Origin of the sequence: Prevotella sp. P3-122, from assembly GCF_002251365.1 — a bacterium.
Taxonomy (GTDB): domain Bacteria; phylum Bacteroidota; class Bacteroidia; order Bacteroidales; family Bacteroidaceae; genus Prevotella.
Genome location: NZ_NPJH01000097.1, coordinates 1 through 57,671 on the forward strand (window position 1 = coordinate 1; position 57,671 = coordinate 57,671).

The 57,671-nt window shown below is 49.2% G+C and carries 48 protein-coding genes (1 of these 48 running past the window's edge); 37 read left to right on the top strand and 11 right to left on the bottom strand.

Annotation, left to right across the window (positions count from 1 at the left end):
* From CIL02_RS15255 to CIL02_RS15355, 20 genes are all read left to right on the top strand, one after another.
* On the top strand, positions 1-254 hold a 254-nt coding region (locus CIL02_RS15255), incomplete at its 5' end, for a transposase (protein WP_141210271.1).
* A gap of 315 nt (positions 255-569) precedes the next feature.
* Complete coding sequence (locus tag CIL02_RS15265; RefSeq protein ID WP_094403037.1) at positions 570-2,186, top strand: ABC-F family ATP-binding cassette domain-containing protein; 1,617 nt, start codon at positions 570-572, stop codon at positions 2,184-2,186.
* 108 nt (positions 2,187-2,294) lie between these two features.
* A complete protein-coding gene (locus CIL02_RS15270; protein WP_094403039.1) occupies positions 2,295-2,876 on the top strand; it encodes a nucleotide exchange factor GrpE in 582 nt (193 codons plus the stop codon).
* Positions 2,877-2,951: 75 nt separating this feature from the next.
* Positions 2,952-4,112: a molecular chaperone DnaJ gene (gene dnaJ, locus CIL02_RS15275; protein ID WP_094403041.1), complete on the top strand. Its 1,161-nt coding sequence runs from the start codon at positions 2,952-2,954 to the stop codon at positions 4,110-4,112.
* A 15-nt stretch (positions 4,113-4,127) separates the two neighbouring features.
* The gene (locus tag CIL02_RS15280; protein ID WP_094403043.1) at positions 4,128-5,426 is read left to right on the top strand and encodes a folylpolyglutamate synthase/dihydrofolate synthase family protein; all 1,299 of its coding nucleotides are present in this window, start codon (positions 4,128-4,130) and stop codon (positions 5,424-5,426) included.
* A 95-nt stretch (positions 5,427-5,521) separates the two neighbouring features.
* Complete coding sequence (locus tag CIL02_RS15285; protein ID WP_094403045.1) at positions 5,522-6,613, top strand: aldose epimerase family protein; 1,092 nt, start codon at positions 5,522-5,524, stop codon at positions 6,611-6,613.
* A 77-nt stretch (positions 6,614-6,690) separates the two neighbouring features.
* On the top strand, positions 6,691-8,001 hold the full coding sequence (locus tag CIL02_RS15290; protein WP_094403046.1) for an MFS transporter: 1,311 nt from the start codon (positions 6,691-6,693) through the stop codon (positions 7,999-8,001).
* Between the two features lie 60 nt (positions 8,002-8,061).
* Positions 8,062-9,222 carry a galactokinase gene (gene galK, locus CIL02_RS15295; RefSeq protein ID WP_094403048.1) on the top strand — a complete coding sequence of 387 codons (1,161 nt, stop codon included), beginning with the start codon at positions 8,062-8,064 and terminating at the stop codon, positions 9,220-9,222.
* A gap of 183 nt (positions 9,223-9,405) precedes the next feature.
* A complete protein-coding gene (locus tag CIL02_RS15300; RefSeq protein WP_094403049.1) occupies positions 9,406-10,560 on the top strand; it encodes an aldose epimerase family protein in 1,155 nt (384 codons plus the stop codon).
* 33 nt (positions 10,561-10,593) lie between these two features.
* Positions 10,594-12,318 carry a sodium/solute symporter gene (locus CIL02_RS15305; RefSeq protein WP_094403051.1) on the top strand — a complete coding sequence of 575 codons (1,725 nt, stop codon included), beginning with the start codon at positions 10,594-10,596 and terminating at the stop codon, positions 12,316-12,318.
* Positions 12,319-12,420: 102 nt separating this feature from the next.
* The gene (locus CIL02_RS15310) at positions 12,421-13,098 is read left to right on the top strand and encodes an NUDIX domain-containing protein (protein ID WP_094403052.1); all 678 of its coding nucleotides are present in this window, start codon (positions 12,421-12,423) and stop codon (positions 13,096-13,098) included.
* Positions 13,099-13,209: 111 nt separating this feature from the next.
* Complete coding sequence (locus tag CIL02_RS15315; RefSeq protein ID WP_094403054.1) at positions 13,210-13,911, top strand: L-ribulose-5-phosphate 4-epimerase; 702 nt, start codon at positions 13,210-13,212, stop codon at positions 13,909-13,911.
* A 55-nt stretch (positions 13,912-13,966) separates the two neighbouring features.
* Entirely contained in the window at positions 13,967-15,508 is a 1,542-nt protein-coding gene (araA, locus tag CIL02_RS15320) for an L-arabinose isomerase (RefSeq protein ID WP_094403055.1), read from the top strand.
* Between the two features lie 97 nt (positions 15,509-15,605).
* Positions 15,606-17,198, top strand: a complete 1,593-nt coding sequence (locus tag CIL02_RS15325; RefSeq protein ID WP_094403057.1) for a xylulokinase — start codon at positions 15,606-15,608, stop codon at positions 17,196-17,198.
* Between the two features lie 108 nt (positions 17,199-17,306).
* A complete protein-coding gene (locus tag CIL02_RS15330) occupies positions 17,307-19,331 on the top strand; it encodes a transketolase (protein ID WP_094403059.1) in 2,025 nt (674 codons plus the stop codon).
* Between the two features lie 153 nt (positions 19,332-19,484).
* A complete protein-coding gene (locus CIL02_RS15335; RefSeq protein WP_094403061.1) occupies positions 19,485-19,928 on the top strand; it encodes an RpiB/LacA/LacB family sugar-phosphate isomerase in 444 nt (147 codons plus the stop codon).
* 366 nt (positions 19,929-20,294) lie between these two features.
* Positions 20,295-20,741, top strand: coding sequence for a DUF6249 domain-containing protein (locus tag CIL02_RS15340; RefSeq protein WP_094403062.1), 447 nt, complete (start codon positions 20,295-20,297; stop codon positions 20,739-20,741).
* Between the two features lie 20 nt (positions 20,742-20,761).
* The gene (locus tag CIL02_RS15345; RefSeq protein WP_371589581.1) at positions 20,762-21,220 is read left to right on the top strand and encodes an RNA polymerase sigma factor; all 459 of its coding nucleotides are present in this window, start codon (positions 20,762-20,764) and stop codon (positions 21,218-21,220) included.
* The gene (locus CIL02_RS15350) at positions 21,213-21,608 is read left to right on the top strand and encodes a hypothetical protein (RefSeq protein ID WP_094403065.1); all 396 of its coding nucleotides are present in this window, start codon (positions 21,213-21,215) and stop codon (positions 21,606-21,608) included. Before CIL02_RS15345 ends, CIL02_RS15350 begins: the two co-directional genes overlap by 8 nt.
* Positions 21,609-21,632: 24 nt before the next feature.
* A complete protein-coding gene (locus CIL02_RS15355; protein ID WP_094403067.1) occupies positions 21,633-24,329 on the top strand; it encodes an outer membrane beta-barrel protein in 2,697 nt (898 codons plus the stop codon).
* A 95-nt stretch (positions 24,330-24,424) separates the two neighbouring features.
* Here CIL02_RS15355 and CIL02_RS15360 read toward each other — a convergent pair whose 3' ends face one another.
* The 4 genes from CIL02_RS15360 to rfbC form a co-directional block, all read right to left on the bottom strand.
* Positions 24,425-25,657 (bottom strand): hypothetical protein, encoded by a 1,233-nt coding sequence (locus CIL02_RS15360; protein ID WP_141210272.1) that lies wholly within the window; start codon positions 25,655-25,657, stop codon positions 24,425-24,427.
* Between the two features lie 22 nt (positions 25,658-25,679).
* Positions 25,680-28,295: a DNA gyrase subunit A gene (gene gyrA, locus CIL02_RS15365; RefSeq protein WP_094403071.1), complete on the bottom strand. Its 2,616-nt coding sequence runs from the start codon at positions 28,293-28,295 to the stop codon at positions 25,680-25,682.
* A gap of 340 nt (positions 28,296-28,635) precedes the next feature.
* Complete coding sequence (locus tag CIL02_RS15370) at positions 28,636-29,433, bottom strand: DUF4738 domain-containing protein (protein WP_371589583.1); 798 nt, start codon at positions 29,431-29,433, stop codon at positions 28,636-28,638.
* An 82-nt stretch (positions 29,434-29,515) separates the two neighbouring features.
* Positions 29,516-30,064 (bottom strand): dTDP-4-dehydrorhamnose 3,5-epimerase, encoded by a 549-nt coding sequence (rfbC, locus tag CIL02_RS15375; RefSeq protein ID WP_094403075.1) that lies wholly within the window; start codon positions 30,062-30,064, stop codon positions 29,516-29,518.
* Positions 30,065-30,299: 235 nt separating this feature from the next.
* Here rfbC and rpsA point away from each other — a divergent pair, with 235 nt between their 5' ends.
* The 6 genes from rpsA to CIL02_RS15400 all read left to right on the top strand — a co-directional run bounded on the left by rpsA (position 30,300) and on the right by CIL02_RS15400 (position 40,204).
* Positions 30,300-32,069, top strand: coding sequence for a 30S ribosomal protein S1 (gene rpsA / locus CIL02_RS15380; protein WP_094403077.1), 1,770 nt, complete (start codon positions 30,300-30,302; stop codon positions 32,067-32,069).
* Positions 32,070-32,367: 298 nt separating this feature from the next.
* Positions 32,368-32,610 (top strand): hypothetical protein, encoded by a 243-nt coding sequence (locus CIL02_RS15385; protein ID WP_141210273.1) that lies wholly within the window; start codon positions 32,368-32,370, stop codon positions 32,608-32,610.
* A gap of 196 nt (positions 32,611-32,806) precedes the next feature.
* Positions 32,807-33,499: a hypothetical protein gene (locus tag CIL02_RS15390; protein WP_170935128.1), complete on the top strand. Its 693-nt coding sequence runs from the start codon at positions 32,807-32,809 to the stop codon at positions 33,497-33,499.
* Positions 33,500-33,563: 64 nt separating this feature from the next.
* Complete coding sequence (locus tag CIL02_RS15395) at positions 33,564-37,835, top strand: hypothetical protein (RefSeq protein ID WP_141210275.1); 4,272 nt, start codon at positions 33,564-33,566, stop codon at positions 37,833-37,835.
* A 10-nt stretch (positions 37,836-37,845) separates the two neighbouring features.
* On the top strand, positions 37,846-38,016 hold the full coding sequence (locus tag CIL02_RS16475; protein ID WP_170935129.1) for a hypothetical protein: 171 nt from the start codon (positions 37,846-37,848) through the stop codon (positions 38,014-38,016).
* 28 nt (positions 38,017-38,044) lie between these two features.
* Positions 38,045-40,204, top strand: a complete 2,160-nt coding sequence (locus CIL02_RS15400; RefSeq protein WP_094403086.1) for a hypothetical protein — start codon at positions 38,045-38,047, stop codon at positions 40,202-40,204.
* Between the two features lie 89 nt (positions 40,205-40,293).
* Here CIL02_RS15400 and CIL02_RS15405 read toward each other — a convergent pair whose 3' ends face one another.
* From CIL02_RS15405 to CIL02_RS15410, 3 genes are all read right to left on the bottom strand, one after another.
* Complete coding sequence (locus tag CIL02_RS15405) at positions 40,294-41,541, bottom strand: aminoacetone oxidase family FAD-binding enzyme (protein ID WP_371589586.1); 1,248 nt, start codon at positions 41,539-41,541, stop codon at positions 40,294-40,296.
* Positions 41,528-41,689, bottom strand: a complete 162-nt coding sequence (locus tag CIL02_RS16480) for a hypothetical protein (RefSeq protein ID WP_170935130.1) — start codon at positions 41,687-41,689, stop codon at positions 41,528-41,530. The genes CIL02_RS15405 and CIL02_RS16480 overlap by 14 nt, the downstream gene beginning before the upstream one ends.
* Before the next feature lie 78 nt (positions 41,690-41,767).
* The gene (locus CIL02_RS15410) at positions 41,768-42,655 is read right to left on the bottom strand and encodes an RluA family pseudouridine synthase (RefSeq protein WP_094403090.1); all 888 of its coding nucleotides are present in this window, start codon (positions 42,653-42,655) and stop codon (positions 41,768-41,770) included.
* Positions 42,656-42,792: 137 nt separating this feature from the next.
* On the opposite strand from CIL02_RS15410, the gene CIL02_RS15415 reads away from it, so the two are divergent.
* From CIL02_RS15415 to lpdA, 11 genes are all read left to right on the top strand, one after another.
* Positions 42,793-43,998 (top strand): pyridoxal phosphate-dependent aminotransferase, encoded by a 1,206-nt coding sequence (locus tag CIL02_RS15415; RefSeq protein WP_094403091.1) that lies wholly within the window; start codon positions 42,793-42,795, stop codon positions 43,996-43,998.
* Positions 43,999-44,027: 29 nt separating this feature from the next.
* A complete protein-coding gene (locus CIL02_RS15420) occupies positions 44,028-45,275 on the top strand; it encodes an FtsX-like permease family protein (RefSeq protein ID WP_094403093.1) in 1,248 nt (415 codons plus the stop codon).
* Positions 45,276-45,652: 377 nt separating this feature from the next.
* Positions 45,653-45,874: a DUF3791 domain-containing protein gene (locus CIL02_RS15425; RefSeq protein ID WP_094403095.1), complete on the top strand. Its 222-nt coding sequence runs from the start codon at positions 45,653-45,655 to the stop codon at positions 45,872-45,874.
* Positions 45,871-46,350 (top strand): DUF3990 domain-containing protein, encoded by a 480-nt coding sequence (locus tag CIL02_RS15430; protein WP_094403097.1) that lies wholly within the window; start codon positions 45,871-45,873, stop codon positions 46,348-46,350. Before CIL02_RS15425 ends, CIL02_RS15430 begins: the two co-directional genes overlap by 4 nt.
* Positions 46,347-46,568: a hypothetical protein gene (locus CIL02_RS15435; protein ID WP_240513749.1), complete on the top strand. Its 222-nt coding sequence runs from the start codon at positions 46,347-46,349 to the stop codon at positions 46,566-46,568. The genes CIL02_RS15430 and CIL02_RS15435 overlap by 4 nt, the downstream gene beginning before the upstream one ends.
* A 593-nt stretch (positions 46,569-47,161) precedes the next feature.
* Positions 47,162-48,139, top strand: a complete 978-nt coding sequence (locus tag CIL02_RS15440; protein WP_094403099.1) for a lipoate--protein ligase — start codon at positions 47,162-47,164, stop codon at positions 48,137-48,139.
* Positions 48,129-49,223, top strand: coding sequence for a glycine cleavage system aminomethyltransferase GcvT (gene gcvT / locus CIL02_RS15445; RefSeq protein ID WP_094403101.1), 1,095 nt, complete (start codon positions 48,129-48,131; stop codon positions 49,221-49,223). Before CIL02_RS15440 ends, gcvT begins: the two co-directional genes overlap by 11 nt.
* A gap of 65 nt (positions 49,224-49,288) precedes the next feature.
* On the top strand, positions 49,289-49,666 hold the full coding sequence (gcvH, locus tag CIL02_RS15450) for a glycine cleavage system protein GcvH (RefSeq protein ID WP_094403103.1): 378 nt from the start codon (positions 49,289-49,291) through the stop codon (positions 49,664-49,666).
* 40 nt (positions 49,667-49,706) lie between these two features.
* Positions 49,707-51,029: an aminomethyl-transferring glycine dehydrogenase subunit GcvPA gene (gene gcvPA, locus CIL02_RS15455; RefSeq protein ID WP_094403104.1), complete on the top strand. Its 1,323-nt coding sequence runs from the start codon at positions 49,707-49,709 to the stop codon at positions 51,027-51,029.
* Positions 51,019-52,407, top strand: a complete 1,389-nt coding sequence (gene gcvPB / locus CIL02_RS15460) for an aminomethyl-transferring glycine dehydrogenase subunit GcvPB (protein ID WP_094403106.1) — start codon at positions 51,019-51,021, stop codon at positions 52,405-52,407. The genes gcvPA and gcvPB overlap by 11 nt, the downstream gene beginning before the upstream one ends.
* Positions 52,404-53,699 (top strand): dihydrolipoyl dehydrogenase, encoded by a 1,296-nt coding sequence (gene lpdA, locus CIL02_RS15465; protein WP_094403107.1) that lies wholly within the window; start codon positions 52,404-52,406, stop codon positions 53,697-53,699. Before gcvPB ends, lpdA begins: the two co-directional genes overlap by 4 nt.
* Positions 53,700-53,929: 230 nt before the next feature.
* Here lpdA and CIL02_RS15470 read toward each other — a convergent pair whose 3' ends face one another.
* From CIL02_RS15470 to metH, 4 genes are all read right to left on the bottom strand, one after another.
* The gene (locus CIL02_RS15470; protein WP_094403109.1) at positions 53,930-54,439 is read right to left on the bottom strand and encodes a CinA family protein; all 510 of its coding nucleotides are present in this window, start codon (positions 54,437-54,439) and stop codon (positions 53,930-53,932) included.
* Between the two features lie 71 nt (positions 54,440-54,510).
* Complete coding sequence (tsaD, locus tag CIL02_RS15475) at positions 54,511-55,539, bottom strand: tRNA (adenosine(37)-N6)-threonylcarbamoyltransferase complex transferase subunit TsaD (RefSeq protein WP_094403110.1); 1,029 nt, start codon at positions 55,537-55,539, stop codon at positions 54,511-54,513.
* A 62-nt stretch (positions 55,540-55,601) separates the two neighbouring features.
* Entirely contained in the window at positions 55,602-56,462 is an 861-nt protein-coding gene (gene map / locus CIL02_RS15480; RefSeq protein ID WP_094403112.1) for a type I methionyl aminopeptidase, read from the bottom strand.
* 9 nt (positions 56,463-56,471) lie between these two features.
* A protein-coding gene (gene metH / locus CIL02_RS15485; RefSeq protein WP_094403114.1) for a methionine synthase crosses the window boundary here: on the bottom strand, positions 56,472-57,671 show its end. Its footprint extends 1,557 nt past the window's final position; the window shows 1,200 of its 2,757 coding nt (coding positions 1,558-2,757); the start codon falls outside the window, past its right edge — the gene reads right to left on this strand; the stop codon is at positions 56,472-56,474.

Sequence of the window (57,671 nt, forward strand, 5' to 3'; positions counted from 1 at the left end):
TCACCAAACTTAAAAACAACATGAAAGGTGCCTTGATGAGCGTGTCTGACAAGCTGCTGCTTAGGAAACGAGCAATAATAGAAACGGTAAATGACGAGTTGAAGAATATTGCACAAGTGGAACATTCAAGACACAGGTGCTTTGACAATTTCATCGTGAACCTGCTTGGAGCTATCGCTGCTTATTGTATGTTTCCCAAGAAGCCGTGTATCAATGTACAACGTACAGTTGATACACAGCTTTCATTGTTTTGAATTCATCGAACTCACGTTAAAATAGGACTGACGATTTCCGTGCCAGTTTAGCCCATCTCTCACGCAAAGCTTTGCAACAGCCAACGCAAAGCTTTGCAACAGCCAACGCAAAGCTTTGCATCCGTCCACGCAAAGCTTTGCATCTGTCCTCGCAAAGCATTGCTTGGGAAAAGACGCCTTCATTTAGTGAATCCCTTCCCATGTTTTTTCACTGAGCCCATTCAATTTGAAACCTGAAAACAAAGGCAAACTTTGCTCATATCGATTTTCTTTTGTACCTTTGCAAAATAATTCAAATCAATAAGGTATACAAAGATGATAACAGTTACGAATCTTGCCATCCAATTCGGTAAAAGAGTTCTCTACAAAGACGTAAACATCAAGTTCACTCACGGTAACATCTACGGCATTATCGGAGCCAACGGCGCCGGTAAGTCAACATTCCTGCGTGCCATAAGCGGCGACCTTGAGCCAAACAAGGGTACCGTTGAGCTTGGTCCGGGCGAGCGCCTGTCGGTATTGGAGCAGGACCACTTCAAATACGACGAGTTCAGCGTTATGGACACAGTCCTCATGGGACACGGTCCATTGTGGGAGAACATGAAGGAGCGCGAGAAACTGTACGCAAAGCCAGAGATGACCGAGGAAGACGGCAACAGGGCTGCCGAACTAGAGCTGAAGTTCGCGGAGATGAACGGCTGGGAAGCTGAGAGCGAGGCCGCACAGCTGATGCAGAACCTCGGCATAAAGGACGAGCTGCACACCAAACACATGAGCGAGCTGTCAAACAACGAGAAGGTTAGGGTCATGCTGGCCAAGGCTCTCTTCGGACATCCTGACAACCTGCTCCTCGACGAGCCTACCAACGACCTCGACCTGGAGACTGTAGAATGGCTCGAAGACTACCTCGGCAACATCGAACAGACGGTACTCGTCGTGAGCCACGACCGACACTTCCTTGATGCCGTATCGACTCAGACCGTGGATATAGACTTCGGAAAGATAACCGTATTCGCAGGAAACTACTCGTTCTGGTATGAAAGCTCGCAGCTGGCACTCAGACAGGCACAGAACCAGAGACTAAAGGCCGAAGAGAAGCGCAAGCAGCTGGAGGAGTTCATCAGAAGATTCTCTGCCAACGTGGCAAAGAGCCGTCAGACCACCTCACGCAAGAAGATGCTTGAGAAACTGAACATTGAGGAAATACGCCCATCAAGCCGCAAGTACCCTGGCATCATATTCCAGATGGACAGGGAGCCAGGCAACCAGATACTGGAGGTAGACGGACTGAAGGCCGTAGATACCGACGGAACTGTTCTCTTCGACAATGTATCGTTCAATGTGGAGAAGGACCAGAAGGTGGTGTTCCTCTCACACAATCCGAAGGCAATGACAGCCCTCTTCGAGATAATAAACGGCAACAGAGAGGCAGACGCAGGTACATTCAAGTGGGGTGTTACCATAACTACAGCTTATCTTCCACTCGACAACACGGCATTCTTCGATTCGGAACTGAACCTGATAGAGTGGCTCTCGCAGTATGGCCCCGGCAACGAGGTTGTCATGAAGAGCTATCTCGGACGCATGCTCTTCTCTGGCGAGGAAGTTCTCAAGAAGGTCAACGTACTGTCTGGAGGCGAGAAGATGAGATGCATGATAGCGCGTATGCAGCTACAGAATGCTAACTGCCTGATACTCGACACCCCGACCAACCACCTCGATCTGGAATCTATCCAGGCGTTCAATAACAACCTGATACAGTTTAAAGGCAACATTCTCTTCGCCTCACACGACCACGAGTTCATCCGTACAGTATCAAACCGCATCATCGAGCTAACGCCTAACGGTACAATCGACAAGCTCATGCCATATGACGAGTATATCTACGACGAACAGATAAAGGCGCAGAAAGAGAAGATGTACAAGATATAATGCGCACAAATGAAAATCCACAATACAGACAGTTGACGGCCAGTATAATTTGTGGGATTTGTGGCACGCATTTTGCATTGACATCAACGTAACGTAATTATTGCAATCATGAACACCAACGAAGAAAACAAGGAACAAAAAATAAACGTTGAGGGCGAAGAGAAAGTAACCGTTGACGAGACCACAGAAGAGTCTGCACAGAACGGGCAGGACGACAACCAGGAGGAGACACAAGAGAAAGACCCGCTGGAGGCTGCAAACGAGCAGATAGAAGAGCTGAAAGACAAGTATCTTCGCGCCGTAGCTGAGTTTGACAACTACAAAAAGCGCACTCTGAAAGAGAAAACAGAGCTGATACTTAATGGAGGCGAGAAGACCATAGTGGCCATCCTTCCCATACTCGACGACATGGAGCGCGCAGCTGCAAGTGCCGAGAAGACAGATGACATAAAGGCTCTTGAGGAAGGATGGGAACTGATTTTCAAGAAACTGAAAAAGATTCTTGAAGGTATGGGCGTAAAGGAAATCGAGACCAAGGATGCCGACTTCAATGTCGATTTCCATGAGGCCATAGCCATGGTTCCAGGTATGGGTGATGACAAGAAAGGCAAGGTCATCGACTGCGTACAGACAGGCTACACCATGAACGACAAGGTAATAAGACATGCCAAAGTTGCTGTAGGGCAATAATGTCCTGCGGCAACGTAGTCATATGCAGGCACACATATTATATATATTATAACTTTCACCAAAACACATCACAAAGTGGCAAAAAGAGATTATTACGAGGTGCTCGGCGTCGACAAGAACGCTTCTGAAGACGAGATTAAAAAAGCATATAGAAAGCTGGCCATAAAATATCACCCCGACCGCAACCCCGACAGTAAGGAAGCGGAGGAGAAATTCAAGGAGGCTGCAGAGGCCTACGATGTGCTCCATGACCCGCAGAAGAGACAACAGTACGACCAGTTTGGCTTTAATGGCCCAAGCGGCTTCGGAGGTTCCGGTGGCTTCGGTGGCGGTTTCTCTATGGATGACATTTTCTCAATGTTCGGCGATGTATTCGGTGGGCATTCTGGATTTGGCGGTTTCGGGGGATTTGGTGACGGCGGCGGCAGACGTGCCCAGTTCAGAGGTGCTGACCTCAGGCTGAAGGTAAGGCTTTCACTACAGGATGTTGCCTCGGGAGTAACCAAGAAGTTCAAGGTAAGGAAAGACATCACATGCTCATGCTGCCACGGCTCAGGTGCCGAGGGTGGAAGTACCCCGGAGACTTGCCCTACATGTAACGGTCGCGGAGTTGTCGCACGCACGGTGAGATCGGTGTTCGGAATGATGCAGACGCAGTCGGAATGCCCAACTTGTAGAGGTGAAGGTACAATTATTAAAAACAAATGCAAGGAGTGCGGTGGAACTGGTGTAGTAAAAGGTGAGGAAGTTGTCGAGATCAGCATTCCAGCCGGAGTTGAGGAAGGAATGATTGTCAACGTTCCAGGCAAGGGAAACGCAGGTCAGCACAACGGCATCAATGGAGACATAAAAGTATTCGTGGAGGAGGAGAAGAACGAAACCTTCATCAGGGACGGACGTGATGTCATATACAACCTGTTGCTTGACTTCCCGACCGCCGCATTAGGTGGCGAGGTGGATATTCCAACCATACAGGGCAACAAGGTTTCTATTAAGATTGAGTCTGGCACACAGCCAGGAAAGACTCTTCGACTGAGAGGGAAAGGACTGCCGTCCGTACAAGGTTACGGAAACGGCACCGGCGACCTGGTGGTAAACATAAGTATCTATGTACCAAAGACTCTCACTAAGAAGGAAAAAGAAATGATGGAACACCTCAAGGATAGTGAAAACTTCAAGGGTGACTCTAACACCAAGAAGACTATCTTCCAGAAATTCCGCAATTATTTCAACTGATTTATTTCAGGTCTGATGAACTATAAAGAAACATTGGAATACCTCTATAATAGCACCCCTGTTTTCGAACATGTGGGTGCTTCTGCATATAAAGAGGGACTGCAGAACACACTGGCGCTGGATGAGCATTTCGGGCATCCGCACCGCAAGTTCAGAACTATCCACATAGCAGGGACCAACGGCAAGGGCTCATGCTCGCACACCATTGCATCAATACTTCAGGAAGCAGGCTACAAGGTTGGTCTTTACACCTCGCCACATCTTGTAGACTTCCGTGAACGAATCAAGGTTAACAACGTATGTATTAGCGAGAAAGATGTCATAGACTTTGTAGAGAAAGAACGCCATTTCTTCGAGCCTCTCCACCCTTCTTTCTTTGAGCTGACCACAGCCATGGCATTCCAATATTTCGAGAAAGAGCATGTGGACATCGCCGTCATAGAGGTGGGCTTAGGCGGACGTCTTGACTGCACGAACATCATAACACCAATCCTGAGCATTATAACCAACATCAGCTTTGACCACACGCAGTTTCTCGGAGACACGCTGGAGAAGATTGCTGCAGAGAAAGCCGGCATCATCAAGCACAGCGTCCCTGTCGTCATCGGCGAGTACAACGAGGAGACCAGGAAGGTGTTTGAGGCAAAAGCCAAAGGACTTGAAGCTCCCATAACTTTCGCACAGGACTCAAACTGGATATTGTCGTCTGAGTCTACTGGCCATGGTGGAAGAAGATACACCACAGCTGACGGCAAGTGCTTTGATGGCGCTCTTGGCGGTGACTATCAGGAGAAAAACACACGGACCGTCCTTGAGGCATGCGGCATATTGAAAGAAATGGGAGTCATTACCAACGAAAACCATATTTTTGAAGGCATAAGGAAAGTATGTTTAAACACAGGGCTTCTCGGAAGATGGCAAATATTATCAAACAAGCCGTTGACCGTATGCGACACAGGACATAACGTTGCCGGATGGGAGTATCTTTCGGAACAGATCAAGAGACAGAAGTGCAAAACCATGAGAATTGTTTTCGGCATGGTGGACGACAAAGACATAAACTCCGTTATGAGCCTTCTGCCTGAAAATGCTACATACTATTTCACACAAGCCACATGCAAAAGAGCATTGGACCGCCACACCGTGGCAAGCATTGCCGGGAGACACGGGCTTACAGGTAAGACTTACGACAACGTAGGAGAAGCATACATGCAAGCAAGTAAAGAAGCTGATTCGGATGACTTTATTTTCATTGGCGGAAGCAGCTATATCGTTGCCGACTTGTTGGCTTTTATCGCATTTAATAGTTTTTAACGCCATTTCCGATACTTTTTTCTACTTTTCGTTTGTCGTTATCGTTATTTTTTAGTTACTTTGCAACAAACAACGAATAACTAAAAACGATTTATATGATGAACACAAACGAAACAGAAAACATCTGTGGTCTGAAACGTGAAGATTTCCAGACCACCATCAATGGGAAAAAGACTGATTTGTACATCCTCAGAAACGACAAGGGCAACGAAGTAGCCATCACAAACTATGGTGGTGCTATTGTAGCCATCATGGTTCCTGACAAAGACGGCAAGATGGCAAACGTTATTCAGGGGCATGACAATATCGAGGAAGTAATTAATTCACCAGAGCCATACTTGTCCACTCTTATTGGAAGATACGGAAACCGCATCTGCAAGGGCAAGTTCCAACTGCACGGAAAGGAGTACAGTCTCCCAATCAATAATGGCCCCAACTCTCTTCATGGCGGAAAGAAGGGCTTCAACGCCAAGGTATGGGATGCTCTCCAGATGAACGAGAACTCACTTGTCCTGAAATATGTAAGCCCCTATGGAGAGGAAGGCTACTCGGGTGAGGTAAAGGTAACTGTTGTATATTCATTCACCAACGACAATGAGCTTGTTATAGAATACATGGCTACCACCAACAAGAAAACCATAATTAACCTGACAAGTCATGGTTTCTTCTCTTTGTCAGGAATTGCAAATCCAACCCCAACAATAGACAATCTTATTTGCGAAATCAATGCTGACTATTATCTGCCAATTGATGAGACCAGCATTCCTACGGGCGAAATCCGCTTCGTAAAGGGCACGCCGTTTGATTTCCGCACTCCGAAGCCTGTTGGTCAGGATATCGATGCCGACGACGAGCAAATAAAGAATGGTGCAGGTTACGACCATTGCTACGTACTGAACAAGAAAGAAGAGGGTGAGCTGAGTTTTGCTGCAAAGATTACAGAGCCTGTAAGTGGCAGAACCATGGAGGTTTACACCACAGAGCCTGGAGTACAGCTTTATACCGACAACTGGGCCGACGGCTACAAGGGACAGAATGGAGCGACATTCCCAAGACGCTCAGGAATATGCTTCGAGGCACAGCATTTCCCAGATTCTCCAAACCATCCATATTTCCCTTCAGTAGTACTTAATCCTGGTGAGCAGTACAAACAGAAGACTATTTACAAGTTTGGAGTTAACAAATAGCAAACATAAACAACATTTGGATTTTTCCCAACCTCACTTACTGAGCAATTATCAACTTTAAAGAACAATTTTAAACAATGTCAGAAACTAAAAAGACTGAAAAGAACGTTGTGGCCATTATCACCATGTTCTTTATCTTTGCCATGATTAGTTTTGTAACAAACATGGCAGCCCCATTCGGAAACATTTGGGGAATTACTTATCCCTGGGCAGGAACGGCTGGTAACCTAATGAACTTTGTCGCATACCTCTTCATGGGTATTCCTGCAGGTAACATGCTTATTAAATATGGTTACAAGAAGACAGCCCTTCTGGCTCTTCTTATTGGTGCAGCCGGACTTGGTGTTCAGCTTCTCTCCGGACTTGTAGGTGCAGACGTAGAGGTTTGCGAGATTGGTGGCATTATGACAAGCCTCAATCTTTTCATCTACCTCCTCGGCGCCCTCATCTGCGGCTTTTGCGTATGTATGCTCAACACCGTAGTAAACCCAATGCTCAACCTTCTTGGTGGTGGCGGCAATACAGGTAACCAGCTAATCCAGGCCGGTGGAACGCTTAACTCTCTGTCCGGAACATTGACCCCAATGCTGGCAGGTTTCCTTGTTGGAACTTTGACAAAAGACAGTTTCCCAGACGTAGCACCTCTGATCATTACTGGTATAGTAATTTTCCTGTTGGCATTCCTCGTTATCTCTTTTGTTAAGATAGTAGAGCCACAGGGCAACCTCACAGAAGTCACATACGAGCACTCACCACTGGCATTCCGCCATTGCCTTCTTGGTGTTATCGCCATTTTCTTCTATGTAGGTGTAGAGATTGCCGTACCAAACATCATGAATATGTGGATTAGCCGCATGCCTGGCGAGGGTGCTGCAGCTGTTGCCGGCTCACTGGCCGCAATCTACTGGCTGCTTATGCTTGTTGGCCGAGCCACAAGTACTGCAATTTCAGGAAAAGTATCTACCCGCACACAGCTTATTACAGTATCTTCTGTTGGTATCATACTTATTGTTGCTGCTATATTCACAGGCAACATCGAGACAACGCTGAACCTTGACTTGGGCTTCATCACCATAACTGACGCAAAGGTACCATTGTCTTGCGTATTCATCTTCCTCTGTGGCCTTTGCACGTCTGTTATGTGGGGTGGTATCTTCAACCTTGCCACAGAAGGTCTTGGCAAGTATACGGCAAAGGCTTCTGGTATATTTATGACAATGGTTGTCGGCGGTGGTGTCATGCCATTCATTCAGGACACAGTAATCGTTCAGGCAATGGGCGTAAGCTACCTAAGCTCATACTGGCTGGTTGTGGCAATGTTGGCCTACATCCTCTTCTACGCTCTCGTAGGTTCAAAAAATGTAAATACAGACATCAAGGTAGACTAATTTATTACCAACAACAAAATATTAATTAAAAAGTTCAACCTTTATAAAACGATTAAAACTATGGACATAGAATTTGTAAGAAGTAGATTTATCAAGCATTTCGACGGCAAGACAGGTAACATTTATGCCTCCCCTGGCCGTATCAACCTTATTGGCGAGCACACCGACTACAATGGCGGTTTCGTATTCCCAGGTGCTGTTGACACTGGCATTATGGCAGAGGTTCGTCCTAACGGACTCAACACCGTTATAGCATACTCTATTGACCTCAAGGACAAAGTAGAGTTCAAAGTTGACGACCCAGTAGGTCCAAAGACAACATGGGCACGCTACATCTACGGTATCGTTCAGGAAATGAGAAAGCTTGGCGTAGAGGTCAAAGGATTCAATACAGCTTTTGCTGGTGACGTTCCTCTCGGTGCTGGTATGTCATCAAGCGCAGCCCTTGAGAGCTGCTTCGCTTTTGCCCTAAACGACCTTTTCGGTGACAATAAGGTTTCTAAGTGGGACCTCGTTCTCGCAGGCCAGGCAACAGAGCACAACTATATCGGCGTGAACTGCGGTATTATGGACCAGTTCGCAAGTGTATTCGGCCAGAAGGGCAAACTCATGCGCCTTGACTGCCGCAGCCGTGAGTTCGAGTACTTCCCATTCAACCCACAGGGCTACAAGCTCGTACTGCTCAACTCAAAAGTTAAGCACGAGCTCAAGGGTTCTCCATACAACGACCGCCGCAACTCTTGCGAGAATGTCGTTAAGGCACTTGCCGCAAAGTTCCCTGAGAAGAAGTTCGAGACTCTTCGTGACGCTGACTGGGATGAGCTGGAGGCAGTAAAACCTGTTGTTAGCGAGGAGGATTACACTCGCGCTCACTTCGTTCTCGGCGAGAAGGACCGCGTGCTTGCAGTTTGTGAGGCTCTTGAGAAGGGCGACTACGAGACCGTAGGTAAGAAGATGTTCGAGACCCACTATGGACTCAGCAAGGAGTACGAGGTAAGCTGTGAGGAGCTTGACTTCCTCAACGACATCGCCAAGGAGAACGGTGTAACAGGTAGCCGTATCATGGGTGGTGGCTTCGGCGGATGCACCATCAACCTTGTAAAGGATGAAGTTTACGATGCATTCATCGCAAACGCAAAGGCCAAGTTCAAGGAGAAATATGGTCACGAGCCAGAGGTTATCAATGTTGTAATCAGCGACGGCTCAAGAAAGATCTGCTAAACAGCTTATTGACATTCTTTATATCCAAAGACCTGCAACAATTTGCAGGTCTTTTTGTTTTAAAAAGTGTAAAAACAACACTGGGTGTTGTAAAACATATAAATTATTTGCTTTAGTTTAACAAAAAAGTAGTATCTTTACCACCAAATAAGCATTTATTAATCTAAAACTGACTTTAAATTTATGGGAAACTTAAAAAACCTAATTCTCGGAGCAGGATTTGTAGCAGCAATTATGTCATCCTGCTCAGGTAATCAAACCCTATCCGGTCTCGATCCAGCAGCCTTTGACACTACCATCAACGGCAAGAAAGTAGCTCTCTATACTCTTAAGAATGAGGCTGGTATGGAAGTATGCATAACAAACTACGGAGGCCGTGTCGTATCCATCATGGTTCCAAACAGGGATAACCAGATGGTTGATGTAGTCCTTGGCTACGATAACATAAGGCAGTATGCAGACACCGTAAACAGTCCAAGCGACTTTGGTGCAACCATTGGACGTTATGCAAACCGTATAAACAAGGGAAAAGTAACTATAGCTGGTCAGGAATATCAGCTTGCTGTCAACAATTTCGGACACAGTCTGCATGGTGGTCCTTCAGGCTGGCAGTATCAGGTTTATGATGCTACACAGATTGACGATCAGACTCTGAAACTGACAATTGTTTCTCCAGACGGTGATAATGGATTCCCAGGAACCGTTACAGCAACAGCTACTTACAAGCTTACGGAGAACAACACCCTGGACTGCACATTCGAGGCTACAACCGATAAGGAAACTATCATCAACATGTGCAACCATTCTTATTTCACCCTTACAGGCAATCCCGGCCAGCCCGGTACAGACATGGTTCTCTATGTAAACGCTGACAAATTCACCCCTTCTGACAGTACATACATGACAACGGGCGAGGTTCGCGACGTTTATGGCACTCCCATGGATTTCAACAAGAAGCGTCCTCTATACGAATGTATTGGTGACACATCATTCCTCCAGATTAAGAACGCCAATGGTTTCGACCATAACTGGTGCCTCAACACCTATAAGGACGGCAAGGGTGATGACAAGCGTGTTGCTGCCAGCCTCTACTCGCCAAACACAGGAATTTTCCTTGAGGTATTCACAAATGAGCCAGGACTTCAGGTCTATACAGCAAACTTCCAGGGAACAGGTATAGCCTGCAAGCACGGCATTAAATATCCTGTTCACGCATCTGTATGTCTGGAGAGCCAGAAATATCCTAACTCACCTAACAAGAAGGAATGGCCATCTCCTGTCCTCAAGCCAGGCGAGAAATACTACAGCCATGTAGCTTACAAGTTCTCTATCAAATAAGAAATACTAACTTAATAAAACATTAAAGAAACAATGAATTGGACATCAACAGAATTTATCTGGCTTGATTGGGCTGTACTCGCCATAGGTGTTGTGGGAGTAATTTGGGCCGTTTGGAGATCTATTGTAAAAGACAGGAAAGCCCAGCAGGGCGAGGACTCTTCTGCCTACCTCTTTGGTAAGGGCGAGCCATGGTATGTAATTGGTATGGCAATTTTTGCCGCCAACATCGGTAGTGAGCACCTTGTAGGTCTTGCTGGTACAGGAGCAAAGAGTGGTGTCGGTATGGCACACTGGGAGATGCAGGGATGGATGATCCTCATTCTTGGTTGGCTTTTCGTTCCGTTCTATCAGCTTCTCATCACTAAGATGGGAAAGATTATCACCATGCCAGACTTCCTGAAATTCCGCTACACACAGCGTACAGGCTCCTGGCTTTCCATCATCACCCTTGTAGCTTATATTCTTACTAAGGTGAGCGTTACTGCCCTTACCGGTGGTATCTTCTTCGAATATCTTTGGGGTCTGAACTTCTGGGCTGGTGCTATCGGCCTTATCATTCTTACAGCAGTCTTTACGGTATTCGGTGGTATGAAGGGTGTGATGACGCTTTCAACTATTCAGACACCTATCCTTGTAATCGGTTCCTTCCTTGTACTCTTCCTTGGTCTTGCAACACTTGGTGGCGGCAGCATCGGTGAGGGTTGGACAAGCATGATGAACTACTGCGACCAGCTCAACAACGGTTATGGAACAACCCACATGTTCCACTGGGAGGAAGGCGACGGCATGTATCAGGAATATCCAGGTTTCGTAGTATTCCTTGGCGCAACCATCATCGGTTTCTGGTACTGGTGTACAGACCAGCACATCGTTCAGCGTGTTCTCGGACAGGTTCCTGGCGAAAGCAATGCAGAAGTTATGAAGCGTGCCCGCCGCGGTACTATCGCAGCAGGTTTCTTCAAGGTTCTTCCTTGCTTCATGTTCCTTATCCCTGGTATGATTGCCGCAGCATTAGCTGAGCAGGGCTCGATAGAGATGCAGGAGACAGATGCCGCCTTTGCCATCATGGTAAAGAACGTGCTTCCTGCCGGTATCAAGGGTATCGTTACCATTGGATTTATCTGCGCACTTGTAGCATCACTGGCTGCCTTCTTCAACAGCTGCGCAACCCTCTTCACCGAGGACTTCTACAAACCTTTGAAGAAGGGTCTCAGCGAGGAGCACTATGTATTTGTAGGCCGAGTAGCAACAGTCGTAGTTGTTGTGCTTGGTTTTGCATGGTTGCCTATCATGATGAAGATGGACACCCTGTACAACTACCTCCAGGGTATCCAGTCACTTTTGGCTCCTGCCATGGTAGCAGTGTTCGCTATGGGTATCTTCTCTAAGAAAATTACTCCTAAGGCTGGCGAATACACAATGATTGTTGGTTTCCTTATCGGTATGGTTCGCCTTGTAACAAATGTCATCACCGATACTGGTAAAGCCGCTATGGATGGTGCCTTCTGGGATGCCACAGCATGGTTCTGGCAAACCAACTGGCTTGTATTTGAGTGCTGGCTGCTCGTATTCCTTCTGCTCTTTATGGTTGTTGTCAGCTGCTTCACTCCAGCCCCAAGCAAGGAGCAGGTAGATGCCATCACCTTCACTTCCGACTTCAAGAAGTCTATACGTGAGAGCTGGGGTCTGTTCGATATCATTGGCTCACTTGTCGTTATCGGACTCTGCGCAGCATTCTATGCTTACTTCTGGTAATTGATATTATCTATAACAATGTCTTGGAGGATATATTCCTCCAAGACATCTAAGAATATGAAATCTATAAAGAACACAACTGATAAACCTCATAATTTCACGATGACAAGTTACTATTCACAATATCCCAAAGTCTTTGTTTCTGTAGACTGTATCGTATTTGGTTTTGACGAGGGCAAATTGAAATTGCTTATTGGAAAACGTCTTATGAATCCCGGATATGGTGAGTGGTCCTTGTATGGTGGATTTGTCGGCACAGACGAGAGCCTTGACGAAGCGGCAAGCAGGGTCTTGTACGAGCTTACAGGACTACGCAGGGCCTACATGAAGCAAGTAGGCGCATTTGGTGCCATCGACCGCGACCCCGGAGAAAGGGTTATCTCGGTAGCATACTACTCCCTGATTAATGTCAAGGACTATGACGACAATCTCCGCAAAACCCATCATCTAGAGTGGATAAGCCTTGAGGATATGCCCCCACTCTACTCCGACCACACGAAGATGGTCAAAAAGGCGTTGAGCATCCTACGCAAGAGCATCAACACCGAACCTCTGAGCTTTAAGCTCCTTCCTGACCTGTTCACACTCACTCAACTCCAACAAGTCTTTGAGGCAGTGCTGAACCAGCAGATTGACAAGCGCAACTTCCGCAAGCGCATAAAGCAAATAGACTTTATAGAAAAGACGGAACTGATAGACAAGAAGACATCCAAACGAGGTGCGGCCCTCTACCGGTTCAACAAGAAATCATTTGCCGAAGACCCCACCTTCAAACTCTAAGCCGAAACTCATCCGCCATTCCACTATGGCTACACATATTTATATATAGCAACAAAACCACTTTAGAGAACAACTATCATACATCAAACAACATTAATACCTTATTATATTATGTTAGAGGAACTGAAAGAAAAAGTATTCCGTGCCAACCTTGACTTGGTAAAGCACAATCTTGTGATTTTCACATGGGGAAACGTTAGTGGTATAGACCGTGAGAAAGGTCTCGTTGTCATCAAGCCGTCAGGAGTAAGCTATGACACCATGAAAGCATCCGACATGGTTGTCGTAAGCCTTGAGACTGGCGAGGTTGTTGAGGGCGACCTCAACCCATCCTCCGATACCCCCACTCACCTTGTTCTATACAGGGCATTCCCAGAACTTGGCGGTATAGTCCATACACACTCCACCTATGCTACAGCATGGGCACAGGCAGGCAAGGACATTCCCAGTATAGGCACCACCCATGCCGACTACTTCCATGACAGCATTCCTTGCACCGACGACATGACTGAAGCAGAGGTAAAGGGCGACTACGAGCTCGAGACAGGCAACGTCATCGTAAAGCGCATCCAGGCAGGCAACATCAATCCCGTACACACACCAGGAGTGCTGGTAAAGAACCATGGTCCGTTCTCATGGGGTAAGGATGCAGACAATGCGGTTTATAACGCTGTTGTTATGGAGCAAGTTGCCAAGATGGCGTTCGTTTCATTCTCGGTAAATCCGGAGACAACCATGAACCCGCTCCTCATAGAGAAGCATTTCAGCCGCAAGCACGGCCCTAACGCTTACTATGGACAGAAGAAAAAATAAGATCTAACGTATTTATCAACAACTTAAAAATATAACCAATAAAAAACTTACAACTATGAACAAAGCATTTGAGAATTTCGAAATCTGGTTCGTAACAGGCGCACAGCTCCTGTACGGAGGTGAGACTGTAAAAATCGTAGATGGCCATTCCAAGGATATGGTTGACGGTCTGAACAACAGCGGCATAATCCCAATAAAGGTTGTATACAAAGGTACAGCCAACTCATCGGATGAGGTAGAGGCTATCATGAAGGCTTCAAACAACGATGAGAAGTGCGTTGGTATCATCACCTGGATGCACACCTTCTCACCAGCAAAGATGTGGATCAAGGGTCTTCAGGCTCTGAAGAAGCCTCTTCTCCACTTCCACACTCAGTACAACGCTGAGCTTCCCTGGGACACCATCGACATGGACTTCATGAATCTGAACCAGTCTGCTCATGGTGACATCGAGTTCGGTCACATCTGCAGCCGCATGCGTGTTCCCCGCAAGGTTGTCGTTGGCCACTGGCAGAGCGAGGAGGCTCAGAAGAGCATAGCCGTATGGGCACGCGTGGCAGCAGCTGTTGCTGACGCTCACAACGTTCGCTGTCTTATGTTCGGTATGAACATGAACAACGTTGCCGTTACCGATGGCGACCGCGTTGAGTTCGAGCAGCGTCTCGGCTACCATGTTGACTATTATCCAGTATCCAACCTCATGGAATACTGGAAGCAGGTTACAGACGAGGAGGCTGATGCCCTTGTTGAGGAATATAAGAAACTGTACACCATCAAGATTGACGAGTCTGGCGAAGAGGTATACTGGGAGAAGGTTAAGCATGCAGCAAAGGCTGAGGTTGCCCTCCGCCGCGTACTGAAGGAAGAAGGTGCTACTGCATTCACAACCAACTTCGACGACCTTGGTGAGGCAGACATCAACGACCCGAACTTCATCGGTTTCGACCAGATTCCTGGTCTCGCCTCACAGCGTCTGATGGCCGAGGGTATCGGTTTCGGTGCAGAGGGTGACTGGAAGACAGCATGTCTCTACCGTTCACTCTGGGTAATGAACCAGGGTCTTACCAAGGGTTGCTCATTCCTTGAGGACTACACTCTCAACTTCGCTGCCGACTGCACGTCATCTCTCCAGAGCCACATGCTCGAGGTTTGTCCTCTCATTGCTGTTGACAAACCAACACTTGAGGTTCACTTCCTCGGTATCGGTATCCGTAAGGAGCAGACCGCACGTCTTGTCTTCACATCAAAGACAGGCAAGGGTATCAAGGCTACCGTTGTAGACCTTGGCAACCGTTTCCGTCTCATCACAAGTGAGGTAGAGTGCATCGAGCCAAAGCCAATGCCTAAGCTCCCTGTAGCTTCTGCTCTCTGGGTTCCACAGCCTACATTCGAGATTGGTGCCGGTGCATGGATTCTTGCCGGTGGTACTCACCACAGTGCATTCTCTTACGACATCACCGCCGAGTACTGGGAAGACTTCGCTGAAATTGTTGGTATCGAGTATGTCAACATCGACAAGAACACCACTATCAGCAGCTTCAAGAACCAGCTCCGCAACAACGAGGTTTACTACATGTTGAACAAGGCGTTGAGATAAGTTTAATAAGGGAGTTATGATGAGAAGTTGAAGAATAACTTCTCAGCATAACTCCCCTCATAACTCCCCCTCATAACTCCCCAAATATTACAAAGAAATGACAGCAAAAGAAACTATCCAGCAGGGAAAAGCCATCCTCGGCATCGAGTTTGGCTCTACCCGCATCAAGGCTGTCCTCATAGATGAGGAGAACAAGCCTATAGCACAGGGCAGTCACGACTGGGAAAACCAACTCGTGGACGGACTGTGGACATACAGCGTAGAGGCTATATGGTATGGACTTCAGGACTGCTACGCCAACCTGCGTGCAGACGTACTCAAACAGTATGATACAGAAATAGAAATCCTCGCAGGCATCGGTGTCAGCGCCATGATGCACGGCTACATGGCATTCAACGAGAAGGAGGAAATACTTGTTCCGTTCCGTACCTGGCGCAACACCAACACCGCCAAGGCTGCCGCTGCCCTGTCGGAGCTGTTCGTATACAATATTCCTCTCCGTTGGAGCATTTCCCACCTCTATGAGGCAATACTCGACAACGAGGAGCACGTAAGTGACATCAACTATCTCACTACCCTTGCCGGTTTCATCCACTGGCAGATTACAGGCAATAAGGTTCTCGGCATTGGCGACGCATCAGGCATGCTGCCAATAGACCCAGAGACCAAGCAGTATAACGCCGAGATGGTTCGCAAGTTCGACGAGCTGATTGCTCCTAAAGGCTTTAGCTGGAAGCTCCTCGACATTCTGCCAAGGATACTTGAGGCTGGCAAGAACGCAGGCTTCCTCACTGAGGAAGGTGCGAAGAAGCTCGACGTTTCCGGCCATCTCAAGCCCGGCATTCCCGTATGTCCTCCCGAGGGTGACGCAGGAACAGGTATGGTTGCCACCAACGCTGTCAAGCAGCGCACAGGTAACGTATCGGCCGGAACATCATCATTCTCAATGATTGTTTTGGAGAAAGACCTGTCCAAGCCTTACGAGATGATTGACATGGTGACCACTCCTGACGGCTCACTCGTAGCCATGGTTCATTGCAACAACTGTACTTCCGACCTCAACGCATGGGTAAATCTTTTCAAGGAATATCAGCAGCTGCTCGGCATACCTGTTGACATGAACGAGGTGTTTGGCAAGCTCTACAACAATGCCCTTACCGGTGATGCAGACTGTGGTGGCCTTATCTCTTACAACTATATCTCCGGCGAGCCAGTAACCGGACTTGCCGAAGGCCGTCCGCTCTTCGTGCGCTCAGCCAAAGACAAGTTCAACCTTGCCAACTTCATGCGCGCACATCTCTACGCATCTGTAGGTGTATTGAAGATAGGAAATGACATTCTCTTCAACGAGGAGAAGATCAAGGTTGACCGCATCACAGGCCATGGCGGACTGTTCAAGACCAAGGGTGTAGGCCAGCGTATTCTCGCAGCTGCCATCAACTCACCAATCTCTGTAATGGAGACAGCAGGCGAAGGTGGTCCTTGGGGTATGGCTCTCCTGGCCTCATACCTCGTCAACAACAAGGACAATGAGACACTTGCCGACTATCTTGAGAACAAGGTGTTTGCGGGCAATACCGGTACAGAGATTGCTCCGACACCAGAAGACGTGGCTGGCTTCAATGCCTACATTGCCAACTACAAGCGCGGTCTCGCCATAGAGCAGGCTGCCGTAGAAAACAAGAAGTAAAAACCACAACCTTGAAATAGTGCGGATGGCCGTTGTCATAATCAAGTAGTAATCTCCCTGTATATGGGATAAATCAAGAAACACAAGTATTATAAACCTTTATAAATTATGAACGATAACCAAGTAATGATGCGTGCAGCAGACAATATCCGTATACTCGCTGCATCAGCTGTAGAAAAGGCAAAGAGCGGACACCCGGGCGGCGCCATGGGTGGTGCAGACTTCATCAACGTACTCTATAGCGAGTACCTGAAGTACGACCCCGAGAACCCAGAGTGGGTAGGTCGCGACCGCTTCTTCCTCGACCCAGGCCACATGGCTCCAATGCTCTATTCACAGCTTACTCTTATCGGTAAATTCACACTCGACGAGTTGGCACAGCTCCGTCAGTGGGGCTCACCTACTACAGGTCACCCGGAATTTGAGATTGCACGCGGCATTGAAAACACATCTGGTCCTCTCGGACAGGGTCATGTCTTCGCTGTAGGTGCTGCCATAGCAGCCAAGTTCCTTGCCGCTCATACCGGCAACCCCACCTTCGACAAGGAGACCATCTATGCCTACATCTCTGATGGTGGCATTCAGGAAGAAATCTCTCAGGGTGCAGCCCGCATCGCCTCTGTGCTCGGCCTGGACAACCTCATCATGTTCTACGACTGCAATGACATCCAGCTCTCTACTGAGACCAAGGATGTCATGAACGAGGACACAGCTGCAAAGTATCGTGCTTTTGGCTGGGAGGTATTCGAAATCAACGGCAACGACATTGACCAGATTCGCGAGGCTCTCGACAAGGCAAAGAAGGTAGAGGGCAAGCCTACCCTCATCATCGGTAAGTGCATAATGGGTAAGGGTGCCCTGAAGGCCGACGGTTCTTCTTACGAGGCCAACTGCAAGACCCATGGTGCTCCTCTCGGTGGCGATGCCTTCGTCAACACCATCAAGCATTTGGGTGGCGACCCAGAGAACCCATTCCAGATATTCCCCGAGGTTAAGGAACTCTACGCCAAGCGTGCTGAGGAGCTCAAGGCCATCTGCGCTGAGCGCTATGCAGAGGAGAAGGCTTGGGCTGACGCCAATCCCGAGAAGGCTGCCCAGCAGGCAGACTGGTTCAGCGGCAAGGCTCCGAAGATTGACTGGAGCAAGTGCGTACAGAAGGACAACGATGCCACACGTAGCGCATCAGCTGCTTGTCTGAGCGTATTGGCACAGCAGGTTCCAAACATGATCTGCGCATCTGCCGACCTCTCCAACTCCGACAAGACCGATGGCTTCCTGAAGCAGACAAAGGCTCTCGTAAAGGGCGACTTCAGCGGAGCATTCTTCCAGGCTGGTGTAGCCGAGCTCACCATGGCATGCTGCTGCATCGGTATGTCTCTGCACGGAGGTGTCATCCCAGCTTGCGGTACATTCTTCGTATTCTCCGACTATATGAAGCCAGCTGTTCGTATGGCTGCCCTCATGCAGTTGCCTGTTAAGTTCATCTGGACTCACGACGCATTCCGCGTAGGTGAGGATGGTCCTACCCACGAGCCAGTTGAGCAGGAGGCACAGATCCGTCTGATGGAGAAGCTGAAGAACCACTCTGGCAAGAACTCTTGCCTCGTGCTCCGTCCTGCTGACGCCAAGGAGACAACTGTTGCATGGGCTATGGCAATGGAGAACACAGATACTCCTACAGCTCTTATCTTCAGCCGTCAGAATATCAACAACTTGCCCGAAGGCAACGACTATGAGCAGGCTCGCAAGGGTGGCTACGTGGTAGCCGGCTCTGACGACAATCCTGATGTTGTACTCGTAGCTACAGGTTCTGAGGTATCTACACTCGTCAGCGGTGCTGAACTCCTCCGTAAGGATGGCGTTAAGGTTCGCATCGTGAGTGTTCCTTCTGAGGGCCTGTTCCGCACACAGAGTGCTGAATACCAGCAGAGCGTGATACCTGCAGGCGCAAAGGTGTTCGGTATGACAGCCGGTCTGCCAGTCAACCTTCAGGGCTTCCTCATTGGTGCTGCTCCAGAGTCAAAGATATGGGGCCTCGAAAGCTTCGGTTTCTCTGCTCCATACAAGGTTCTCGACGAGAAACTCGGTTACACTGGCCAGAACGTTTACGAGCAAGTTAAGGCAATGTTGTAATTGACAAGAAGCCTCACCCCCTACCCCTCTCCAAAAGAGAGGGGAGCAAAATGGCTTAGTGGTGATGTAACACAGACTTTGGTCTGTTATCTCTCCTTCATTTTGTGTAGGTGCTGAATGGTGAGGCTTTTTTACTTGTTAACTGAAGTAATTATGGACATTAAGACCATAGGCATAGCCAGCGACCATGCTGGCTATCAGCTTAAGCAGTACGTAAAGCAATACCTCGATGAGCACGGCATAGCATATAAGGACTATGGCACCCTCAGCGAGGAGAGCTGCGACTACTCCGACTTCGGACATGCCCTTGCAAAAGGCATCGAGCAGGGAGAGGTGTTCCCGGGAATAGCCATCTGCGGCAGCGGTGAGGGCATCAATATGACTCTGAACAAGCATCAGTCCATCAGAGCCGGTCTGTGCTGGATACCAGAGATTGCTCATCTCATCCGCCAGCACAACAATGCCAACGTGCTTGTCATGCCAGGACGTTTCATAGACAACGACATGGCAAAGAAGATTATGGATGAATTCCTCAACACGGAGTTCGAAGGCGGCCGTCATCAGCGTCGCATCGATAAGATTCCTGTATGTGAATAACTTTTTATCAGCATTCATTCAGACCTTCTAATAATCATGGGGAGGCATTCATCAAGGGCTACGGCCCCTGTTGATTGCCTCCCTTTTATTTTGTATCCACAAAGTTAACTGACTTCGGCACAGATACGTGAAAAAGGTAAAACATATACATGACATTGGCAACGCAGATACGTGAAAAAGGTAAAACATATACATGACATTGGCAACGCAGATATATGACATAAGTCAGAGAATACTTGCCATAAAAAAAACGATGGAGTTTTTTGACTCCACACGTCACTTTTCTGTCGTTTTATTCGTTATATATATGAGCAAGCTCAAAAGAGAACGATAAAAACATTGTATAACAGATAAAATGTAGAAAGTATGAAATTGGGAGAAACGTTAGTCTTCTTAGGGATTTTTGTAGTGCTTCCGACCATCATCGTTTGGTTGGTGTTACGCTACAAGAAACACGAGACCGACAAAAGGGCCGAAATGGCTTTGGCTGCCATCGAGAAGGGCTCTGACCTGAACTTGGAAGCATTCTTCAGGAAGATGAACCCGCCGAGCCGCACCATCAAGGAGAAACTGCTGGACAAATTGCTGTGGGGCTGCATCTTCACCATTTTTGGCGTGTGTATCTATATGGCATTGGCTGTGTTTGGGATGGTCATCGACAGAGTCAATAATGATATGTTCATCCTCCTATCCATGGTGGCAGTACCCTCATTAGGTATTGGCATCGCTTTTCTCATTAATTATTTTGTGGGAAAGAAGGCTCTGAAGCAAGAGATGGAGGCAGAATTGAAGCACATGCAGACGAAGGAATGAACCGCGAGCGATTCATAGCATTGATCCGAACTGAACAGAAGTCGCTCCGGCGGTTCCTTCTCGCCCTCTGCTGCGGCAACAGGGATGAGGCTGACGACATTGCACAGGATGCACTGGTCAAAGCCTATCTCGCTATCGACAAGCATGAGGACCAAGGGAAAGACACGGCTTGGCTCTATCGAATTGCATACAACACGTTCCTCGACACCAGCCGCAGCCGACGCACCCTGCATCCGATAGAAACGCTGAACGAACAGCCCGACTCCTCATTTGCTGCCGACCGCGACTTCCGTTATCAGCCGCTCTATATGGCTCTGGAGCAGTTGCCTCCCAAGGAACGCTCCGCTATTCTGCTCTACTATATCAAAGGCTATTCCGTCCATGAGATTGCCGACATCGTGGACGCAACGGAGGATGCCATAAAACAGCAACTCTCGCGTGGACGCAACAAACTTAAAACCCTTCTGAAAGATGAATGACGACATAAGACTACAGGCACTTTTCGACAGTTTCCAGCCGACGCCGACCGACAGCGATCTGTTCACCGAACGGCTGGAAAGGAAACTCGCCCTCATCGATGAAATCCGACAGGCGCAGGCTGCTCAGATACGCCGGTATCGCATGGTTGTTGCAATAGCCTTTGTGACAGGTATTGTCATCGGAGGCGGAACGTTGGCATTCATCCTTAATGCGCCGACAGATGTTCCGCTGTTCACTTTCGGCATCAACTTCTATCCCCTGCTTTTGATAGAGCAGAACAGTCGCATCATTTCCGCTTTTTTATCCTCATTGATGATTACCACCTGCATCATCGCCATGCTGAATACTGACGACATGGCGAGGAGAATGAGAAGAAAAAGCATCTAAAAATATCTTATAACATATACACTTATGAAGCAAGGATTTATCATTCTCGCTACAGTTGTCGTGTGCCTTCTCCAGGCGCAAGACCTGACAGCAGATACTATCAAGGGACGTGTGGTGGATGCCGAGACATACGAACCGCTACAAGGAGCAAAAGTATTGTTCAAAGAGGAAGCCATCAGCACTGGAGGTACCGAAATAAGCGTTGTCTATGCTGACAGTCTTGGTAGATTTATGTATACATGCCGTAAAGAAATGTCGAAACTGACCATCATGGCGAGTCACTTCGGTTATCACAGCCACTCTGTAAAACTTAACGGAAACAACGATCGTGACACCATCTCTATAGAAGACTTTTGCCTGCAGATGGACGAGCATCTGCTGGAAGAGGTTACAGTAAGGGGGAGTGCCCGCAGGTTCTACATGCGTGGCGACACAGTTGTGTTCAACCCCAGTGCCTTTCGTACAACAGACGGAGCACGACTGTTGGAACTTATAGAACAGCTGCCAGGTGTGAGCATAAGGGAGGGTAAACTGTTGTGGAATGGCGAACCGCTGAAGCTGATGGTTAACAGCAAAGAGGTGCTCAGTGAGTCCATGTTGACCAATCTGTTGTCTGTGGAGTCCGTGAAGGACATCAAAGCATACGACAAGCAGAGCGAGCTTACCGAGCGCACCGGCGTGGCAGACGGAAAAGAAGAACATGTGCTTGATGTAGCCATCAAGCCTGGTTTCATGGACAAGATATTTGGTGACACGGAGTTGAAGGGAATGACAAGCGGCAACTACGCAGCACATCTGAGAGCCATGCGGATGAGCGATACCGACCCGCTGATGTTCTATGTCTGTGTAGCCGATGACCCGAAGGTGATTAGCATAGCCACGCTTCAACGAAACGGTTCATGGCAAGGCGACACTCCCGTTCGCCAGCAAACAGGCGCCATTGGCTATGGACACTGTTGGAAACATGACTTCAAGGTACGTCAGCAGAGCAACTGGAACATCAATGTAGGTGCCAATCATACGGACATAACGCATGACAGTTGGGAAAACCGCCAATCATTTATCCCTGACAACGCGGCCACAGCAACCAATAAGACAGCAAATGACTACCATCACGAACTGAAAATACCTGTAGATTTCAATTCGTTCTTCAATCTGAGTCCTAACTCCATGCTGGCTGTAAATGCTAACATAACATACCACAATGAGCAAAAGATGGAGGAGAACAAGGGACAGACATACAATATCGACACGCCTGAACAGCTGATAAACACTTCCGACTACCATGCCCTGAACGACAAGAAAGGAATGTCTTCCAGTTTAGAGGCCACACTGTTCAGTTTTGTTGGAAAAACACAATATGGAGCTATGGCCCAGGTATCATATGACAACCAGAAAAGCGACGGGGCTTCAACAGGAATATACCAGTATTTACAAAATGGGACATCACAGACCGACCATCAGACATTCCAAACCCCTATACATAACCTGAATGCGGAACTGGGACTTGGAATCAGCAGGCCTCTGGGTAAGCAGCTGATGGTGTCAGCAGAATGGAGAACGACTTACCTCAACAGATATCACGACGAGCAACGTCGTAGAGCTGACACGCTTGACCTAGCCAACAGTCTGAAACGAAAAGACAAAACTTGGCAAAACATGTTCGGCATCAATGCCAATATCACATACGGGAAATTCCATCTCAGCCCTAATTTCCAAATCACTCATTGGCATGAACAGACAAACTATCAACGAGGAAATACTCTCGACACCATAGCCACCCGCTCACAGCTGCTTTGCAAACCATCATTGAGGCTTACTTACAAACTGAAGAAGCAAACGCAGCTGCGCGGAAATATTGTATACGAGAGTCAACGTCCAGACCTTGTTGACTGCATAGGCTATCGGGATGACACAAATCCACTCTGGGTTATTGATGGGAACCCGCATCTCAAAACATCTCACACACTGAGTGCCGACCTCGCATTTTCAACCATGCTCTCACATGCCAACCAGGTTGTTGACATATCCGTTGACTATACTAAGAACCATGCCCCAATAGGTACAGTCTACAGTTTCAACTCCGCTACGGGAGCCTATCGTGTTCAAAAAAGAAACTTGCGTGGCGGTCAGCGTTGGGGAGCATCACTGACATACGAACGTACTCTTGGCGAAAAAATTCACATAAAAAACCATATAGCAGAAAGCATCGGCCAGACATACGGCATCATGACCATTGTTGACGACGTCGCAGGCATGAATTATAACCGCCAGCTCAATTCAGACTTCACATACAATCTTAAGCTGGAATACACTGACGGGCCATTCATTCTCCGACTAAACAGCAACTTCTCCTGGCATCACTACACATACAGCAATTCTGTCCAAACTCTGCAGGATATCCTCAACTTTCATGCTGATGCCAACGCTCAATACAAATTGAAGTCGTGGACATTCTCGTTCCACCCCTCATTCCGCATTGACCATGGTTATATGGCAGATGCAATGAACAAAAGCCGCTTCCTGCTCAACGCCAACGTCAACTATAGTTTCATCAAGAACAAAGCCACTATCATTTTCCATATCAATGACATATTCAATAAGGACACCCGCTATAGCAGTACAGTAACGGCAACAACACGTACCGAGGGCGGTTCCAGCTTCCTTCACCAATATGCCTCCCTGACATTCAATTACAAGTTTGAGGCGAAGAAGAAATAGGACAAGAAAAACCTCCCCATCTTCCTTTGTGGAGTATGGGGAGGTTTTAGAATATGCTATGAACCAACTACTAACTAAGGTTCATTTTTGCGTTTTTAGAATCCGAACTTTTCCTTAATCTCAATGGCGCGTGAGTCATTGTAGCTGAATACCGAGCCGTAGCATACATACAGGAAGTATGCCCAAGCGGTATTGTTGTCCGGGTCAAGGTCTCTTGCCTTCTCAAGCAATGGGAGAGCCTCCTGGAAGAGGGCACGCTGCTCTGCACGTACCTCTATGAGACCAGCCTTCTTGCAAAGGCACTGTCCAAGACCTGCGAATACGAATGCCTGTGAGCCGTCGCTTGCCTCAAGCAGGGCCTTGTAAGCCTCGATGGCAGGATCCCAGTTTTGTGTCTCTGTCTCCCGGCTCACCTTGTCGGCAATATCCTGTGCGCGGTATGCGAGTGCGAGGAAGTCCTTTGGGTTCTTGGCCAGCTGCCTGTCCACGAGGTTGTTGAGCTCAGCTGTCATATTTGCTGCATTGTAGAGCTTGCACAATACGCTGAAGGCAACGGCGCTGTTCTTGGCTGTGTAAAGGTCCTCGAGCTTCTTGATATAATTGAGGGTGTCAGCCTTCGAGTGCAGGTTCCTTCCTGCCACCTCAAACTTGGCATTCTCAGCCTTGTCGTGGTATGCAGAATCCTCGAGTGCGATGTCGAAATAGCGGTCTGCCATCTTGAAATCATTGGCACGCTGTGCGTAGGCACCGGCATAGAAAGCCACCTGACCAAGGAAAGGCTCCTTGGGAAGAGAGCTGAACAATTCAGCGCTGCGGCTGTCGAGGAACATGCTCCAATATTTCAGCAGGCCGCTCTCGTCACCATGTCCGTCAGCCCACTGTCCGGCATTGACAAGCTCTATACGTGCCTGAGAGAGCTTCTGCAGACGTTCCGGATTCTCACGGTAGAGAATCTTTACCTTACCCTTTGCATCAGGCTTGCCGTCATACTTGTCACACTCAACGGCAGCTTTCACCGCATTGTATGCGTTGTTATAGTAGGCGGCAGTGTCATATGGCTTCTGCTCTTCCTTCATGACCATAGCCTTCTGGTTCTCACCAATGAGCACGGATATTTCCTCAAACCCCTTGATGGAAAGCTCATAGAGCTTGTTGTAAGCTTTAGCCTTCTCGGCATCAGATGCGAGCTGGCTCAAAGAGCTGTTAAGGAGGCTTTCGGCCTCAGCATAAGTCTTGGCCTTCATGATTGCCTTGAGGGCATCACTATCGGCGGCAAAGGCTGATGATACTCCCAGTATCATGGCAGCCATAACGACAATTTTCTTCATAAGCTTGAAAGTTATAAATTTATTATTCTTGTGTTTCTGTTTCGTTTTCCTCGATGTCATCAGCAGGATTGTCGATGTCATCAGTCTGTGCAGGTGCAGACGTGTCCTGCCTCATGGCATCAGTTTTCTGTGCCCATTGTGCCCTGCTCTCCTCTTCCACGGTAGCCTCAAGCTCTGAGCTCATCACCTTGCAGACACTTGCTATGACATCATTCTTCTTGGCGAGATTAATCAGTCTCACACCCTGTGTAGCCCTGCCCATCACACGGCAGTCGGCAACGGCGAGACGTATTACTATGCCGCTCTTGTTGATAATCATAAGGTCGTTCTGGTCGGTGACGTTCTTGATGGCGACGAGGCGTCCTGTCTTGTCGGTAATGTTGAGCGTCTTCACACCCTTGCCGCCACGGTTGGTCTTGCGGTAGTCCTCAACAGACGAGCGCTTGCCATAGCCTTCCTCGCTGACCACCATCACGGTCTCGGTCTCCGAATCGTTGACCACTATCATGCCGACAACCGCATCGTCTCCATCGTCAAGGCGCATACCCCTGACACCCGTTGCCGTACGGCCCATAGTGCGGATGGTCTCCTCGTCGAACCTCACTGCCCTACCGTTGCGGTTGGCCAGGATAAGTTCGTTGTGTCCGTTGGTGAGCCTTACGTCTACAACCTCGTCGCCATCGGCGATATTTATGGCAATGACGCCATTGGCCCTTGGACGGGAGTAAGCCTCCAGCGGAGTCTTCTTAACGGTACCGTTCTTTGTTGCGAAGACCACATAGTGGGTATTGATGAAGTTCTGGTCCTCAAGTCCGCGTCCACGCAGTCTGAGGAATGCATTCACGCTGTCATCGGCATCAATGTTGAGCAGGTTCTGAATGGCTCGTCCCTTCGATGTCTTGTCGCCCTCCGGTATCTCGTAGCAGTGCAGCCAGTAGCAGCGTCCCTTCTTGGTGAAGAAAAGCATAATCTGGTGCATGGTGGCAGGATAGATATATTCCGTGAAGTCCTTTTCACGTGTGTGGGCTCCCTTGGCTCCAACACCGCCACGAGCCTGCTCACGGAATTCAGAAAGGGCCGTGCGCTTGATGTATCCAAGATGGCTTACAGTTATGACAACAGGGTCATTGGGATAGAAGTCCTCGGCATTGAACTCGTGCTCGTCAGGAATAATCTCCGTACGGCGCTCGTCACCATATTTCTGCTTCACCTCAAGCAGCTCGTCCTTCATAACCTTCTTGCAAAGCTCTGGGTCGCTGAGTATCTGCTGGAAGTATGCTATCTGTCTTTCGAGTTCTTCATACTCTGCGTGCAACTGGTCCATACGCAGGCCCGTGAGCTGCGAGAGTCGCATATCGACGATTGCCTTCGACTGCAGCTCGTCTATGTCGAACCTCTTCTCCAAGTTTGTCTGAGCCTCGCTTGGTGTCTTGCTTGCGCGGATGATATGTACAACCTCGTCGATATTGTCGCAAGCAATGATGAGACCTTCCAGAATGTGTGCGCGCTCCTGTGCCTTCTTCAGGTCGTACTGTGTACGCCTTATGGTAACGTCATGCCTGTGGTCAACGAAGTGTTTTACACACTCTACAAGGGTCAGCAGCTTTGGACGTCCCTTTACCAATGCAATGCAATTGACTGAGAACGAACTTTGCAGGGCAGTCATCTTGAACAGCTTGTTCAGTATGACATTGGCGTTGGCGTCACGCTTCACGTCTACGACGATACGCATACCCTGACGGCCTGTCTCGTCGTTTACATTAGAGATGCCCTCAAGCTTTCCTTCCTTCACCAGCTCCGCAATGTACTCTATCAGCTGCTGCTTGTTGACACCATACGGTATCTCCGTAACGACAATCTTGTCATGAGTCTCCTCGCTCTCAATCTCAGCCTTGGCTCTCATGACTATACGGCCACGTCCAGTCTCGTATGCCTCCCTAACACCCTGCAGACCATATATGTATGCGCCCGTCGGGAAGTCAGGAGCCGGAATGTACTGCATCAGCCCCTCGGTATCAATCTCAGGATTGTCTATGAACGCGCAGCATCCGTCTATCACCTCCGAGAGGTTGTGGGTTGGCATATTGGTAGCCATACCCACGGCGATACCATTACCGCCATTAACCAGCAGGTTAGGTATCTTTGTCGGCATCACGGTAGGCTCGAGCAGCGAGTCGTCGAAGTTGTTCGTCATGTCGACGGTGTCCTTCTCAAGGTCGTCCATTATCTGCTCACCCATCTTGGAGAGCCTACACTCCGTATACCTCATGGCAGCCGGAGAGTCTCCGTCAACGCTACCGAAGTTACCTTGTCCGTCGACAAGCTTATAACGCATATTCCACTCCTGTCCCATGCGCACGAGTGCGCCATAGACAGAAGAGTCACCATGTGGATGGTACTTACCAAGCACCTCTCCGACGACGCGCGCACACTTCTTGTACGGCTTGTCGCTGGTGTTTCCTATACCGAGCATACCATATAATATACGGCGGTGAACAGGCTTGAAGCCATCCCTTACATCAGGGAGGGCACGCGCCACGATAACCGACATGGAATAGTCAATATAGGAAGACTTCATTTCCTCCTCAATATTAATCTTGAGGATGCGGTCTTGGTCAATTGTCTGATTTTCGTCCATTGAGTTTACTAAATGATTTTTGTGTAAGATTAACGAGAACGCCGTTTATTTTCGTTCTAAGACGTTTAGCACTCTCTAACAGGGTTCAAATTTACTGCTTTTTTTTCAATAAGGAAAACTTTTCTGTGTTAATTTAGCTTTTAAAATGTTTTTTGACAGAAAAAGCCCACCTTCACTTGAAGAACTTATTTCCCATTCACACCTAAGCCCTGTTTCTACCTTTGTAAAAACAGGGCTTAGAAATCATAAAAATGCTGTCACAGACGCATGGATAAACTATTTCACGAAAGGCAACGAGACCCAACAGCCACATGCCTAAAAACATATTGCCGGACGCCGGCTATTCCTGTCGGTTCATGACAATCCTGCCATCGAATCCCACAAGTACCTCAACCTCATAGGTAAGGTTTGTATCGCCTACTCCAAGTATTGCTGTATACCTAATGCCATCGTTATCCAACTTCTTGAATATCAAGTCACTTAATATAGCCTGATTAAGAAACTGTTCAGGAACATAATCAGCAAACTGCTGCTTGCGGAAGTCACCAGAGAAGAGCTTCCTTGCCCCGTTGAAGACATTGAGGTTGACAATATTGTCATAGTACACATTATCAACAGCAACACCCTCGTCGTTATACGTAGACCTGACAACCTTATACGTCGTGGGGTTCACCTGTATGTAGCAATGATAACGTTCGGTACCATTCGTAATAACGGTATCACGTTTTATGAGCTGGTTCTGATTTAGTGGTTGGGCCTTTTTGCCCTCAAAAGAGTAATCATCGCTTGGGTCCTCGCTCTTCACCAGCCTTACCTGTTCACCATTCTGGTTGGCAAATACAAAGAGATGAGGTGACTGCTTCTGTATAGGGTATTTCACAACGCTGGCTCCATAAAGGACAAACGTGTCACCAACTATCTTGAAATACACAGGTAAGCTTGTTGTATCAGGGTAATAAACAGTATCGCCCTTAACCTTAAAAACGACATCACCGGCATCATCGTTGAGCCAAATTCCCTGCAACAGCTTCTTAGCCTCAGCATTCTCCTTTGGCTTAACCTGTTGTTCCACCTTCTTCTCGCCACACGCCACAAACAACATGACCAGGGCAAAAACTGATAAAACTAAACTTTTCAAAGTTGCTCTAATTTATATTGATGATGAGACAGCCTGTTCCCATCATTATACTTGAGTCTACACATTATTATATTAGCACACTCTACTCGAAGACCTCGGCATCGCACAACGAGCGGCCTCTAAGGTCCTTCTCGCTTGTAACAACGTCCTTCGGGTCAATGGGCCATTGAATGCCGAGAGTCTCATCGTTCCATCTGATGCTGGCCTCTTGCTGTGGAGCATAAACGTTGTCAACCTTATAAGTAAACACGGCCTCATCACTCAGAACAAGGAAACCGTGCGCAAAGCCGCGTGGTATGAACAGCTGGCGCTTGTTGGTCTCGCTCAATTCCACCATCACATGCTTCCCGAAGGTAGGAGACGACTTGCGTATATCAACAGCCACATCGACAACCCGGCCCTTGATAACCCTCACAAGCTTGGCCTGCGAGGCATCTCCCTTCTGGTAATGTAATCCGCGCAATACTCCGTACGACGACTTCGACTCGTTGTCCTGTACGAAGTCAACCATTCCCACGTGAGCCTCGAACTCCTCCTTCTTCCAGGCTTCCATGAAATAGCCTCTGGCATCGTCGAACACCTTTGGTTCGATTATCCAAACACCCTTTATATCAGTCTCTATGTATTTCATAATTAAGTGCAAAGTTAAGCATTTTATATCAAAACCCTACCAACAGACTATTAAAAATAGCTAAATAAATGACTATCACAGAGAAAAACAAGCCACAAGGCAAGATTTGCCGAAAAAGATTTTGCCAATCTAAATAAAAGTCGTAACTTTGCAGCCAATTTGTGGGCTATGTCCACATTATCAATTAACATAAAGTCTAACTTTATTAATTTAAAACTTTTATTTTTTAATTAACATGTCAAATTTAAAGAACGTCGAGCCATTACAGGATTTCAACTGGGACGAGTTTGAGAATGGCACAAGCGCAAGCGTCAGCAAGGATGTCTTGGAAAAGGCATACGATGAGACCCTTAACAAGGTATCAGAGCATCAGGTTACCGAAGGTACCGTAATCTCTGTAGACAAGAAGGAAGTAATTGTTAACATCGGCTACAAGAGCGATGGTATCATCCCTGCTTCTGAATTCCGTTACAATCCAGACCTCAAGGTTGGTGACAAGGTTGAGGTTTACGTAGAAAACCAGGAGGACAAGAAGGGACAGCTGGTTCTCTCTCACAAGAAAGCCCGCCTGAGCAAGAGCTGGGAGCGTGTCAACGCTGCTCTCGACAACGAGGAAGTTATCCAGGGTTACATCAAGTGCCGCACCAAGGGTGGTATGATTGTTGATGTATTCGGCATCGAGGCATTCCTGCCAGGCAGCCAGATTGACGTTCATCCTATACGCGACTACGACGTATTCGTAGGCAAGACCATGGAATTCAAGGTTGTGAAAATCAACCAGGAGTTCCGCAATGTTGTTGTTTCTCACAAGGCTCTCATCGAGGCCGAGCTTGAGGCACAGAAGAAGGAAATCATCTCTAAGCTTGAGAAAGGTCAGATCCTCGAGGGTACCGTCAAGAACATCACCTCTTACGGTGTATTCGTTGACCTCGGTGGTGTTGACGGACTCATCCATATCACAGACCTCTCTTGGGGCCGCGTAAGCGATCCTCACGAGGTAGTAGCTCTCGACCAGAAGATCAATGTCGTTATCCTCGACTTCGACGACGACAAGAAGCGCATCGCCCTTGGTCTGAAGCAGCTCACTCCGCACCCATGGGATGCTCTCGACCCAGAGCTCAAGGTTGGAGACCACATTAAGGGTAAGGTTGTTGTCATCGCTGACTACGGCGCATTCGTTGAGATTGCTCCGGGCGTTGAGGGTCTTATCCACGTATCAGAAATGTCTTGGAGCCAGCACCTGCGCTCAGCACAGGAGTTCATGCACGTTGGCGACGAGGTAGAGGCAGTAATCCTCACACTCGACCGCGAGGAGCGCAAGATGAGCCTCGGTATCAAGCAGCTCAAGGAAGACCCATGGGAGGCCATCGAGAACAAGTATCCTGTTGGCAGCAAGCACACCGCAAAGGTTCGCAACTTCACAAACTTCGGTATCTTCGTAGAGCTTGAGGAAGGCGTAGACGGCCTTATCCACATCAGCGACCTCTCATGGACCAAGAAGGTTAAGCATCCTTCAGAGTTCACTACTCAGGGTGCAGAAATCGAGGTTGTAGTACTCGAGATAGACAAGGAGAACCGTCGTCTGAGCCTTGGCCACAAGCAGCTCGAGGACAATCCTTGGGACACATACGAGACACTTTACACTCCAGGCTCTGTTCACACAGGTAAGATTACCGAGATGATGGACAAGGGTGCTGTCATCACTCTCAATGAGGGCGGTGAGGGCTTCGCCACTCCAAAGCACCTTGTTAAGGAGGATGGCACACAGGCACAGCTCGGTGAGGAGCTCGACTTCAAGGTAATCGAGTTCGTAAAGGAGACCAAGCGCATCATCCTTTCTCACTCACGCACCTTCGAGGAGGCTAAGGAAGAGCCGAAGCCAGCTAAGAAGCACAATGCAAAGAAGAGCGATGCACCTGTAATCAACAATGTTGCAGCAGGTACCTCACTCGGTGACCTCGATGTTCTTGCAAACCTCAAGGCAAAAATGGAGAAGGGTGAGTAATCCCCCTACCCCGTAACACATATTCAGAGAGGACATGTCAGCCGACATGCCCTCTCTTTTTTTGGATATAGCCAACCACTTTATTCCTGCCCCTTAACTCCTGACTACTTGCCGCCTTAGCTCCAGCCCCATTACTCGGCTCAGTGGAAAAACATGGACGTCACTCCTAAATGAAGGCAAAGCTTTGCGTAGGCAAATGCAAAGCTTTGCGTTGGCGGTTGCAAAGCTTTGCGATGGCGGTTGCAAAGCTTTGCGATGGCAGATGCAAAGCTTTGCGTGGGCGAATGCAAAGCTTTGCGTGAAAGTTGGACTGAACAGGCACAGAAATGTCTGTCCTATTCTGGATAAGAGAAAAGGGGAAAAAGACTCACCCTACGGAGTACTTAGCCCCCTGGAAATTTCTACTGAACCCATTACCCCTCCCACATCTATAAAATGTAGGAATTTATCAATAAACACAAAAATTTTATTGTCAAGCAACACTTATTTTCAAAAATTCTTTGTCGTTTACATAATTGTCACTAAATTTGCAGAAGAATAACAAAATTTATAAAGCGACGGCCAATGCATTACCCCATGTCAACATATTCATGTTGTATAGTAGCAACCCCTGTTAAGCGTACGGAGGGGGGGTAAATCTTTCGTGGAAAATAAAAATATACTATACTGATTAATGACCATTCCCAGTGCCATGCCGTCAAGGCATGGCACTGGGAATGGTTTTTTATTATTATCCTATGAAGAGACAACTAATAGTCATGGCGCTTGCCATATTGTCATCCTTTACCGCATCTGCCCAGGATTGGCAGATGGTAATCCACCGCAACGGACTCACTCCGCTGCGCATCAACGTTGAGACCATCGACAGCATAGCATTTGAACCGTCACAGGCAGAGAAACACGACTATACCGACCTGGGACTCTCGGTGATGTGGGCAACCTGCAATGTAGGCGCCGACATGCCGGAGGACTACGGCAACTACTTCGCATGGGGCGAGACCGAGACAAAGGAGACATACACTGAACAGAACTACAGTCTGAAGGTCAACGGGGTATACGACACGTCGATGACGGAGATATCAGGCACGCAATACGATGCCGCCACGGTGATGTGGCAGGATACATGGCGCATGCCAACCATTGAGGAGGTGGAGGAACTCGCCACGCAGTGTACATGGACATGGACGTCTGTCAACGGTATCAACGGATATAGGATAACGGGGCCGTCAGGACAATCGATCTTCCTCCCCGCTGCCGGACAGATGAGAGAGCAGGTGGTCAACGTAGGGTCTACGGGCTACTACTGGACCGGAACGCTTTCCGCCGAATACACCACGGCAGCATACAACCTCAACTTCACTGGCTACAGCGGCAGATGGAGCGCAAACCGAGCCTACGGCTTCTGCATACGGCCTGTATGCGACAGATAACGGACATACAAAATAACTAACACTGACAATATTATCTAAATAACAACCAAAAAACAATTATTTTATGAAAATTAAAAAACGATTGCTACACCATGTATGGCTATTCGCCATATTAATGGGATGGACATCATTAGCCCATGCGCAAACTGATGTCACAAGTAAGTACATTAAGAATGCCGGCTTCGAGGAGTCGCCTGTTACTTACACTAAAGCGAGTGGTACGACAGCACAGACCGATAGAATCGGTACAACAGGCAAGATCTACACTGTGACAGATTGGACTTATGCAGGTGTTTGTAATAATAATGCTGTCCAGATAGCCACGATAGAATATGGTTTTGAGAGTGCAGTAGATGGCACTAACAGTACAACACCTCCTACTGCTGACAACTTAGGTCAGACAGGAACAGCTCTTGCTATATCCGCAGGATGGGGAGATGATGCAATTATTGAGCAAGAAACCACATTGCCTCCAGGCGTATATTCATTAACTTATTATGTTAACAATCAATATACAAATACAGGTATTGCTGTTGACTTCACTGGTGTAAAGTTTGCAGACGGTACAACAAAAACAGGAACTTTATCATCTGCAACTCAAAATACCTGGACAGAGGGAAAAGTATATTTTAGCATTGCTAAAGAACAAAAAGTTACATTTCGGGTAGGTTTCACCACCTCTACGGGAGGTTCTGGTAATGGAGCTAAATTATATGTTGATAATCTTAAACTCCTCAAATACGACGATGAATCGTTTGACATGACCTCGTGGATAGCGAATGCAGGTTTTGAGCAAGGAACTGAAACAACAAGTGGTAACAAAATCAATAAGCCTTACGGATGGAACATTAATTACGTTGCAGCAGGTTGGCTTGACGGCTCTATTAATACTACAGCACCCAAGGAAGGTACAAAATTATATAATGCCTGGGCAGGGCAAATAACATCTATGGATATTTACCAAGAGATTGGGTTACCTGTAGGTAAATATCGCCTTTCGGGCGACTTGCGTATTGATAACACAAATAACATATCAGACCAAGGAGTATATGCCACTTATAATGGGAACACATATAAATCTGGCACAATAACTAATGTTGCAAGTACATGGAACAGTATTGATGGCTGGAACACCTTGTCGGTAGAGTTTTATATTAATGATGCTCCAGACTTAACACGTATAGGTATTTCCGGAACAGGAGAAGGAACGAGTTCTAAAGGATGGTTCCAAGTTGACAACATACAAATGCAATACCTCGGCAAGAACCTGCGTGACGGCTCTACACAAGCTACATCGGGTGTTTCCGCAACCGCCAATACATGGTATGCAATACAGGTTCCTATTGCAGGAACATATCAGCTTACCTCGTCTGCCGGTACACTTTACTACACACAAAACGGAGAGCTGATGCCTGATGACGAAAATGCTAAGACAACATCCGTTACAGAAGCTACAGACCTTGAGCTTACAGCCGGTTATCTTTACATCAACTCCACAGAAGCATCTACCGTCACTTTGGTAGCCAACAACAAGACTTACAATGTCGGTAACGCAACACCTTCTATCTCATACATACAAGCAGGGCAGACTGTAACCGTGACATACGCTGACGCAACCACCAATGACACTGAGGCAACCTTTGCCAAACTTACAGGTGACGTAACTCTCAACAATACGCCAATAGATGTAACAATCTCTGGTAACAGCTTCACTTTCACTGTGCCCGAAGGACTATCTCCAGCAACCAATTACGACTTGGTAATCCCTGCCGGCGCATTCGGATATGAAGGACAAACAACCTGTGCCGAACAGACCATCACCTTCACCACTCCTGCTGTTTTTGATGGCACATACTTCATCAAAGCAACAGATGCTACTTACATCTCTCGTGGTGCAAGATATGGTACTGAGGCTGCTCGCGACCCATGGGGTATAGCCATCAAAGTTGCTACAGACAACAACAACGTTACGACATTCACATTCATAGACAATGAAATGCCACTGGGTGTTGCTACTGGTGGAGATATCTATACAGACAACAATAGTTTGATGAAAGAATACACTCTGTCTGTCGTTGAGGGTGGATACACCATAAAGAACAATCAGTACAACACATACGTTACAGCAGGCACAAACAGTGACGGAAAACCTGTAGCCAACACTGCTGTGGAAGCATACGTATGGACATTAATCACTCCTGACACACACGCTACAGAGATGGATGCGCTGAAGAACGACCAGGCAGTCGAGGCTGTTAACAATGCCAAGACCTCAGGTGCAACAGGACTGGATGACGTCATTGACGTAGAGACGTTGAAGACAGCCTTGCTGTCATGGCCAGAGCCAAATGCAGTTGAGCTGCCGGCACTTAACAGCACTGAATTCTACCAAGCATCTGGAACTCGTTCTGCAGAGGTAACAATAACAAAAGCTGGTCTTTACAAGTTCTCCATGCCGGCATATAACCGTCCGAACAATCCCGACAAGGCATATAGTACATACCAAGATAATACGGATGCACTTACTGCCTACATTTTCATTGGCGATGCCAAAACACAGGTGCGATCTCTCTATAGCGAAACAGGAAAAGATGCAGCGACAACAAATTACACACAACCTACTGGCGCTACGCAATGGTGGCCAAACCAGACCTCTACCGGTACTGACGAATTCAACAATGGCAAATACGTGAACGAGGTATGGGTATGGCTCGATGCTAAAACATACTCTTTCGGTATAAGTCACGATGGTACGGGTAAATGTGGTGACTGGATATGGTTCGGCACACCTACGCTGACGCTTTATTCACAGAACCTCTATCCTGCTTTCTCTGAACTCTACGAGAAGTGCAAGCCGTGGACTGAAAGCGCAACAGCCGGCGACTATGTGGCTACATACAATTCATACGCAAGCTACGCTGACGGTACAGACAACACCACACTGCAGGAAGCCATCAACTATCTGAAGGCTAACTTCGATACATACGCATGGGACAATGCCAGTTTGGAACATCCGTATGACACCAAGAAGATAGTAAACCCGACCTACGATGACGGAACAACAGGATGGGATAAAACACAAAACTCAACAGGTGGTTATAGTGACGGTATTGACTCAAATGGAAATAACTATTACTATACGGCAAGTTCACAAGTCCGTCATGCCACAATCTTCCAAGAGAACATTACCCTTAAGCCTGGTGCATATCGTCTCTCCGCAAATATGTATGGCGATATATTGAACTCTACAAGCACATATATCTACGCTACAGATGGTGCTGTTGATCACTGGTCTGCTACTACATTTGCAGGAAATGTCTGGAAGGGATACCTAACAACGACTAACAAATGGACAAACGTAAGTTGTTATATTGTGCTTACAGAAGAGACCACACTTCGCATCGGTGCTCTTTCTTGGGGTGTAAACCAGAACGGAAACACAAAGGGTAACTTCAGGGTTGATGACTGGAAACTTGAATATGTCAAGTATTTCGTTGACAATGCTGATGGTGTGCTAAAAGCTTATGGAGAGGCTCCTCTTGCAGAGATTAACAGTAACATTTCAGCCAACACAAATGTTGTAGACCTGTCTGAAACTACTGGACTGTCAAATGCAGAAATTAAGACAACAGACAATCCAAACACGATTATCTATGCGAAATCAGGAGCTGTAAGCAACTCTAACAACGTGGTAGTAGACGGCTCATGTGCCAACCTCGTTCTTACCGACGGCCATCCTTTCAAGGCCACGAAGCAATTCACGGCCTCCAATGCCTCATACACCATGACAGCCGTGGCTGGTGGCAAGTTCGGCACCCTGATGTTGCCATTCGCTGTAACGACATTGCCGGGCAAGGCTTACTCACTCGACCAGGGCGTGATCTATGGTGGTGATATTTACGCAACCGAGGTTAATGCAATAGCAGCCAACTCTCCTGTACTCGTTACTGCTAAGGGAGATTACACAGCTACTGATGCATCTGTAGCGGCTACTGCCGACACAAACACCAACGGCGAGCTGGTAGGTACATACAAGGCGATGACTGCCGAAGAAAACAGCTTCGTGCTGCAGAAGCACGGCGATTACGTTGCGTTCTTCATGGTTAAAGATACCAAACCGACTGTAAACCCGTTCCGCGCATATATCAAGGCTCAAAGCGGTGCGGCTTCGAAGGAGTTCGTCAACGTGATATTCGACAGCAATACCACAGGCATAAGCAATGTCAACAACCAAGGCAACGCTGACAACGACATCATCTACGACCTCAGCGGACGCAGGGTGAACAAGGCACACAAGGGAGTGTATATAATCAATGGAAAGAAAATTGTAAAATAAAAAAACTATTATGAAGAAACAATATATAACACCCGAGATACGGGTTACGGAACTGACCGAAAACATGACAATACTTGCAGGCTCTGATACTGGTAACAATGGAAGTTACAGTAAAGAAGATGACGAAGACTTGGGCGCAAAAGAGACCCAACCTGCCAAGTGGCGGTCAGTATGGGACTAATACAACTAACAAATAAAAGTATACTACAATGAAGAAATATATATTAGGTTCGCTTGCAGTGTTAGCCCTTGCGGCATGCAGCAACGATGAGCTGATAACAGATACCGACGTGAAGGAGCCTGTCGTAGAGCAGGACGTGAACACGGTGGAGAGTACTATCGTAGGTGAATACGAACAGCTCGGTGAAGAAGATATGGACAACGGAAACATTATAGAGACTCGTGCCGGCGTGGGTGCCGGCAACGAGGCTCTGTGGTCCAATGGCGATGAACTGTCAATAACCAACGGTACGCTGATGTACAACTACAACGTGACATCAACGAGCAACGATGGCAAGAACGCAGTATTTAAGGTAGAAGGCGACCATAAAGCCCACGTCAGTGAAGACGCTAATAATGATGCCTTCTATGCCATGTACCCTCGTCGTGCCATCACAGAAGCCAATGGAGCAGGTAAATGGAACGGCGCAACAGTAACGGGACAGATATTCGCACAGCAGAGCTATGTTGAAAACATGGGAAAGGCAACAAACGGCAACAATTTCGGTGGCTACTATATATCTACCAAGAAGGCAACCGTAAGAACAGCTAACGGAGAAACAAACCTCGACTTTGAGTTCACTCCCTTAGCATCGGTCATCGACGTTGACCTCAGCGCTACTACAGAAATTGCTGCCGACAACTTTGCTGCCGTATACATCCGCGACCTTAGCGGAGGAACCATAGCAGCTCACTTCTCATACGACTGCGTCTACAAGACTCTTACCACTACCGGCGATGGAGGATGTAACTACAACTATTCGAGCCGCAGCGACGTGATAGAGGTAAACTTCTTCAAAGGCGAGACCGACGGTGTCGTAAGCTACGAGTCTCTCGGCGATGACAAGGTAGTACGCTTCTACCTCCTGCCACAGTTGCTCAACGATGGTATCGAGATTACCATACGTACCAAGGACGGCAACTACTACACCAAGAAGTCGTCAACATCTGTCGGAACTGCCTATGGAGCTGAAGACTTCATGATAACCACTGAAGACACTAACCTCAAAGGCATAGTAAAGCCATTCTACAAGAAATACAAGTTCGGCAGCACAACTACAGCAAGAACAAGTTCGTGGATGGCATGTCTTCCGCAGAATATCTTCTATCGAATGTTGAGTATTCCAGGGTCGCATGATGCCGCTACAAGTTCTGCAAGTGCATTGGGTAAGACCCAGAACAAGACCATAGCAGAACAGTTGTTACTCGGTGTGCGTGCATTCGACCTGCGTCCTTCTGGTAAAGACCCTAATAATCTGGAATTAATGCATGCAAGCATCGGTACAGGTGTGACACTGTCGGCTGCCATTAATGATATGAAGACATATCTTGCAAGCCATCCATCAGAGTGTTTGTTCGCATTTATTCACTGCGAAGAGCCAACGATTGGCTCTGTTTCCGAGAGCGAAAAAACCACATGGAGCAACAACGTCTATAGTCTGGTTAAGGCTGCTGTTGATGACGGTTATGCCTTGGAAGCCTTGACAAGCGGAATAAAATTTAGTCACTGTCGTGGTAAGATAATCTTCATTTATCGCGATGACCTCACTGGAGACAACAAAGTATACAATGCTGCTAAAATACCATGGAACGACAATATCGCACGTACTGTATATCTTCAAGGAACGAATGGTGCTAATTTGACAGATTTCAAGGTGTCTTACCAGGATATATACGATGATGCTGCACTTGGAGAAAGCACAGCAGGACTTTCTGGGTATTTCCAGCAGAAGGGTGGCGTAACTTCGACAACACAAAAAATTGATATGGTAAAGAAATATATTGACTTTGCGGACACAAGCACAGAGCGTATGCTTATCCTTAATTTCGCAAGTTATGCAGGTGGAATATTAAGTAGTGCTGGTGGTAATGCATCATCAATCATGCCTACTGTCAACCAATATATCGTCAGCAAGCATGAGCGTGTGGGTATCATCTTCTCCGACTATGTTGATGTGACCTACGGAGGTTATAACTTCACCACCATCACCATGGCAAACAACTTCAAGCACGTGTTCACAAAGCGTAGCCGTGTGGATGTAATAAAGAATTATAATAGCGGAACATCTAACGGTATCGGAGTCGGTGTAGCCGGCGACGAATACGCAGACGACTCAGAGGTGTTTGCCAAGCCGTTATACAGATATTAAGCATAAGGCGTGGGCATCTTTATGCCTAAACCTTTAGCACTAACCAACGAAGGTATCTCCATACACACGGAGATACCTTCGTTGCTTTGTTAAGGTCGAAGGCTGATGCTCTTTGCCACTACGTACCCCATTGTCCATGCTGCCTGCAGGTTGAAGCCTCCTGTCACGGCATCTACGTCAAGAACCTCGCCAGCGAAATAGAGATTGGGATGATGACGGCATTCAAGGGTTGAGGGGTTGAGGTTTGAGAGAGCGACACCACCACATGTAACAAACTCGTCCTTGGTGCGGCAGCGACCGCTGACGGCATGGATGTCGTTGGTGAGCATGGCCGCCATACGGTTAAGGCCCTTGCTGCCGATTTCCGCCCATCGCATGTCGGGCCGCATCTTACACCTGCCAAGGAGGAACAGCCACAGGCGGCTGTTGAACCTTCTGGAGAAGACACTGTGCAGTTGCTTCTGGGGATTGTCCGCAGCCATTGCCGAGAGCATGCCGGCTACGTCCACCTCGTTGGCATCTCCAAACCAGTTGATGGAAATGTTGGCACGATAGTCATGTTCGGCAAGCCATCTGGCCCCATAGGAAGAAAGTTTCAGGACGGCCGGCCCGCTCAGTCCCCAATGAGTGATGAGCAGAGGACCGGAAGCCCTCATGCGGGTACCGGGAATGGCTACGAAGACATCCCCGACAACAGTACCCGTTAGAGCGGTTATGGGGTCGTTGCCAAGACTAAGGCTGAACAAGGAAGGTACGGGCTCAGAAATGTCGAGACCGAGCGTAGAAAGCATGGAAAGCCCGCTCAGGCGGGGGCTGCCTCCTGTTGTCACCACCACGCAGTCGGCATGCCGGCAACAGCCATTGGTGAACAATATGTCGTAGCCGCCCTCTGCAGACTCCAGTATGGCGTTTGCACGATGACCGGTAAGGATGCCAACACCGCTGTTGCGCATCATGGAGAGCAGTGTGTTGACAATCTGCATGGCATCCTGCGACACCGGGAACACACACTGGTCGTCCTGGGTGACCAGCCTTACGCCTGCCTCCTCAAACCATCTGTAGGCGTCCTCATGGCTAAACTCCTTGAGAAGCCGCTTCATAAGCCTGTGCCCACGCGGGTATACCGACTCGACGCTTCTGACGCCAAGGAACGAATTGGTGAGGTTGCAGCGTCCGCCTCCCGTGACGGCAACTTTTGCCAAGGGTCTCGTACCGCTCTCGAAGACGGTCACCTTGGCCGTTGGCATCATACGCATGATGTTGACGGCGGCAAAGCATCCCGCTGCTCCGGCTCCGATGATGGCTATGTGCATGTACGGTAGGTCAATGAGTGGCAAAACAATAATAGTATATGGCAGCAAGCGCGGCAACGATGGCCAATATGGCCACCGTGCGGAAAAGGCAACTGGCAACCTTCTTGATGATAAAGATGCCGACGATGATGGCAACAAGGATATATATATAATATGTGAAATCGGTATTCATAAATGACAGTAGTAAAAAGGAGTTAAGTGAAGATAAAAGGAGTTAAGTGACAGTTGGGCACAAGCGAGCCTTAAAACCTTACTTGAACAACATTCTGAACTGCGCCGGAATGGGAGTCTCGAACTCCATGCGCCTGCGTGTCACGGGATGGAAGAAGCACAACATGTAGGCATGCAGGCACAGGCGGTGGATGGGGTCGTCGCCGTTGCCGTACTTCACGTCGCCACAAACGGGGTGTCCCATGTCTGCAGAGTGTACCCTGATCTGGTTCTTGCGTCCCGTCTCCAACTTGAACTCTACGAGCGAGTGCTCGGTCGTACGGTCGAGGACGTGGAAATGGGTCACGGCATATTTGCCGCCGTTGTCCACGGGACTGGAGTAGGTTATGTATGCGCTGTTGTCCTTAAGCCAGTTGGCTATGGTACCCTCGTCCTCGACCATCTCTCCGCTCAGCACGGCAACATACCTGCGGTCGTAGACGATATTGTGCCAATCCCTCTCCAGTGCCATCTCCGTCTCCATGTCCTTGGCATAGACCATCAGTCCCGAGGTGTCGCGGTCGAGCCTGTGTACGACATGTGCCGTACACCGCTGCCGGCTGGTCTTGAAATAGTCGTCGAGCACGGCCTTGACGTTAAGCGTCTTGTGACCCGCCGCCATGGAGAGGATGCCGGGATTCTTCTCTACGACCACCAGATAGCGGTCCTCGTAGACTACCTTCACGAAGCGGTTCTTGAACGTGTCGTTCTTCTTGCTGCGCGAGAGGCTTACGGTCATTCCTTTCAGCAAGGGATAGTCGAATTGGGTCACCACCTTTCCGTTGACCTTCACGCCGCGTCCCTTGAGGATATCCTTGAGCTTGTTGCGGCTCATGCCCTGGATATTGGCCATGAGCCATTCGAGCAGGGGGGCGTCCTCGCCAACAGTATACTGAGTATACATGCCCTGCTTGGAATTGTATGTCATCTTCTTATTTCTTTGTTGCATAGTTCCTTGAGGATGCAAAAGTATGAAAATAAATCGAAATAGGCAAAAAAATGACATCAAATGGCAGGATTATTACCATTTATTGTTACCTTTGCAGGACATAACACAATAAGACCATGCCAGAAATATCAGTACGTGGACTCGAAATGCCCGAATCGCCTATCAGGAAGCTCGCCCCGTTGGCAGCCTCGGCCAAGGAGAGAGGCATCAAAGTCTACCATCTAAACATAGGACAGCCCGACCTGCCGACACCGCAGGTGGGACTCGACGCATTGAAGAATGTCGACCGCAACATCCTGGAGTACTCGCCATCGCAGGGCTACCTGTCGTACAGGCAGAAGCTCGTGGGGTACTACCAGAAATACAACATCAACGTCACTGCCGACGACATCATCATCACCTCGGGCGGCTCCGAGGCCGTGCTGTTTGCCTTCATGAGCTGTCTGAACCCCGGTGACGAGATTATCGTCCCCGAGCCTGCCTACGCCAACTACATGGCCTTCGCCATATCGGCCGGCGCCGTGATACGCACCATCGCCACTACCATAGACGAGGGCTTCTCGCTGCCAAAGGTGGAGAAGTTTGAGGAGCTTATCAACGAGCGCACCCGCGCCATTATGATTTGCAACCCCAACAACCCTACGGGTTACCTGTACACACGCAGGGAGATGAACCAGATAAGGGATCTGGTGAAGAAGTACGACCTGTACCTGTTCTCAGACGAGGTTTACAGGGAATATATCTATACCGGCTCGCCATACATCTCTGCCTGCCATCTGGAAGGCATAGAGCAGAACGTCATACTCATCGACTCCGTATCGAAGAGATATTCCGAGTGCGGCATCAGGATTGGCGCGCTGATAACGAAAAACAAGGATGTGAGGGCTGCCGTGATGAAATTCTGTCAGGCAAGGCTCTCGCCACCGCTCATCGGACAGCTCGTCGCCGAGGCCTCGCTCGACGCTCCCGAGGAATACTACCGCGACGTGTATGACGAGTACGTGGAGAGGCGTAAGTGCCTCATCGACGGGCTGAACCGCATACCGGGAGTATACTCTCCCATACCCATGGGGGCATTCTATACCGTTGCCAAGCTGCCCGTAGACGACTCCGAGAAGTTCTGCCGCTGGTGTCTGGAATCATTCAACTACGAGGGCGAGACCGTAATGATGGCTCCCGCCTCGGGCTTCTATACCACTCCCGGCGCGGGCATCAACCAGGTGCGCATAGCCTACGTTCTGAAGAAGGCCGACCTTGAGCGTGCCCTTGTGGTGCTCCGCAAGGCCTTGGAGGCATATCCCGGAAGAAAGGACGAGGATTAATCCACACCACCAAACCATCACCGCCACACATGAACTTCCCCTTATTCATCGCCAAACGCATATTCAACAGTCAGGGCAACGAGCGCAAAGTGTCGCGGCCTGCCATAATGATTGCCACGGCAGGCGTGGCAATAGGACTTGCCGTGATGCTGGTGACCGTGAGCGTGGTGCTGGGCTTCAAGCATACCATCAGAGACAAGGTAATCGGCTTCGGAAGCCACATACAGGTGGCCAACTTCCTCACACAGCAGACATCGTCCACCTACCCCATCGTCATCGACCAGAAGACCCTGAAGACCATAAAGGGCATTCCGGGAGTAACGCATGTGCAGGTGACGGCAACTAAGCAGGGAGTAGGCAAGACCGACTCCGACTTTCTCGGACTGGTGTTCAAGGGTGTGGGCCCCGACTTCGATACTACCTTCATACATCAGAACATTGTTGAAGGCTCCATACCAGCCTTCTCCGACAAGAAGAACACGGGCAAGCTGCTCGTGTCAAAGACGCAGGCCGACAAGCTCGGACTGAAATGCGGAGACAGAATATTCGCCTACTTCATCGACGACAGCGGAGTGAGGACAAGGCGGTTCACCATTGAGGGCATATACAGGACAAACCTCTCGCAATACGACGAGGTGACATGCTTCACGGATATCTATACCGTCAGAAAACTGAACGCATGGGAGGACGACGAGGCTACCAACGCCGAGATTGCCGTCAGCGATTTCGAAAGACTGCAGGAGGTGGAGGACTGTATGATAGACGCCATCAACCGCACTACCGACCGTAAGGGCAACACCTTCTCGGCCATGTCAATAAAGGAGCTGTCGCCACAGATTTTCACATGGCTCGACCTGCTCGACATGAACGTCTGGATAATACTCGCACTGATGACTGCCGTAGCGGGCGTTACAATGATATCCGGACTGCTCATCATCATTCTGGAGCGCACAACCATGATTGGAGTGCTGAAGGCACTTGGCGCACGCAACAATACCATCCGCCGGACATTCCTCTGGTTTGCGGCATTCATCATTGGGCGCGGAATGCTTATAGGCGATGCCATAGGCATAGGACTGCTGCTGTTGCAGAGGGCTACGGGAATGGTCAGTCTCGACCCGCAGACATACTACGTTAGCGAAGTTCCCGTGGAGTTCACCTGGCTGCTCTTTGCACTCATCAACATCGTTACCATGGCCGTATGCATAGCCGTACTCGTAGGCCCCAGCTTCATCATATCTCATATACACCCTGCCAAGTCAATGAGATATGAGTAACTAAATAGGGTGACCAGTTTGTTGTACCCAAAATGGAACTGTTCCTGATTTACTCTGACTACTTGTTCGCAGAAAATATATTGACCAGCACGCGCTGTAAGCGCGACAATTACAAACATGAACTTCAGAATTAGGATATTCATTTTTTGCACAACAAACTGTACACCATAGTTAATAATTCAAAGTCAATTTTAGCAATAATATCATCCTAATATGAATAGACAAGGTGTAATTTCGTAAAAATCAATAAAAAATGATGCCTTCAAATTGTAAACACTTGGTGTATTTGAAATAAATGAGTAACTTTGCTAACAAAGTTACATCAGCCGCGCCATGCCACACGGTATTTGTGCGGACTAAAAGGAAGAGATTTGCTTATGTCACAGCAGGTAATGGACAGGATAGAGTATCTTGTGTTGTTGGTGGCGGAGTTCGCTGCTCACAACAGGATGTCGGAGGCGAAAGCTTACCGATACCTCAATCAGTATGGCGCTTTGGCACTTTGCAACAAGCATTACAACGTGATGCACACGCTATCGGTAGAAGAGAACATCCAGACCTTGCGGGAATATTGTCAAAGGAGGGGCGGAAACCTATGAAACTCTATCATGGCTCAACTGTTGACATCCCTCATGTTGACTTAGCAAAGTCTAAGCCCAACAAGGATTTTGGCAGGGCTTTCTATCTATCGGATGACGAGCAGCAGGCATTGGAGTTGGCACAGTTTCGTGCAGAATTTGAAGAGACCACTCCCATCGTTAATGTGTATGAGTTTGACGAGGCTCTTTTTGAGAAGTTTCAAATCAAGCGGTTTGAGGCTTATACTGAGGAGTGGGCACACTTCATCTATGACCATCGAATAGAACCCAACGGCAGAACTCTACATGATTATGACATCGTGTATGGCCCGATAGCAAACGACCGAATAGGTGCCCAGATTACACGTTACAAACAAGGCTACATTTCCTTTGAGGAATTCCTGAAGCGCATTCAGTATATCAAGGGCATCACATTCCAGTATGCTTTCTGTACACAGAGAGCCATTGACAAACTGATAAAACAAACAAGCAGATGAAGGTATCACAGGCAGAATTTCAGAACATGAAAGAGGAGATAGTCAAAGACCTTATCTCCCGACTGATGGACGAGCGTGGTCTTTCTATGGAGCAGGCCTTTGATGTCGTCTATACCTCACGTTTGTTTGAAAAATTGAATAATCCGAAGACTGGACTTTTCTTTCAGTCCTCTGGCTATGTATATAGTTATCTGGCAGAAGAACTGCAACCTACATAAACCTCAAATCCGCAAGCAATCTCAATGGCAGTAAAGAGCTTGAACACTATGCACCATGATAGTATGAGCGTGAATTTTGTCCGATTTGGGCACACATTCCCCTTACCCCACAATGCGACTTGAGGTAATACGCAGATTAAAACCATAAGGAACGGACGCCAATTGCAAGTCAATATGTCAGTTGGCTGCCATTCAGAAAGTCTGCAATATTCACTTGTAACACACCCAGCATTTTTCCACTGAGCCATGAAACAACCCAGGGTGCCGCTACGCTTTACCCTGGGCTATGTGCTTCTGCGCCTACAGCGCGATAATTACCAACATAAACAATACTCGAATCCCTCAAACACCTCGATAATGGTATCATCAATCACCCCCTCAAACCCCTCGAACCTCAGACCTTCGTCCTTTGACCTTAGCCTTTCGACCTTCGACCTTTGACCTTTGACCTTTGACCTTTGACCTTTGACCTCAGCCCCAACTTAAATAAAAACAAAATAAAAAGGGAATAATTTTGCAATTTCGAAATTATTCCCTATTTTTGTGTCGAATTTACGAGCTTAAAGGAACACCCCCATAACAACAAGACACAAATGATTTACATCGCACTGAAGACAGAGAAACCCAGGAGACTGAGTTTTTATCTGGCAATGGAGGAATACGTTGCACGAAAGCTGAACAGCGACGAGGACTGTTTCTTCATGTGGCAGGTAGAACCAAGCGTCATCTTTGGAAGAAACCAGCTCGTGGAGAACGAGGTAAACCTTGAATACTGCAAGGCCAAGGGCATCAGAACGTACAGGCGTAAGAGCGGCGGCGGCTGTGTATACGCGGACATGAGCAACATAATGTTCTCGTACATCACGCGGAGCGAGAACGTATCGTTGACATTCAACAGATACACCAACATGGTTACGGACATGCTGCGCACACTCGGTGTGCCAGCCGAGGCGTCTGGCCGAAACGACATTATGATTGACGGAAGGAAGGTGTCGGGTAACGCCTTCTACCATATACCCGGCCACTCCATAGTACACGGCACCATGCTCTACGACACCAACATGGAGAATATGGTGGCATCAATAACGCCATCCGACGAGAAGCTCATATCGAAAGGAGTGAAAAGCGTCAGACAGCACATAGCCCTTCTGAAAGACTATATAGACCTCGACATCGAGGCTTTCAAGAGATACATGCGTGAGCACCTATGCACCAGCGAGACCATACTCGACGAGGAGGCCGAGAGGGACATAGAGGACATAGAGAGGGAATATCTCACACAGGAGTTCATCTATGGCAGCAATCCGAGATACACGCAGGTGAACAGGCAGAGAATAGAAGGTGTGGGAGACATAGAGGTGAGGATGGAAATAAAGAACGGCATCATCAAGTCGGTGAACATCCTCGGCGACTATTTCCTGCTTGGCGACCTGAACGCGGAGATTATACAGCCGCTCACAGGACAGCCCCTCGACCATGACAGCATCTTCGCCGCACTGCCCGAACACCCCGAACAGATAATAAGGAATATAACTAAAAACCAATTAACATCTTTAATATATGGAAAATAAAAGAACGTGTCTCTACGACCGGCATGTTGCCCTGGGAGCACTAATCTCTCCCTTCGGAGGCTTTGACATGCCAATACAGTACTCAAACATCATCGACGAACATGAGGCTGTAAGAAAGCACTGCGGAGTGTTCGACGTCAGCCACATGGGCGAGGTGTGGGTGAGCGGGCCCGATGCCGAGCGATATGTAAACCACATCTTCACCAACAATATCGCCGGCGCACCCTTGCACAAGATCTACTACGGCATGATGCTCTACCCCAACGGCGGCACCGTGGACGACCTGCTGGTGTACAAGATGGGTGACAACAAGTTCTTCATCGTCATCAACGCCGCAAACATCGACAAGGACGTGGAGTGGATGATGCAGAATGCCGAGGGCTTCGACGTAACCATAGACCACCGTTCTGACTATTACGGCCAGTTGGCCGTTCAGGGTCCCGAGGCAGAGAAGGTTGTTGAGGAAGTATTGGGACTGGCATGCGCTGAGCTGGCGTTCTATACAGCCAAGACCATAGACACCTGTGGCGAGACCATTATCGTGAGCCGCACGGGCTATACCGGTGAGGACGGATTTGAGATATACGGCTCCCACGACTTTATCGTCGCACAATGGGACAAGCTCATGGAGAGCGGACGCTGCAAGCCGTGCGGCCTGGGCTGCCGCGACACCCTTCGCTTCGAGGTAGGACTGCCCCTGTATGGCGACGAGCTGTCTGCCGACATATCTCCTATCATGGCCGGCCTCGGCTTCTTCTGCAAACTCGACAAAGAGGAATTCATCGGCAAGGAGGCACTTGCTGAGCAGAAGGCCAATGGCGTAGCCAGGAAACTGGTGGGAATAGAGCTGAAGGACAAGGCCATCCCTCGCCACGGATATACCGTCCTCAACGCTCAGGGCGAGCCTGTAGGAGAAATCACCACGGGCTACCACTGCATATCCGTTGACAAGTCAGTGGCCATGGCCCTGGTCGATGCACGATACGCACAACTCGGCACAGAGCTGAAAGTACAGATAAGGAAGAAGGTGTTCGACGGAACCGTCGTAAAGAAGAAGTTCTACGAGAAGCACTACAAGCAGTAGGCGTATAAGTATAAAGGAAAATACATCAACAACAATAAGAACAAATATAAAAAAGTAACAACACTATGGCAAAAGTAATTGAAGGACTCTACTATAGCGAGTCACACGAGTATGTAAAAGTTGAGGGCGAGTACGGTTATATCGGCATTACCGACTATGCCCAGCACGAGTTGGGAAACGTCGTATACGTGGACATGCCCGACGTTGACGACGAGGTCAGCGCAGGCGAGGAGTTCGGAGCCGTAGAGAGTGTGAAGGCCGCCAGCGACCTCAACTCTCCCGTAAGCGGCACCGTGGTCGAGGTGAACAGCGCACTTGAGGACGAGCCCGAGCTGCTCAACAGCGATGCCTTCGGCAACTGGATTATAAAGGTCCGTATCGAGAACCCCGACGAGCTGCAGTCGCTCATGAGCGCAAGCGAGTACGAGGCTATCTGCAAATAACGGCCAGACAACGTCATCACACATTCAACAAAATTTCATTATCCACATGAAATATTTTCCACATACCGCCGGGGATGTCAGCGAAATGCTCGAACGCTGCGGGGCAGACACCCTCGACGGCCTGTATGCCGACATACCCGAAGGCATAAGGTTTAAGGGCGACTACGACATACCGTCGTCAATGAGCGAGCAGGAGATAAGACTGTTCTTCGACCAGCTCGCCAAACAGAACAGGCAGCTGACATGCTTTGCCGGAGCTGGTGTCTACGACCACTACGTGCCCGCACTCATACCACAGATAGCAGGCAGAAGCGAATTCCTTACAAGCTACACACCATATCAGGCAGAAATATCGCAGGGCACCCTGCACTACATCTTCGAATACCAGAGCATGATGGCAGAGCTTACCGGCATGGACATCTCCAACGCCTCGCTATACGATGGAGCGACAGCTACAGCAGAGGCAGCAATGATGGCATGTGCCGCAACCAAGAAATGCGATACCGTGCTGCTTTCCGAAACCGTTGACCCGAAGGTGGCTGAGGTTGTCGACACCTATGCCCACTTCCACGGCATGAGGATTGTGCGCATACCAGAAAGCGACGGAACCACAGACTTCGTACAAATGGGCAACCTGCTCGACAATGGCGGCGTGGCTGGTGTCATCGTTCAGCAACCCAACCGCTACGGCATCGTTGAGGACCTGCAGGGAGTGGCCGACAGCTGCCACGCACATAAGGCACTGTTGATTATGAACTCCATAGCTGCCGACCTCGCCGTGCTGAAGACTCCGGGAGAATGGGGCGCAGACATTGCCGTAGGCGAAGGACAGTCACTCGGAATACCTATGTCATGGGGCGGACCGTATATAGGATATATGTGTACCACCGAGAAACTCATGCGCAAGATGCCCGGACGAATAGTCGGAAAGACCCAGGACAGCAACGGCCAGCGAGCATTCGTGCTGACCCTGCAGGCCCGCGAGCAGCACATCCGCCGTCAGAAGGCAACGTCAAACATCTGCAGCAACCAGTCGCTCATGGCACTATGGGTAACCATCTACATGGCCACCATGGGCAAGAAAGGACTCAGGGAGGCCGCGCAGATGTCGTGCGACGCTGCCCACTATCTCGCAGAGGCGCTTTGCGGCGACCCGAGGTTCACACTCACCTACGACAAGCCATTCTTCAACGAGTTCTGTGTTACCTACGACGGCAACCTTGACGAGCTCCTTGCCAAGCTCGCCGGCAACGGCATCTTCGGCGGAGTGAAGGTTGCTGACAACGTGCTCATGATAGCCGTTACCGAGAAGCGCACCAAGGAAGAAATTGACCAACTAATAAGCCTCTGCCATGAACAATAAGATATACGACAAGCTCATATTCGAGCTATCAAAGGAAGGTAGGCAGGCATACTCTCTGCCACAGAACAAGTTTGGACATTGCCAGCTGCCACAGCAGCTGCTCAGACAACAGGCCGCCGATCTGCCCGAGGTTGATGAGCTTACGGTAGTAAGGCACTACACCAACCACAGCGGCAACAACTTCGGTGTTGACAACGGCTTCTATCCTCTTGGCAGCTGCACCATGAAGTATAATCCCAAAATCAATGAGGAAATAGCCGCCATGCCGGCTTTTGCCAACCTCCATCCCCTGCAGCCCGCCGACACCGTCAGGGGCGCACAGCAGGCCCACGACACTCTGCGCAAGTGTCTGGCTGCCCTCACCGGACTCCATGACTTCACCCTAAAGCCCTGCGCAGGCGCCCACGGCGAGCTTACCGGCCTGATGATTATCCGCGCATACCACGAGGCCAATGGTGACACACGCCGTACCAAGGTCATCGTTCCCGACTCTGCCCACGGCACCAATCCAGCCTCGGCAGCCGTCTGCGGTCTTGACATCATAGAGGTGAAGAGCACAGCCGAGGGAATTGTGGACGTAGAGGACCTTAAAGGACTGCTTGACGACAGCGTGGCAGCGATGATGATGACAAACCCCAATACCCTGGGACTCTTCGAGAGGCAGATACCGGAGATAGCACAGCTCGTTCACGACTGCGGAGCACTGATGTACTACGATGGCGCCAACCTCAACCCCATGCTGGGCGTATGCCGTCCCGGCGACATGGGATTCGACGTCATGCATATCAATCTCCACAAGACATTCTCCACTCCTCACGGAGGTGGTGGCCCGGGCAGCGGACCGGTTGGCGTAAGGGAGGGACTGGAGAAATTCTTCCCTCAGGTGAACCCCTACCACGGCAACTTTGCCGTAGAGCTGCGTGCCCTTACCTACATCCTCACTCTTGGCAAGGAGAATATCAGGATGGTTGGACCGCTCGCTACCCTCAACGCCAACTACATCAAGGAGAGCCTCAAGGACCTCTACGAGCTGCCCATAGGCGGAATGTGCATGCACGAGTTCGTATTCAACGGACTGAAGGACAAGTCCACAGGAGTGACAACCATGGATGTGGCCAAGCGACTTCTCGACTACGGCTACCATGCCCCAACCATCTACTTCCCTCTGCTCTTCCATGAGTCCATGATGATAGAGCCTACGGAAAACGAAAGCCGTGAGACCATCGACGCGTTCATCGACGTTATGAGAACCATAGCCCGCGAGGCTGCCGAGACACCCGAAATTGTCAAGGGTGCCCCCCACTCCACTCCGATAACACGCATTAACGACGTGCTCGCAGCCAAGACACCAGTACTCACCTACAAGCAGATGAAATGAAGACAGACCTCCTTATTATAGGTAGCGGACCCGGCGGCTATCGTGCCGCCGGCTACGCTGCCCGCAACGGACTTAGCGTGGTTGTGGCAGAGCGCGACCAGGCTGGTGGCACATGTCTCAACGCAGGGTGCATACCAACGAAATGCCTTGCCCACGACGCATCTGCCGCACCCTCAGACTTTGCTTCAGCCATGGAGCGCAAGGCATTGGTTACACAGCAGTTACGCACAGGCGTTGAACAACTGCTTTCAGCCCCAGGCATCACTCTTGTCAAGGGACAGGCAGCATTTACCGATGAGCACACTGTTACCATTGGCGACACCATCGTAGAGGCAGACAACATCATCATAGCCACAGGGTCAGAATCGAGGATGCCTCCCATCACAGGCATCGACAATCCAAGGGTTATAACATCCACCGAGGCACTGCAACTGCAATCCCTCCCAGAGACCATGGTCATCGTCGGTGCAGGAGTCATTGGCATGGAGTTCGCCTCCATCCTGGCACGCTTCGGCAGCAAGGTTACAGTAATCGAATACCTCAAGGAATGTCTTCCGATGTTCGACAAGGACATTGCCAAGCGCCTCCGCAAGGCCATTGAGAAACAGGGTGTGACGTTCTTCATGGACTCAGCGGTCAGCGAGATTACAGACGAGGAAGTAATATTCAAGTCCAACAAGACCGGGGCGGAGACAAGACTTCCTTGCGCCGGAGCCCCCGTACTGATAGCCACAGGCCGCAAGCCGTCCGTAGAGGGACTGAACCTTGAGGCCGCTGTAGTAGACTACGACGCTAAGGGCATAAAGACTGACGACTGCCTGCGCACAAGCCAGCCACACATCTACGCCATAGGCGATGTCACGGGCAAGCAGATGCTTGCGCACGCCGCCACAGCAATGGGCTTCCGCGCCGTAAACACCATCCTTGGCAAGAGCGACAAGATAAGGCTCGACATCATGCCATCGGCAGTGTTCACCTACCCTGAGGCAGCAACAGTGGGACTGAGCGAGGACGCATGCAAGCAGCTCGGCAAGCCATGCAAATGCCTGAAGGGCTACCACAGGGCCAACGGCAAGGCACTTGCCATAGCAGAGCCGGAAGGAATGGTGAAGATTACAGCAGACACCGACGGCACGATACTCGGATGCACCGCCTACGGCGCGCACTCGGCAGACATGGTGCAGGAAATAGCGGCACTGATGAACTGCAACGCCACCACAGATGACCTTGCAAGCATCATACACATACACCCCACTCTGTCTGAGATATTGCAGGATATGTGTCTGGGATAAAACAGGAAAAGGTACTAAGCAACATGCGTTGTAAGCGCAAAAGCATTGATATTTCTTCGTATCCCGTTCAGCCTTGGCTGAGCGCAATGTAAAGAAGCATAATAATTGAAGGTGTGTTCTATAAAACCATATCGTTTATAGAACACACCTCAAAAGAAAATAGTCACACCCAAAAGAAAATAGTTACACTCAAAATGTATAACAGAATATTCTTTAGGCTGTTCCCTCTCTTATTCCTCGTTTTCCAGACAGTTTTTCTCCTTAATGTATTCCAGGAAGAGTCTGAGTGCCGTAGAGGCAGCAGCAGCGAGGTTTCTGTCTCTGCCGTTGTCCTCGGTGAGCTTGACTGTACGTATATCGTCAGGTTCGCCATAAGCTATCCATATCGTTCCGACAGGAATTTCCGATGTTCCACCGCCTGGGCCTGCAATACCTGTCACAGCGACAGCATAATCGCAGTTAAGGGCGTGGCAAGCACCTGCAACCATCTGCTTGGCAACAATTTCTGAAACAGCGGTATGCTCACGTATTGCCTCGGGGTCTACGTTGAGCAAGTTTTGCTTCACCTCGTCGGTGTAGCATACTATACCGCCCTTGAAATAGTTGGATGCCCCTGGTGCGGCAATGATTGTCTGAGCTAAGCGGCCTCCCGTGCAGCTCTCGGCTGTACCGATGGTCTTGCCGTTATCGTAAAGAGCCTGCAGCAGCTCGCGGCTGATAATTTTGCTTTGTAAATCCATATTTATGTATATATTATTTTAAACTTCGCAAGTAGTAAAGAGGAGATAAATGACGGTTCAATAAATACTCGTCACTCAAACGTCACCTTCGAGAATGCAGGCTTGCTGATGGGGCAGAAATCAGAGTCCAGATATTTGTAATATCCCGTTATGCCAATCATGGCGGCGTTGTCCGTAGTGTAGCTGAACTTCGGGATGTATATTGTCCAGTGATACCTGCGTGCATAATCGGCAAAGGCTGCCCGCAGTCCGTTGTTGGCACTGACGCCTCCTGCGACGGCAACATGGCTGATGCCTGTCTGCTTTGCCGCCAAGCGCAGCTTCTTCATAAGGATGTCGACAATAGTGTGCTCCAGACTGGCCGCGATGTCCTCCTTGTGGTTCTCTATGAAGTCGGGCTCCTGTGCCACCCACTTTCGCAGGCTGTATAGGAACGAGGTCTTCAGGCCGGAGAAGGAATAGTCGAGTCCGGGGATGTGGGGCTGTGCGAACTGGTAGGCGTTGGGATTGCCCTGGCGTGCGAGCCTGTCGATGATAGGGCCTCCAGGATAGCCGAGTCCCATGACCTTGGAGCACTTGTCGATGGCTTCGCCTGCAGCATCGTCGATGGTCTGTCCGAGCACCTGCATGTCGTTGTATGCGTTTACGCGTACAATCTGCGAGTTTCCTCCGCTGACAAGCAGGCAGAGGAATGGGAATGGCGGTGCGGAACGGTCATCGTCTGACTCTTTGATGAAATGGGCCATGACATGTCCCTGTAGGTGGTTGACATCGATGAGGGGTATGCCGAGGCCACGTGCGAAGCCCTTTGCAAAGCTCACACCGACAAGCAGCGAGCCCATGAGTCCCGGGCCACGGGTGAAGGCAACGGCAGAGAGCTGCTCCTTGGTGATGCCGGCACGGCGAATGGCCTGGTCGACGACTGGCACGACATTCTGCTGATGGGCGCGTGATGCCAGCTCTGGCACTACGCCTCCATAGGCCATGTGAACATCCTGCGAGGCTGTAACATTGCTGAGCAGCACTCCGTTGCGTAGGACGGCGGCGCTTGTGTCGTCGCAGCTGCTCTCAATGCCAAGTATATATATATCTTTTTCCATTTAAGCTGTTTTTTTTGGTCGAAGGACTAAGGACTAAAGTCGAAGGTCGAAGGTCGAGGGTCTCAATACGTCAGTATCTCCACTCCGTGCTCTGTCATCACGAAGGTATGCTCCCATTGTGCTGACGGTTTCTCGTCGCCTGTTATGACTTCCCATCCATATTCGTCCTCCGCATCTATGAAGACCTTCCATGTTCCCATATTTACCATTGGCTCAATGGTGAACACCATGCCCGGTACAAGAAGCATGCCCGTACCGCGGTGACCGTAGTGGACAATATCCGGTTCCTCATGGAATTTCATTCCCACACCATGGCCACAGAGGTCGCGCACAATGCCGTAATGGTATTTGTCGGCATGCTTCTGTATGGCGTGGCCAATGTCACCGACAAAGCAGAAGGGCTTGGCAGCCTCGGCGCCAATCTCGAGACACTCCTTGGCAACCCTTACGAGCTGTTCTTTCTCTGGTGTTGTCTTGCCAATGATGAACATGCGTGAGGCATCGGCATAGTAGCCGTCGAGAATGGTTGTGAAGTCTACGTTGACGATGTCGCCTTCCTGCAGGATGTCCGTTTCCTTGGGTATGCCATGACACACCACCTCGTTGATGCTGGTGCATACACTCTTGGGGAAGCCCTCGTAGTTGAGGCAGGCTGGCGTGGCGCCATGTGACGTGCAGTAGTCGTAGCATATCTTGTCTATCTCCAAGGTATTCATACCCGGATGTATGTGTGCTGCCACCTCGTCCAGCACTCCCGTGTTGACGATACCGGCTTTCCTTATTCCCTCTATTTGCTCTGGTGTCTTGATAAGGTCACGTGTGGGCACCAGCTTGCCCTTGTTTTCCCAGTACATCACTTGCTTGTCAAGTTCTGTAATGGGCTGGCCAGAAAGGCAATGCCATCTTTTCTTCTTCAGTTGCATATATGTGTGTTATTTAAACAAATCCAGCTTGTTATTCCTTGCTTCACTGATGGTTGCGAGCTTTTGCTGTTCGGAGTGGTAATTCCTCCGCAACATTTCGTAGCGGGCCCGGAGTTGGCTGACGTAGTTGGGACACTCGGCCGCGTTGAGCAGACGGGCGAGAACCACTACGTTCTGTGCGGCATCTTTCACCCACACCACAGGGCCGCTGTAGACGGGTGCTATCTTCAGGGCGGCATGCATCTCGCTGGTTGTGGCTCCACCCACGATGACGGGGATGCGCAGTCCGGCCTTCTGCATCTCGGCGGCCACGTGTACCATCTCGTCGAGCGACGGAGTGATAAGTCCGCTGAGTGCTACGGCATCGGCATTAGTCTCTATGGCCTTGGCTACTATCTGGCTTGCAGGCACCATTGTTCCGAGATCTGTCACCTCGTAGTTATTGCATGCCATGACAACTCCGACGATGTTCTTGCCAATGTCATGAACGTCACCCTTCACTGTAGCCATGACCACGCGTCCTGCAGTCGCGGTCTTGCCCTGGCCCGATGCCTCGATATGTGGACGCAACAGTGCCACGGCCTGCTTCATGGTGCGTGCGGTCTTCACGACCTGCGGCAGGAACATCTTGCCTTGGCCGAAGAGCTCGCCAACCTCGTTCATGCCGTCCATGAGCGGTCCCTCGATGATGTCAACGGCCTGCGGATAAACGCCAAGAGCCTCGTTGATATCATCGGCGAGGCATGACGAGATACCCTTGCGCAGGGCATAGGTAAGGCGGTCGTGGAGAGGCAGTCCGCGCCACTCCTCGTCCTTGTGCTGTGCAGGCTTTCCGCCTGTGGCGTCCTTGGCGGCCTGCGCCTCGGCAGCCATACGGGCAGCGACCTCGGTGAGTTCCTCGGATGCTCCCTTGCGGCGGTTAAGGACGACATCCTCAATGAGCTCAAGCAAGTCGGAGGGGATATCGCCGTAAGTGACTTTAGTGGCAGGGTTGACAATGCCGAAGTCCATGCCGTTGGCTGTGGCATGATATAGGAATACGGCATGCATGGCCTCGCGTATGTAGTTATTGCCACGGAAAGAGAACGACAGATTGCTCACGCCGCCGCTTACATGGGCACCAGGGAGGTTCTGCCTGATCCAGCGTGTGGCCCTTATGAAGTCTATGGCATAGTCATCATGCTCCTCCATGCCTGTAGCAATGGCAAG

What these genes read in the sequence shown, in the direction of transcription:
- CIL02_RS15265 (WP_094403037.1), top strand. Translation starts at nt 570, where the DNA reads ATGATAACAGTTACGAATCTTGCCATCCAATTCGGTAAAAGAGTTCTC.
- CIL02_RS15270 (WP_094403039.1), top strand. Translation starts at nt 2,295, where the DNA reads ATGAACACCAACGAAGAAAACAAGGAACAAAAAATAAACGTTGAGGGC.
- CIL02_RS15280 (WP_094403043.1), top strand. Translation starts at nt 4,128, where the DNA reads ATGAACTATAAAGAAACATTGGAATACCTCTATAATAGCACCCCTGTT.
- CIL02_RS15285 (WP_094403045.1), top strand. Translation starts at nt 5,522, where the DNA reads ATGATGAACACAAACGAAACAGAAAACATCTGTGGTCTGAAACGTGAA.
- CIL02_RS15290 (WP_094403046.1), top strand. Translation starts at nt 6,691, where the DNA reads ATGTCAGAAACTAAAAAGACTGAAAAGAACGTTGTGGCCATTATCACC.
- galK (WP_094403048.1), top strand. Translation starts at nt 8,062, where the DNA reads ATGGACATAGAATTTGTAAGAAGTAGATTTATCAAGCATTTCGACGGC.
- CIL02_RS15300 (WP_094403049.1), top strand. Translation starts at nt 9,406, where the DNA reads ATGGGAAACTTAAAAAACCTAATTCTCGGAGCAGGATTTGTAGCAGCA.
- CIL02_RS15305 (WP_094403051.1), top strand. Translation starts at nt 10,594, where the DNA reads ATGAATTGGACATCAACAGAATTTATCTGGCTTGATTGGGCTGTACTC.
- CIL02_RS15310 (WP_094403052.1), top strand. Translation starts at nt 12,421, where the DNA reads ATGACAAGTTACTATTCACAATATCCCAAAGTCTTTGTTTCTGTAGAC.
- CIL02_RS15315 (WP_094403054.1), top strand. Translation starts at nt 13,210, where the DNA reads ATGTTAGAGGAACTGAAAGAAAAAGTATTCCGTGCCAACCTTGACTTG.
- araA (WP_094403055.1), top strand. Translation starts at nt 13,967, where the DNA reads ATGAACAAAGCATTTGAGAATTTCGAAATCTGGTTCGTAACAGGCGCA.
- CIL02_RS15325 (WP_094403057.1), top strand. Translation starts at nt 15,606, where the DNA reads ATGACAGCAAAAGAAACTATCCAGCAGGGAAAAGCCATCCTCGGCATC.
- CIL02_RS15330 (WP_094403059.1), top strand. Translation starts at nt 17,307, where the DNA reads ATGAACGATAACCAAGTAATGATGCGTGCAGCAGACAATATCCGTATA.
- CIL02_RS15335 (WP_094403061.1), top strand. Translation starts at nt 19,485, where the DNA reads ATGGACATTAAGACCATAGGCATAGCCAGCGACCATGCTGGCTATCAG.
- CIL02_RS15340 (WP_094403062.1), top strand. Translation starts at nt 20,295, where the DNA reads ATGAAATTGGGAGAAACGTTAGTCTTCTTAGGGATTTTTGTAGTGCTT.
- CIL02_RS15350 (WP_094403065.1), top strand. Translation starts at nt 21,213, where the DNA reads ATGAATGACGACATAAGACTACAGGCACTTTTCGACAGTTTCCAGCCG.
- CIL02_RS15355 (WP_094403067.1), top strand. Translation starts at nt 21,633, where the DNA reads ATGAAGCAAGGATTTATCATTCTCGCTACAGTTGTCGTGTGCCTTCTC.
- CIL02_RS15360 (WP_141210272.1), bottom strand. Translation starts at nt 25,657, where the DNA reads ATGAAGAAAATTGTCGTTATGGCTGCCATGATACTGGGAGTATCATCA.
- gyrA (WP_094403071.1), bottom strand. Translation starts at nt 28,295, where the DNA reads ATGGACGAAAATCAGACAATTGACCAAGACCGCATCCTCAAGATTAAT.
- rfbC (WP_094403075.1), bottom strand. Translation starts at nt 30,064, where the DNA reads ATGAAATACATAGAGACTGATATAAAGGGTGTTTGGATAATCGAACCA.
- rpsA (WP_094403077.1), top strand. Translation starts at nt 30,300, where the DNA reads ATGTCAAATTTAAAGAACGTCGAGCCATTACAGGATTTCAACTGGGAC.
- CIL02_RS15390 (WP_170935128.1), top strand. Translation starts at nt 32,807, where the DNA reads ATGAAGAGACAACTAATAGTCATGGCGCTTGCCATATTGTCATCCTTT.
- CIL02_RS15395 (WP_141210275.1), top strand. Translation starts at nt 33,564, where the DNA reads ATGAAAATTAAAAAACGATTGCTACACCATGTATGGCTATTCGCCATA.
- CIL02_RS16475 (WP_170935129.1), top strand. Translation starts at nt 37,846, where the DNA reads ATGAAGAAACAATATATAACACCCGAGATACGGGTTACGGAACTGACC.
- CIL02_RS15400 (WP_094403086.1), top strand. Translation starts at nt 38,045, where the DNA reads ATGAAGAAATATATATTAGGTTCGCTTGCAGTGTTAGCCCTTGCGGCA.
- CIL02_RS16480 (WP_170935130.1), bottom strand. Translation starts at nt 41,689, where the DNA reads ATGAATACCGATTTCACATATTATATATATATCCTTGTTGCCATCATC.
- CIL02_RS15410 (WP_094403090.1), bottom strand. Translation starts at nt 42,655, where the DNA reads ATGACATACAATTCCAAGCAGGGCATGTATACTCAGTATACTGTTGGC.
- CIL02_RS15415 (WP_094403091.1), top strand. Translation starts at nt 42,793, where the DNA reads ATGCCAGAAATATCAGTACGTGGACTCGAAATGCCCGAATCGCCTATC.
- CIL02_RS15420 (WP_094403093.1), top strand. Translation starts at nt 44,028, where the DNA reads ATGAACTTCCCCTTATTCATCGCCAAACGCATATTCAACAGTCAGGGC.
- CIL02_RS15425 (WP_094403095.1), top strand. Translation starts at nt 45,653, where the DNA reads ATGTCACAGCAGGTAATGGACAGGATAGAGTATCTTGTGTTGTTGGTG.
- CIL02_RS15430 (WP_094403097.1), top strand. Translation starts at nt 45,871, where the DNA reads ATGAAACTCTATCATGGCTCAACTGTTGACATCCCTCATGTTGACTTA.
- CIL02_RS15435 (WP_240513749.1), top strand. Translation starts at nt 46,347, where the DNA reads ATGAAGGTATCACAGGCAGAATTTCAGAACATGAAAGAGGAGATAGTC.
- CIL02_RS15440 (WP_094403099.1), top strand. Translation starts at nt 47,162, where the DNA reads ATGATTTACATCGCACTGAAGACAGAGAAACCCAGGAGACTGAGTTTT.
- gcvT (WP_094403101.1), top strand. Translation starts at nt 48,129, where the DNA reads ATGGAAAATAAAAGAACGTGTCTCTACGACCGGCATGTTGCCCTGGGA.
- gcvH (WP_094403103.1), top strand. Translation starts at nt 49,289, where the DNA reads ATGGCAAAAGTAATTGAAGGACTCTACTATAGCGAGTCACACGAGTAT.
- gcvPB (WP_094403106.1), top strand. Translation starts at nt 51,019, where the DNA reads ATGAACAATAAGATATACGACAAGCTCATATTCGAGCTATCAAAGGAA.
- lpdA (WP_094403107.1), top strand. Translation starts at nt 52,404, where the DNA reads ATGAAGACAGACCTCCTTATTATAGGTAGCGGACCCGGCGGCTATCGT.
- CIL02_RS15470 (WP_094403109.1), bottom strand. Translation starts at nt 54,439, where the DNA reads ATGGATTTACAAAGCAAAATTATCAGCCGCGAGCTGCTGCAGGCTCTT.
- tsaD (WP_094403110.1), bottom strand. Translation starts at nt 55,539, where the DNA reads ATGGAAAAAGATATATATATACTTGGCATTGAGAGCAGCTGCGACGAC.
- map (WP_094403112.1), bottom strand. Translation starts at nt 56,462, where the DNA reads ATGCAACTGAAGAAGAAAAGATGGCATTGCCTTTCTGGCCAGCCCATT.